This is a genomic window from Variovorax beijingensis, from assembly GCF_003951285.1.
Taxonomy (GTDB): domain Bacteria; phylum Pseudomonadota; class Gammaproteobacteria; order Burkholderiales; family Burkholderiaceae_C; genus Variovorax; species Variovorax beijingensis.
The window spans coordinates 54,030-110,523 of the sequence record NZ_RXFQ01000001.1 but is presented as its reverse complement, the minus strand read 5'-3'; the positions used below and the strand labels follow the sequence as shown (position 1 = coordinate 110,523).

Sequence of the window (56,494 nt, the reverse complement as noted above, 5' to 3'; positions counted from 1 at the left end):
GACCTCGAAGAAAACGAACAGGTTGAACAGGTCGCCCGTGAGGAAGGCGCCGTTCAGGCCCATGAGCTGCAGCTGCAGCAGCGGATGGAAATGCACGCCGGCGCGGTCCCAGCGCGAGGTGGAATAGATCGAGGCCGCAAACGCGACCACGCCCGTGAGCGCCACCATCATGGTCGACAGCCGGTCCGCCACCAGCACGATGCCGAAGGGCGCCTGCCAGTTGCCCGGCAGGTAGACGCCGACCGAGCCGGGGCCGTCGCCGGTCTCGGGTGCGTTCACCCAGCGCAGCAGCGCCAGCGCCGCCAGCAGGCCCACCAGCCCCGAGACCACGCTCAGCGCCGACTTGGTGCGGCGCCGGCTTTCGCCCAGCAGCAGCATCAGTGCGGCCGTGAGCAGCGGCACGAGGACCGGCACCGCGACAAGGTGCGGCATGCTGAACTCGAGCAGCCGGTCGAGCAGCTGGACCAGTTGCCCCGTCACTCCGCCGCCTCCTGCCGCTCTTCGCCGTCCACGTGGTCGGTGCCGGTGAGGCCGCGCGAGGCCAGCAGCACCACGAGGAACAGCGCCGTCATCGCAAAGCCGATCACGATCGCCGTCAGCACCAGGGCCTGCGGCATCGGGTCGGCGGTGTTGGCCAGCGTGGCGGTGATGCCCTTGACCAGCACCGGTTCGCTGTCGAGCTTGAGCCGCCCCATGCTGAAGATGAACAGGTTGACCGCGTAAGAGATCAGCGTGAGGCCCATGATCACCTGGAAGGTGCGCGGCCGCAGCAACAGGTACACCCCCGAGCCGGCGAGTACGCCGATGGCCAGTGCGAGCACGATCTCCATCAGTGCGCTCCTTCCGGAGTTGCGCTGGCGGCCGCGGCGGCTTCGGCTTCCTTCTCGCGCTGCTCGTCGGCCCAGCGGTGGCTGCGTATCGACTGGTGGGCCAGCGCGGTGAGGATCAGCATGGTGGCGCCCAGCACCAATGCGAACACCCCGATGTCGAAGAACAGGGCGCTCGGCACGTGCAGCTCGCCCAGCACGGGAAGGTGCAGGTGCGCGGTGTGGGTGGTCAGGAACGGATAGCCGAACGCCACCGCGCCGCTGCCCGTGGCCAGCGCGAGCAGCAGGCCGCCGGCAATCCAGCGGCGCGGATAGATGCGCAGGTGCTCTTCCACCCACTCGGTGCCCGAGACGATGAACTGCAGCACCAGTGCCACCGACATCACCAGCCCCGCGACGAAGCCGCCGCCGGGCGCGTTGTGCCCGCGCATGAAGAAATAGACCGACACCAGCACCGCGAGCGGCAGCAGCAATCGCACCAGCACGGCCGGCACCATCAGGTAGCCCACGGCCGTGTCCTTGGCCAGGCGCGGGTTCAGCAGGTCGCTGCTTCCATCGTCGGCCTGTGCGCGCTGCTGCACCGGCAGGGCCATCGATTCGCGGGCAGGCCGGAAGCGGCGCAGCAGTGCATAGACGGTGAGTGCCACCACGCCCAGCACGGTGATCTCGCCGAAGGTGTCGAAGCCGCGGAAGTCCACCAGCATCACGTTGACCACGTTGGTGCCGCCGCCCTCGGTGAGCGCGCGTTCGAGAAAGAAAGGCGAGATGCTTTGCGGAAACGGCCGCGTCATCATCAGCCACGCCAGCGCCGACATCCCGCCGCCGACGCCGGCCGCCACCAGCAGGTCGCGTCCGCGCCGGCCCCACGGGCGCAGCCTGGCACGTGCCGGCTGGACCGCGTCCTTGCTGCGCATCGGCAGCCAGCGCAGGCCCAGCAGGATCAGCACCGTGGTCACGGCCTCCACCACGAGCTGCGTCAGCGCAAGGTCGGGTGCCGAGAACCAGATGTAGGTCACGCAGCACACCAGCCCGGCGCCCGAGGCCAGCATCAGCGCGGCAAGGCGATGGAACTTGGCCTGCCATGCCGCCGCCAGCGCGCAGACGCCGCCGATCAGCCAGGTCATCGCGAACATCGGCGAAAAGGGCAGCAGCTCGCGGGCGCCGCGGGCGACGGGTGCCGTCCAGAGCGAAGCCGCGGCGCCCGCTGCCGCCACCGCGATCAGCAGCAGCAGTTGCGACTGCATGCGCCGCGTGCCCAGCAGGCGGCGGCTGCGCCGGCCGGCCTCGCTGAGCTGCGCGAGAAGATGCTCGAAGATCGCCTGGCCGTCGAAGCGGTGCAAGAGCGGCGTGTGCTCGAGCTTGCCCTCTGCGCGGCGGCGGCGCTGCGACAGGTAGAGCACCATGCCGCCGGCCAGCGCCACGAAGCTCATCGCCAGCGGCAGGTTGAAGCCGTGCCACACGGCCAGGCTGTATTCGGGCAGCACGCCGCCGACCACCGGCGTGGCGGCAGCCGCCAGCAGCGTGCCGATCGACCAGGCCGGCGCCACGCCCACCACCAGGCAGACCAGCACCAGCAGCTCGACCGGCACGCGCATCCAGTGCGGCGGCTCGTGCGGCTGCTTCGGCACGTCGGGGCCGCAGGGCGGACCGAAGAAGACGTCGAACACGAAGCGCGCCGAATAGGCCACGCTGAAGATGCCCGCAATGGTGGCAATGACCGGAAGGCTCAGGCTGATCCATGGCGTCGCCTGGATGAACACCGTCTCGGCGAAGAACATCTCCTTCGAGAGAAAGCCGTTGAGCAGCGGCACGCCGGCCATCGATGCGCTCGCGATGATCGCCAGCGTGCCGGTGATCGGCATCAGCCGCAGCAGGCCGCTGAGCTTGCGGATGTCGCGCGTGCCGCTCTCGTGGTCGATGATGCCGGCCGCCATGAAGAGCGATGCCTTGAAGGTCGCATGGTTCATGACGTGGAACACCGCCGCCACCGCCGCCAGCGGGCTGTTCAGGCCCAGCAGCAGCGTGATGAGCCCGAGGTGCGAGATGGTCGAATAGGCCAGCAATGCCTTCAGGTCGCGCTGGAACATTGCGACAAAGCCGCCGAGCAGCAGCGTGATCGCGCCCGCGCCGCCCACCAGCCAGAACCACTGTTCGGTGCCCGACAGCACCGGCCACAGCCGCGCCATCAGGAACACGCCGAGTTTCACCATGGTGGCCGAATGCAGATAGGCCGAAACCGGCGTGGGCGCCGCCATCGCGCGCGGCAGCCAGAAGTGGAACGGGAACTGCGCGCTCTTGGTGAAGGCGCCCAGCAGTATCAGCACCAGGGCCGCCGGATAGAGCGCATGCGCGCGGATCTCGTTGCCCGAGGCGAGCACCACGTCGAGCTCGTAGCTGCCCGCGATGCGGCCCAGCACCACCACGCCCGCCAGCAGGCAGAGCCCGCCGGCACCGGTGACGGTGAGCGCCATGCGCGCGCCGCGCCGCGCGTCGCGCCGGTGATGCCAGTAGCCGATCAGCAGGAAGGAGAACAGGCTGGTGAGCTCCCAGAACAGCACCAGCTGGATCAGGTTGCCCGAGAGCACCACGCCCGTCATCGCGCCCATGAACGCGAGAAAGAAAGAGAAGAAGCGCGGCACCGGGTCGGAGGCCGACATGTAGTAGCGCGCATAGAGCACCACCAGCGCGCCGATGCCGAGCACCAGCATGCAGAACAGCCACGCGAAGCCGTCCATGCGGAACACGAGGTTCAGCCCGAGCTCGGGCAGCCACGCGATCTCCTGGCGCAGCACGTTGCCGCGCGCGATCTGGGGAAAGAACCAAGCGGTCTGCAGCGCGCAGCCCAGTGCGACCAGGCCCGCCAGCGTCGACTCCCGATTGCGCGCGTTCGACGGCATCAACGCGGCCAGCACGCTGGCAACAAAGGGGAGTGCGACGAGAAAGACCAGGGGCATTGCGGTCGATTCTATCGACCGGCCCCCTCGAAAATTCCTGCGGAAACCCGCGAAGATCGACGGCTTTGCCGCCCGGCGATGGGGCGACCCGTCAGGCGGCCAGGGCCTGCACGCTGCGTATGCCCAGCCAGGTCAGGAACAGCGATCCTCCGAGGTGGGCCGTTGCCGTGAGCAGCGCCACGCCGAGCCGGCCTTCGAGGAGCATGGTCACGACCTCGGCCGAGAAGCTCGAGAAGGTCGTCAGGCCGCCGAGAAAGCCCGTGACCAGCGCGAGCCGCCAGGCCGGATCGAGGTCGGGCAGCAACTGGAACGAGGCAATGGCCACGCCGATGAGGTAGCCCCCGATCAGGTTGGCGGCCAGCGTGCCCCAGGGCATGAGCCCGCCAGCACCAAACCAGAGTGCCAGGCCCCAGCGCGCCAGCGCGCCCACGGAAGCGCCCATGCAGATGGCAATAATCGGAAGCAGCATGGGCCTATTGTCGGGGCACGCCCGGCGGTGCTGGTTATGGCGCCATCTGCCGCGGCAGCCAGGTGACCAGTTGCGGCACGAAGTAGATGATCAGCACGGCCGCCACCATCAGGAAGAACATCGGCAGCGTGACCCGGGCGATGTACAGCAGGTCCCGTCCCGTCATGCTCTGGAGCACGAACAGGTTGAAGCCGACCGGCGGCGTGATCTGTGCCATCTCGACCACCAGCACCACGAAGATGCCGAACCAGAGGGGATCGATGCCGGCGGCGATCACCGTCGGCATCACCACGCCCATGGTGAGCACCACGACCGAAATGCCGTCGAGGAAACAGCCCAGCACGATGAAGAAGGCCGCGAGCATGACCACCAGCTGGAACTGCGAAAGGCCCAGCGAGGCGATCCACTCCGCCAGGTGCCGCGGCAGGCCGATGTAGCCCATCGACAACGTCAGGAAGGCGGCACCGGCGAGGATCAGCGCCATCATGCAATAGAGCCGCGTGGCGCCGAGCAGGGCCTCCCTGAAGTTGGTCCAGCTCAGCGAGCCTTGCGCCGCGGAAATGATCAGCGCGCCGACCACGCCCACCGCGGCGGCTTCGGTGGCCGTGGCGAAACCCGTGTAGATGGAGCCGAGCACGGCGAGGATCAGCAGTGCCACCGGGATCAGCGACAGCGAGGCGCGCAGCTTCGCGCCGAAGGACATCCTGAGGTCGGCCGGCGGCACCTGATCCGGATGCCGCAGCGCCCAGAACATGATGTAGCCCGAGAACAGCAGGCCCAGCAGCAGTCCGGGCACCACGCCCGCGATGAACAGCTTGGAGATCGACACGTCGGCGCTGACGCCGTAGACGATCATGATGATCGAAGGCGGAATCAGCAGGCCCAGCGTGCCGGCGCCGGCCAGTGTGCCGATCACCATGTTGTCCGGGTAGCCGCGTCGCTTGAGTTCGGGCAGGCTCATCTTGCCGATGGTCGCGCAGGTCGCGGCGCTCGAACCCGAGACCGCGGCGAACACCGCGCAGCCGACCACGTTGGTGTGCAGCAGGCGGCCCGGCAGGCTCTGCATCCAGGGAGCGAGGCCCTTGAACATGTCCTGCGAAAGCCGCGTGCGGAACAGGATCTCGCCCATCCACAGGAACAGCGGCAGCGCGGTCAGCGTCCATCCCGAAGCGGAGCCCCAGATGGTGACGGCCATGGCATCGCCGGCGGGGCGCGAGGAGAACAGCTGCATGCCGATCCACGCCACGCCCGAGAGCGTGAGCCCGATCCACACGCCGCTGCCGAGGATCAGGAACAGCGTGGCGATCAGCAGCGCCGCCATTGCCACGTCATTCATGGCGCATCGCCTCCAGGTTCGTGCGCAGCGGGCGCCCCTTCCACTCGATGACGGCTTCGTCGATCGCGGCGATTGCGAAGATCACCGCGCCGATGGCCATGCCGAGCTGCGGAATCCACAGCGGCGTGGCGTCGTTGCCGGTGGAGATGTCGTTGTATTCGATCGACTGCATCACCAGGCGCACGCTGTAGTACGCGAACAGCAGCGCCAGCAGCGCCGCAACGCTCACGGCCCAGCGTTCGAGCCAGCGCCGCGCTGCCGGGCCGAGGCTCTGCATGACCAACGTCACGCGGATGTGTTCGGCGCGCTTGAGCGTGTGGGCCAGCGCGAGGAAGCCGCAGCCAGCCATCAGGTAGCCGGCGTAGGCGTCGATGCCGGGCACGTTGAGGTGAATCTGCCGCCCGACGATGGAGAGCAGCACCATCGCGAGCAGGCCGATCATGAAAAGCGCCGCCAGGGCGGCGGCGCTGTCGTAGAGGAAATCGAGTGTCTTGCGCATCAGTAGGCGGCGCTGCCTCACATCTTCTTGTACGCGTCGACCACGGCCTGCCCTTCGGAGCCGGACTTCTCAAGCCACTCCTTGAGCATGGTGTCGCCCACCTTCTTCATGTCGGCCTTGAGCTGGTCCGAAGGCACGTGGATGGCCATGCCGTTCTTCTTGAGCAGCTCGATGTATTCGAGCGTCTTCTTCTTCGACAGCTCCCAGCCGCGCTTCTCCGCCTCGGCGGCTGCCTTGAGCACCGCATCCTGCGTGGGCTTGTCGAGCGCGTCGAAGGCCTTCTTGTTCATGAGCACCGCGTTCTTGGGCAGCCAGGCCTGGGTGTCGTAGAAGTTCTTGATGTATTCGTAGGTCTTGGTGTCGTAGCCGGTGGAACCCGAGGACATGTAGGACTCGATCACGCCCGTGGCCATGGCCTGTGAGAGTTCGGTCTGCTGCACGGTGACCGGCTGCGCGCCGACGAGCTCGGCGACACGTGCGGTGGCGGGGCTGTAGGCACGCCACTTCACGCCCTTGAGGTCGGCCGCCGAAGAAATCGGCTTCTTCGCGTAGATGCCCTGCGGCGGCCACGGCACGGTGTACAGCAGCGCCAGGCCCTGCTCGGCCAGTTTCTTTTCAAGCGCCGGCTTCTGCGCCTGGTAGAGCTTCCATGCGGCGTCGTAGCTGTCGGCCAGGAACGGGATGCCGTCGGCGCCGAACATCTGCCATTCGTTCTGGTAGTTCACCAGCAGGATCTCGCCCAACTGGGCCTGTCCGCCTTGCACGGCGCGCTTGATCTCGGGTGCCTTGAACAGCGCGGCATTCGCGTGGACGGTGATCTTGAGCTTGCCGGCGGACGCCTTTTCCACGTCGCTCGCGAACTGCGTGATGTTTTCGGTGTGGTAGTTGCTGGCGGGGTAGGCCGTGGGCAGGTCCCACTTGGTTTGCGCGAAGGCCGCGGCGCCGAGGGTGAGGCCAGCGAGGGCAATGCCGAACTTGTGATTCATGAGCGCTCCGGAACGGATGAAAGTGAAAACGAACGCGAGCATACGTGCAAATTCCGGGCCACTTCTGAGGCATTTCCCTGCCACGCGGCGCTGCGCAGTGGCCTGCCTTGCTGCTGCGGCGCACGCAAAAAAGCCGCCCTTGCGGCGGCTTTCACCGGGTTGCGGGCATGCCGCGAGCGCGGCATCGGCCCGCTGGCCCCGAGCGTTTCGATCAGGGCTTGGCCGGCTTGGCAGCGGCTGCCACGGCGGGCTTGTCTGCCTTCGAGGCAACTGCTTCGCCTGCGTGGCCGCCGAAGGCCTTGCCGTTGACCGTGAGCCCTTCGGCCGGCAGCTTCTCGGCCTTCTTTTCCTTCACGCCCTTCACGCGCTGCATGAAGTCGGGCCAGTCCTTGAACTCGCCTTCCTTGCGCGCATCGAGGATGCGCTTGGACATCGCAGGGCCGACGCCCTTGATGCCATCGAGATCGGCCGCCGTGCCCTTATTGACATCGACCGCGGCGAACGAGGCAGCGGCAAGCAGCATGGCCATCACGGCCAGGATTTTCTTCAGCATGATTTTCAAACTCCCTGATTTGTTGAGATCACAGTTCGCCGGCAGAAGACGCCGGCTCGCGTTCAACGATTCAGGGAAAGGCGCGTTGACGGCCCGGCGCGCCGCAGGGGCCGCGTTCAGCATTGTTCCGAAACGTGTTCGGAATGTGGCTCAGAGCTCCTCGACGCGCCGCGGCGGATAGCTGTCCCAGGCCTGGCATCCGGGGCAGTGCCAGAAATGCTGGTGCGCCTCGAAGCCGCAGGCGGCGCAGCGGTAGCGCATCAGCGGCCGCGTGGCCTGGTCGAGCGCGCGCTGCACCTGCGGGTGGAACTGCTCGTGCTCGAAGCGCTCGCCCGCAAGCCAGCGCGAGGCGGCAACCAGCGAAGGCTGCTGGGCGAGGTGCGCGATGTAGCCGTCGCGCGGAGCGAGTGGCTGGCCGTTGGCCGCAGGAATCGCGCTGGTCGGCGAGCCGCCGAGCGCGATCAGCGCTTCGAGCACGTCGATCGAGGGCGACTCGTCATAGTGTCTTTGCAGCAGCGCGAGCGCTTCGCCCTCGCGATGGGCGGCGACCGCGGCCTGCTGCAGCGCAGCGGCATACAGCGGCAAGGCGAGCGGGGCGGTGTCGCTCAGCGCGGCGAGGGTGTCGAAGGCCTTGGCGCCGTCGCCATTGCGCAGTTGCAGCGTGGCGGAGTCGATGGCGGGGCGGGGCGCCTGCGGGGCCAGCGCCACCGCCTCGGAGAGCAGCCGGCCGGCCGCGGCCAGATCGCCGGCCGCCACCTGTTCGGAGGCCTGCTCGCAAAGGTGGTGGGCCCGGCGCGTGCTGTAGCTGGCCTGGTCGGATTCGTCGAGCTTCTGCGCCACGGCGGCGGCCTGGGCCCATTCGCGCGACCGCTCGTAGATGGCAAGGAGCGAAAGCCGCGCCTCGTTCTCGTAGCGCGTGCCCTCGAGTTTTTGCAGCGCGGCTTCGGCGCGATCGAGCAGTCCGGCGCGCAGGAAATCCTGCGCCAGCGCGTGCTGGGCGCGCTCGCGGTCGCTGCGGCTCAGGTCGCCGCGTCCCAGCAGATGCTCGTGCACGCGCACCGCGCGCTGGTACTCGCCGCGCCGACGAAACAGGTTGCCCAGCGCGAAGTGAAGCTCTTGCGTGTCGGGGTCGTTCTGCACGGCCTCGATGAAGGCATCGATGGCCTGGTCCTGCTGTTCGTTGAGAAGAAAGTTGAGGCCGCGGAAATACGCCTTGGGGGCTTGCCGGTTCTCGAGCTTGAGCTGCCGGATGTCGAAGCGTGAGGCGAGCCAGCCCAGGACAAAGGCAACGGGCAGGCTGATCAGCAGCCAGCTGGGATCAAAGTCCATGTTGGCGTACGGTGGGTAGGTCGGTGGCGGAGATGGACGACGGCGCCGCTGCCGGAGCAGGCGTGGATGGCGCGGGCGCCGCGGCTTCGTCGCCGCGCGTGGCCGGCACCTGCGCCGCCGCCGCACGGTGCTTCCACCATCCGGGCAGCATGCCGAGCGCACCCACCACGAGGCCGCCGGCGAAAGCCGCGAGCACGACGAGCACCAGGGGCGCGCGCCAATGCGTGCCGAAGAAGAAATAGACGGTCGCGTCGTGCTGGTTGTTCAGCGCGAAAGCAAAAAGCGTAAAAAAAATGGCTGCCTTGAGCAGCCACAGGAGGTATTTCATAGCCGTTCCCGTTGCCGGGAGCATTCTACGTTTGCATCCATGCGATCAGGCCTTGCGGCCCTTGGCGTCGAGCTCGGCGGTCTTGGCATCGACGGCCTCGCGCAAGGCCTTGCCCGGCTTGAAATGGGGCACCCGCTTTTCGGGGATCTGAACGCTCTCGCCCGAGCGCGGGTTGCGGCCGATGCGCGGCGGACGCCGGGTGACCGAGAAGCTGCCGAAGCCACGGATCTCGATGCGGTGCCCGCGCACCAGCGCATCGCTCATCGCATCGAGGATGGTCTTGACGGCGTATTCGGCATCGCGGTGCGTCAGCTGCGCGAAGCGCGCTGCGAGTTCTTCGACGAGGTCAGAGCGGGTCATAGGCCAAACAAAAACGTGGACGAAAAAAAAGACAGAGCGGCCCCAGGGCCTGCTCTGTCTTCGGAGGCAGCTTACTTGCTGTCGTTGTTGTCGAGCTTGGCGCGCAGCAGGGCGCCCAGGCTCGTCGTGCCCGCGTTTTCGCGTGCCGACTGTTGGCTCAGGTTGGCCATGGCGCCTTGTTCGTCGACCATGTCCTTCTGCTTGATCGACAGCTGGATGTTGCGGGTCTTGCGATCCACGTTCACGACGATGGCGGTGACTTCGTCGCCTTCCTTGAGCACGTTGCGGGCATCTTCGACGCGGTCGCGCGAGATTTCCGAAGCACGCAGGTAGCCGATGATGTCTTCGCCGAGGTCGATTTCAGCGCCGCGGGCGTCCACGGTCTTGACCTTGCCGGTCACGATCTGGCCCTTGTCGTTCACCGTGGTGAAGGTGGTGAACGGGTCGCTGTCGAGCTGCTTGATGCCCAGGCTGATGCGCTCGCGGTCGACGTCGACGGCCAGCACGATCGCTTCGACTTCCTGGCCCTTCTTGTAGTTGCGAACGGCGGTTTCGCCGGCTTCGTTCCACGAGAGGTCCGAGAGGTGCACCAGGCCGTCGATGCCGGCAGCCAGGCCCACGAACACGCCGAAGTCGGTGATCGACTTGATCGGGCCCTTGACGCGGTCGCCGCGCTTGGTGTTCTGCGCGAACTCTTGCCACGGGTTGGCCTTGCACTGCTTCATGCCCAGGCTGATGCGGCGCTTGTCTTCGTCGATTTCCAGGACCATGACTTCGACTTCGTCGCCCAGCGAGACGATCTTGTTCGGAGCGATGTTCTTGTTGGTCCAGTCCATTTCGGAGACGTGCACCAGGCCTTCGATGCCGGGTTCGAGTTCGACGAACGCACCGTAATCGGCAATATTCGTGACCTTGCCGAACAGGCGGGTCGATTGCGGGTAGCGGCGCGAAACGCCCATCCACGGATCGTCGCCCATTTGCTTGAGACCCAGCGAGACACGGTTCTTCTCGGTGTCGAACTTGAGGATCTTGGCGGTGATTTCCTGGCCGGCCTGAACGACTTCGCTCGGGTGGCGGACACGGCGCCATGCCATGTCGGTGATGTGCAGCAGGCCGTCGATGCCGCCGAGGTCCACGAACGCACCGTATTCGGTGATGTTCTTGACGACACCGCGCACGACTGCGCCTTCCTTCAGGGTTTCCATCAGCTTGGCGCGCTCTTCGCCCATGCTGGCTTCGACCACGGCACGGCGCGACAGCACGACGTTGTTGCGCTTGCGGTCGAGCTTGATGACCTTGAATTCGAGGGTCTTGTTCTCGTACGGGGTCAGGTCCTTGATCGGACGCGTGTCGATCAGCGAGCCCGGCAGGAAGGCGCGGATGCCGTTGACAAGCACCGTGAGGCCGCCCTTGACCTTGCCGCTGGTGGTGCCGGTGACGAAGTCGCCAGATTCCAGGGCCTTCTCCAGGGCGAGCCACGAAGCGAGGCGCTTGGCGGTGTCGCGCGAGAGGATGGTGTCGCCGTAGCCGTTTTCAACGCTGCCGATGGCAACGGAAACGAAATCGCCGGCCTGGACTTCGAGTTCGCCCTTGTCGTTCTTGAACTCCTCGATCGGCACATACGCTTCGGACTTGAGGCCGGCGTTGACCACCACGTGGTTGTGTTCGACGCGCACGACTTCGGCCGTGATGACCTCGCCGGTGCGCATTTCGGAACGCTTCAGGGACTCTTCGAATAGGTCGGCAAAAGATTCAGACATTTATGGTTCCTTCCGTCAGGCAGGGTTGGCAGGCGCTCATGCGAAATTGCGTGCGGCTGCTGTGGATCTGTAGACGGCGGTTTTGTGGGCTGGTGCCCGGTTGGTTGAACAACCAGCAGGCCGGTGCGCTGTCGCGCGAGAGGAGCCTGCTGGAGCGGTATGCGCTGCCCCGGAATCCGGTTGGCGCGAGCCTGTCGGGCGAACCTGAAAGGCTGTGGCTTCCAACCGCTCAAGCGGGCTTGAACGGCTGTCTTTCCTGCCACCAGTTCAACACCTGGTCGATCGACTGCTCGATGGACAGCTGGGAGTTGTCGAGGTGGCGGGCATCCTGCGCCGGCTTGAGGGGAGCGACGCTGCGGGACGAATCCCTGGCGTCGCGTGCTTCCAAGTCGGAGCGAAGACTGTCAAGTGTAGTTGAAATACCCTTTGAAATCAACTGCTTATGCCGGCGTTCGGCCCTCTGGGCGGCGCTGGCCGTCAGGAAGACCTTGAGCGCCGCATCGGGGAAGATCACGGTGCCCATGTCGCGGCCGTCGGCCACCAGGCCCGGGAGCTGCCGGAAGCGCTGCTGGAGCGCCAGGAGCGCCTCGCGCACCGCGGGAAGCGTGGAGACGCGGGAGGCATCCATGCCGGCGGCTTCGGTGCGGATTTCGTCGCTCACGTCCTCGCCGGCCAATAGCACCTTGCCCTCGGTGAAATGCAGGGGCAGGGCGGCCGCCAGGGCGGCGATCTGCGCTTCGTGCTGCGGCTCGGCGCTGAGTCCGGCGCGCCGCATGGCCAGGCCGGTCACGCGGTAGAGGGAACCTGAATCGAGGTAGTGGTAGCCCAGCAGGCGCGCTACTTCGGCCGCGAGCGTGCCCTTGCCCGAGGCGGTGGGGCCGTCGATGCAGATCACCGGCACCTCGGGCGCCTCGGCGACCGAGAACAGTGTTTCGAAGTAGTCCGGGAAGGTCTTGGCAACGCAGTGCGGCTCCAGGATGCGCACCGGCAAGCCCGCCGGATTGAACGCCGCGAGCGAGAAGCACATGGCCACGCGATGGTCGTCGTAGGTGCGGATGCTGGCCGCCTGCCAGCGCGAGCGTTCCAGCGGATGAACCCGGATGAAATCGGGGCCGGATTCGACCGTGGCGCCGAGCTTCCTGAGTTCGTTGGCCATGGCATCGATGCGGTCGGTTTCCTTGACCCGCCAGCTGGCGATGTTGCGCAAGGTGCTCGGGCCGTCAGCGTACAGCGCCATCACGGCCAGCGTCATCGCGGCATCGGGGATGTGGTTGGCGTCCAGGTCGATGGCCTTCAGAGGCCAGGCGCCGCGGCGCACGTCGAGCCAGTTGGGCCCGCTGTCGACCTGCGCGCCCATTTGCCGCGCTGCCTCGATGAAGCGGATGTCGCCCTGGATCGAATCGGCGCCCACGCCTTCGATCCGGATGCTGTCCTGGCCGGAGGCGCCCGTGGCAATGGCGCCAAGTGCTATGAAATAGCTGGCAGAGGAAGCATCGGCCTCGACGTGGATGTCGCCCGGCGAACTGTAGCGGCTGCCGGCGGGGATGGTGAAGCGCTCCCAGCCCTCGCGCCGCACGGCAATGCCGAAGCGCGCCAGCAGGTTGAGCGTGATCTCGATGTAGGGCTTGGAGATCAGCTCGCCGACCACTTCGATCACGATGTCGCGTCCCGCCGAAGGGCCGCCCCGAGGCGGGGCAGCCCCCTCGGGGGGCAGCGAGGACGCGTCAGTGCCGAGCGTGGGGGCCGCACTGCCCGCAGCGAGAGGCAGCGCGAGCAGCAGCGCGGTCAGGAACTGGCTCGAGACGTCGCCGCGCACCCGGATCGGTGCGTCCAGCACCAGCGCACCCTGATCGACCGGGCGGATGCGCAGCGGCGGGTAGCCGGGGTTGCCCAGGTAGTCGATGCGGCAGCCGAGCTGGGTCAGCGCGTCGACCAGGTCGCCGATCGGCCGCTCGTGCATGCGCGGCACGCCGCTGAGTTCGAAATCGCCGCCGAGCAGCGACAGCGCGGCGGTCAGCGGACGCATCGCGGTGCCGGCGTTGCCGAGGAAAAGCGGCAGCAGCGGCCCGTTGGACTTCAACTGGCCGCCGATGCCGGTGATGCGCAGCGTGTTGCCCGCCGCATCGATGCCGCAGCCGAGCGCGCGCAGCGCGTCGAGCATCACGCGGGTGTCGTCGGAGTCGAGCAGGTCGTGGACGGTGGTGGTTCCGCTCGCCAGCGCGGCCAGCAGCAGCACGCGGTTCGAAATGCTCTTGGAGCCCGGCAGCCGCACGGTGCCCGAAGCTCCGGCCAGCGCAGGAATATCGAGGAATGCCGTCGAGAACATGTCAGGAATCCTGGGACGCGTCGGTATTGGGTAGCCAGGCGGCGCGGACCTTGCTGGCGGCAGCGATCGAGTGCTCCAGCGCCTGGGCATCGCCAGCCGTGACCAGCGCCTCGAGTTCGAGCAGCGCCTTGCGGAATGCCTGCGATTGCAGCAGCACCTGCTCGCGGTTGGCGAGCAGCACGTCGCGCCACATGACAGGATCGCTGGCTGCAATGCGCGAAAAATCGCGAAACCCGGGGCCGGCGAGGCGCAGGAAATCGTCGCCCTGCGGCTGCGCGATGAGCGCGTTGACATAGGCAAAGGCCAGCAAATGCGGCAAATGGCTCACGGCCGCGAAAGCGCTGTCGTGCTCCTCGTGCGTCATGGTGACGACGTTGGCGCCGATGCCGCTCCAGATCTGCGAGGCGCGCTGCACGTTCGAGCGCAGCGTGGCCTTGACCGGCGTCAGCACGACCTTGCGGCCGGCGTAGAGCGAGGCCTCGGCATGCTCGATGCCCGACACCTCCTTGCCAGCGATCGGATGGGCCGGAACGAAGTGGGCGAACTGGTCCTGCAGGCCGTTGCGTGCGGCTTCGATCACGTCGCCCTTGGTCGAGCCCACGTCCATCACGAGCGTATCGCTCGAAATGCCATGGCGAATGGCCTTGAAGGTGGCTTCCGAGGCCGCCACCGGCACCGCCAGCAGTACGAGGTCGGAGCCCGAGACCGCCAGCAGCGCGGAAGGCGCCGCCACGTCGATCACGCCAAGCTGGCGCGCCCGCTCGGTGGTGGAAGGCGACTTGCTGTAGCCGACCACGCGTTTGACGAGCTTCGCGCGCTTGAGCGCAAGCGCAAAGGAGCCGCCCATGAGGCCGCAGCCGATCAATCCCAATTGCTCGAACATGGTGCTTGTCCGGCTCAGGCTTTGACGGGGTAGGCGCCCAGCACCTTGTAGAACGCGCAGAGCCCGCGCAGCTCGGCCAGCGCCGCAGCCACGTTGGGCTGCGAGGGATGGCCGTCCAGGTCGATGTAGAAGTAGTACTCCCACTGGCCGGTGCGCGCCGGGCGTGACTCGAACCGGGTCATGGACACGTTGTTGACCTTCAGCGGCACCAGCAGGTCGTGCACGGCGCCGGGACGGTTCGGCACGGAGACGATCAGGCTCGTGCAGTCGCGCCCCGAAGCTGGCGGCATGGCCAGCGTCTGCGGCAGGCAGATCACGGAGAAGCGGGTGCGGTTGTAGGAGTCGTCCTGGATCGCATGCGCCACGATGTGCAGGCCAAAGCGCGTGGCGGCGCGTTCGCCGGCCAGTGCGGCCCAAGCCGGGTTGGTGGCCGCGAGACGCGCGCCTTCGGCATTGCTCGAAACGGCACGCCGCTCGGCATGGGGCAGGTGCTTCGACAGCCAGGTCTGGCACTGCGCCAGCGCCTGCGGGTGGGCCAGCACGGCCTCAACGCCGTCCAGCGTATTGCTGCTGCGCAGCAGATGGTGGCGCACCAGCAGGCTGACTTCGCCCACCACATGGGTCGGCGAATGCAGGAACAGGTCGAGCGAACGCGTGACCACGCCTTCGGTCGAGTTTTCGACGCCCACCACGCCGTACTGGGCGCTGCCGGCCGCCGTGGCGTGGAACACCTCGTCGAAGCTGGCGCAATAGATCAGGTCGGCGGCGCCGCCGAAGTATTCGATGGCAGCCTGCTCGCAGAAGGTGCCCTCGGGACCGAGCACGGCGACGCGCTGCGGCGATTCGAGTGCCAGGCAGGCCGACATGATTTCGCGCCAGATGGCGGCCACATGCAGGTCCTTGAGCGGGCCCGCATTGCTCTTTTGCATCTTCTCGATGACCTGGGCCACGCGGTCGGGCCGGAAATACGGCGTGCCTTCGCGCTTCTTGACCTCGCCCACCAGCTCTGCCACGTGGGCCCGCTCATTGAGCAGGCCGAGCAGTTGCTGGTCGAGCGAGTCGATCTGCACGCGCAGATCGGCAAGGCTTTCGGAGTTGTCGGGAGAGGAGGGCGGTGTTGGAGCGGAGGCGGTCATCGGTGCGAGCAGCTGGGCATGCGCCTAGGCATGCGATCGCTCGAATTCTCGCATGTAGCTCACAAGTGCCCGTACGCCTTCCAGCGGCATGGCGTTGTAGATGCTCGCGCGCATGCCGCCGACCGACTTGTGGCCCTTGAGCTGAAGCAGGCCGGCCTCGCGCGCACCGGCCAGGAAGGCGTCGTTGCGGCTCTCGTCCGCCAGGAAGAACGGCACGTTCATGCGCGAACGGCAGCCCGGGTCGATCTTGTTGAGGTAGAACGAAGAGGCGTCGATGAAGTCGTACAGCAGCCTGGCCTTGGCGATGTTGCGCTGCTCCATGGCGGCCACGCCCGTAAGCGCGCCCTCGGTCTGCTGCAGCAGCCACTGGAACGTCAGCCCCGCCATGTAGATGCCCCAGGTCGGCGGGGTGTTGTACATGGACTTGTTGTCGGCCACGATCTTGTAGTTGAACGCGCTCGGGCAGATCTCGAGCGCGTGTCCGAGCAGGTCGTCGCGCACGATCACGAGGGTGAGTCCGGCCGGCCCGAGGTTCTTCTGGGCACCGCCAAAGGCAAGGCCGACGCGGCGCCAGTCGACGCTGCGCGAGGCCACGTGCGACGAAAAGTCGATGACCAGCGGCGCATCGCTGCCAAGGGCTGCGAGGTCGGGCAGCTGCTGGAATTCGATGCCGTTGATGGTCTCGTTGGTGCACAGGTGCACGTACGAGGCATCCTTGCTCAGTTGCCAGGTCGAGGGATCGGGCAGCCGCGTGTGATGGTCGCCGGCGTTGCTCGCGGCGATGTTCGCCGTGCAGTAGCGCTGCGCTTCCTTCTGCGACTTGATGCTCCAGCTGCCGGTGATGACGAAGTCGGCGGCGGTGCCGCGCGACAGGTTCATCGGCACGATGGCATTCTCGCCGAGGCCGCCGCCCTGCATGAAGAGGATGTGGAAGTGCTCGGGCACGGCCAGCAGCGTGCGGATGTCCGCTTCGGCCCCGGTGCAGATCGCACCGAATTCCTTGCCGCGGTGGCTCATCTCCATCACGCTCATCCCGCTGCCCTGCCAGTCGAGCATTTCGGAGGCCGCGCGTTGCAGCACTGATTCCGGCATGGCAGCCGGACCGGCGGAAAAGTTGTACGGGCGCGTGCCGGCCGGGTGGAGCTGCTGCTGGGTCACGTCACTTCTTGGCGGGAGCTTTGGCCGGTGCCTTGGCCGGAGCGGCGCCTTGCGAGCCGCCGGTCGGAGCGCCCAGGGCCTTGGCCACGTTCTCGTCCAGCGCGCGCATCTTCGGTTCGATGGTGGCGCGCGTGTCGCTCACGAGCTTTTCGGTCAGCGCAGTCTGCATCTTCGGATTGAGGTCCTGGTACTTCTTGCTGAGCGGCGAGTTGATCCAGGCCAGCAGCTGCTTGAGCTCGTCTTCGCTGAAGTTCTGCTCGAGCAGCGGGGTCAGGGCGCCGGGTGCCAGCTGCACCGCCTTGTCGCGCACGATCGGATAGGCCTCGTCGAAGTATTTCTTGAGTTCGGCGTCGGCCGCCTTGGCAGCCGATTCGCGCTTGGCTTCGGGCACTTGCGTCTGCAGGTACTGCGAGCCGGCCTGCGCAATCGGAGCGCTCGATTGCTCGACCAGGCCGCGGGCCAGCGATTCGATGCCGGGGCGCTGCACGTCGATGAACTGCTTGATGAGCGCAGCCTTGTCCTGCGCCATGGCGGCCATCGAGCTGCCGGCCAGGGCGACGGTCAGAAGTGCGAGCTTGAATTTTTTCACTGAGGGTTCTCCGTTGAAGATGAGGAAGTATCGTCTGCGCCAGGCTCACTCTCGCCGTTGGCGTCGTTTTCGACGATACGTTGTAGCCCGCTGAGTTTGGCGCCTTCGTCGAGCCCGATCAGCGTAACGCCCTGCGTTGCGCGACCCAGCTCACGAATCTCGGCTACCCGGGTGCGCACGAGCACGCCCTTGTCGGTGATGAGCATGATCTCATCGTCCGCATGCACGAGGGTGGCGGCAACGACCTTGCCGTTGCGCTCACTCTGTTGAATCGCAATCATGCCTTTGGTTCCGCGGCCATGACGCGTGTACTCGGTAATGCTTGTGCGCTTTCCGTAACCATTTTCCGTGGCGGTGAGAACGCTTTGCTGCTCGTCCTCGGCCACCAGCATCGCGATGACGCCTTGCCCCGGATCGAGCGACATGCCGCGCACGCCGCGTGCATTGCGGCCGAGCGGACGCACGTCCTCTTCGTCGAAGCGCACGGCCTTGCCGCCGTCGCTGAACAGCATCACGTCGTGCTTGCCGTCGGTCAGGGCGGCGCCGATGAGGTAGTCGCCCTCGTCGAGGTTCACGGCAATGATGCCGCCCTTGCGCGGGTTGTTGAATTCGTCGAGCGTGGTCTTCTTGACCGTGCCCATGGAGGTGGCCATGAACACGTACTGGTCGGCCGGGAAGTTGCGCTTCTCGCCGGTCAGGGCGAGCGCGACGTTGATTTTTTCGCCTTCCTGCAGCGGGAACATGTTGACGATGGGCCGCCCGCGCGAGCCGCGCGAGCCCGCCGGCACTTCCCACACCTTGAGCCAGTACAGCCGGCCACGGTTGGAGAAGCACAGGATGTAGTCGTGCGTGTTGGCAATGAAGAGCTGGTCGATCCAGTCGTCTTCCTTGGTGACGGTGGCCTGCTTGCCGCGTCCGCCCCGTTTTTGCGCGCGGTACTCGTTCAGCGGCTGGCTCTTGATGTAGCCGCTGTGCGAAAGCGTCACCACCATGTCGGTAGGCGTGATCAGGTCTTCGGTCGAGAGGTCGTAGGCGCTGTGCTCCACCAGGCTGCGGCGCGCGCCGAGCTTGGACTGGCCGAACTCATGCTTGATGGTGCCGAGTTCTTCGCCAATGATGACCGAGACCCGCTCGGGCTTGGCCAGGATGTCGAGCAGGTCATCGATCTCGGCCATGACCTCCTTGTACTCGGCAACGATCTTGTCCTGTTCGAGGCCGGTCAGGCGCTGCAGGCGCATCTGCAGGATTTCCTGGGCCTGCGTCTCCGACAGGCGGTACAGGCCGTCCGAGCCCATGCCGAACTCGCGCTCCAGGCCCTCGGGGCGGTAGTCGTCGGCATTGACCACGCCGCCGTCCGCGCGCGAACGCGTCAGCATCTCGCGCACCAGCTTGCTGTCCCAGCTGCGGGTCATCAGTTCGGCTTTGGCGACCGGCGGAGTGGGCGACTCGCGGATGATGCGGATGAACTCGTCGATGTTGGCCAGCGCCACCGCCAGGCCTTCGAGCACGTGGCCGCGTTCGCGCGCCTTGCGCAGCGTGAAGACGGTGCGGCGCGTGACCACTTCACGGCGGTGCTGCAGGAAGACCTCGATCAGGTCCTTCAGGTTGCACAGCTTGGGCTGGCCGTCGACCAGCGCCACCATGTTGATGCCGAAGGTGTCCTGCAGCTGGGTCTGCTTGTACAGGTTGTTGAGCACCACCTCGGGCACTTCGCCGCGCTTGAGCTCGATGACCAGGCGCATGCCCGACTTGTCGGACTCGTCCTGGATGTGGCTGATGCCTTCGATCTTCTTTTCGTGCACCAGCTCGGCCATGCGCTCCTGCAGCGTCTTCTTGTTGACCTGGTAGGGGAGCTCGTCGACGATGATCGCCTGGCGCTGGCCGCGGTCGATGTCCTCGAAATGGCACTTGGCGCGCATCACGACCTTGCCGCGGCCGGTGCGGTAGCCGTCCCTCACGCCATTGATGCCGTAGATGATGCCGGCCGTCGGGAAGTCGGGTGCCGGCACGATTTCCATCAGCTCGTCGATGGTGGCCTGCGGATTGCGCAGCATGTGCAGGCAGGCGTCCACCACCTCATTGAGATTGTGCGGCGGAATATTGGTGGCCATGCCGACTGCAATACCGCCTGAGCCATTCACCAGCAAATTCGGCAGTTTGCTCGGAAGGACCTTTGGTTCTTTTTCGGAGCCGTCGTAATTGTCCTGGAAATCGACAGTTTCCTTGTCGATATCGGCCAGCATTTCGTGCGCAATTTTGGCCAGCCGGATTTCCGTATACCGCATTGCGGCCGCGTTGTCTCCGTCGACCGACCCGAAGTTGCCCTGGCCGTCGACCAGCATATGGCGCATGGAAAAGTCCTGCGCCAGCCGCACGATGGTGTCATAGACGGATTGATCGCCGTGCGGGTGGTACTTGCCGATCACGTCGCCCACGATGCGGGCGGACTTCTTGTAGGCCCGGTTCCAGTCGTTGTTGAGCTCGTGCATGGCATACAGCACACGCCGGTGCACAGGCTTGAGGCCGTCGCGCGCATCGGGAAGCGCCCGGCCCACGATCACGCTCATGGCGTAATCGAGATAGCTGCTGCGCATTTCCTCTTCGAGACTGATGGGCAGGGTTTCTTTGGCGAAGGAGGTCATTGAGCAAGAGGCTGGCGGCAGGAAGGCGAAATTTTACGCTGTGAGGGGTGTCGCACCGCCGCAACACAAGGCCGCTATTCCGCCTCCGTCCTACGCTTCCGGGGCGTCCGGCGGCCTGTTTGCCAAAGACCCTATGGCACAATCGCCTCAACGTTTTGGGTGGTGGTCACTTAAAGCGTCCTTGATTCGCAGCGCGGCTGCGGCTTTTTCCCCAAGAGGAGAACCATGAAGAAACTGAATAAAGTGGCGATGATGTTTGCAGTCGCTGCGCTCGCCACTGCCGCCGGCGCGCAGACCCGTGTCACCGCTGCGAACGGCGGTCCTACGATCGACAACTGGCAAAACGGCACCGGCGAACTGGTTTGGAAGAACGGCACGAACGAACTGTGCTGGCGTGATGCCAACTGGACGCCGGCTACTGCTGCTGCCGGTTGCGACGGTGCTCTGGTTCCGCCAGCTCCTGCTGCCGCCACGCCCGCTCCCGCGGCTCCGGCGCGTCCTGCTCCGCCGGCCGTGGCTGCCTCGAAGGTCACCTTCGCTGCCGACGCATTCTTCGACTTCGACAAGTCGGTTCTCAAGCCCGAAGGTCGCGCCAAGCTGACCGACCTGGTCTCGAAGATCCGCGACGTCAACCTCGAAGTGATCATCGCTGTGGGCCACACCGACTCGATCGGTTCGGACGCCTACAACCAGCGTCTGTCGGTGCGCCGCGCCGAAGCCGTCAAGGCCTTCCTGGTCTCGAAGGGCATCGAACGCAACCGCGTCTACACCGAAGGCAAGGGCGAGAAGCAGCCTGTTGCGGACAACCGCACCAAGGAAGGCCGCGCCAAGAACCGTCGCGTGGAAATCGAAGTGGTCGGCACCCGCGCCACCCGCTGATTCGATTGAATCGTTAAAAGAAACCCCGCTTCGGCGGGGTTTTTTTATGCCTGCCGAATTCCTTCCGGCAGCATCAAGTGCCGGTCGATGTCCGACGGCGCATTCTCCGTTTCATAATCACGGCATGACAGATCACGTGAATGCCGATCCGGCGGAACTCGCCAAGTTTTCGGAACTGGCCCACCGCTGGTGGGATTTGGACAGCGAATTCCGCCCGCTCCATGAAATCAATCCATTGCGCCTGGAATGGATTGACGGTATTGCGCCGATTTCGCAGCGCCGGGTGCTCGATATCGGTTGCGGCGGCGGCATTCTGGCTGATTCGATGGCCCGAAAGGGCGCAGACGTGCTCGGTATCGATCTGGCGAGCAAGGCGCTCAAGGTGGCGCGCCTGCATGCGCTTGAAGCCGGAACCCAGGGCGTCAAGTACCGGGAGGTCAGCGCGGAGGCGCTGGCCGCGGAGCAGCCCGGCAGTTTCGACGTCGTCACCTGCATGGAAATGCTCGAGCATGTGCCCGAGCCCGCTTCGATCGTCCAGGCCTGTGCCACGCTCGTCAAACCGGGTGGCTGGGTGTTCTTTTCCACCATCAACCGCAACCTGAAGTCGTTCATGCTTGCGATCGTCGGCGCCGAATACGTTCTGGGTATGCTGCCCCGGGGCACGCACGAGTACGCGAAGCTGCTGCGCCCCAGCGAACTGGCGGCCCACTGCCGCGCGGCCGGCCTCGACCTGCGGCACACGCGCGGCATGGAGCACAACCCGCTGACGCGGCGTTACTGGCTCAGCGCCGACACCAGCGTCAACTACATGTTCGCCACGCAGAAGCCGGCCTTGACGGGTTCACAAGCGTGACGGGCGCAGCAATTCAGGCCGTGCTGTTCGATCTGGACGGCACGCTGATCGACAGCGCGCCCGATCTTGGCGCCGCGGCCGACAAGATGCGCACGGATCGCGGCCTTGAGTCGTACCCCCTGGAGCGCTATCGGTTCATGGCGGGAGCCGGTGCCCGGGGCATGCTCGGCGTGGCTTTCGGCATCACGCCCGAGGCACCGGAATTTCCTGCGTTGAGGGAAGAGTTTTTCGTTGCCTACGAAAACCGCATGCTGCTCAACACGCAGGTGTTCGACGGGGTGCAGCCGCTCATCGACGCCATCCGGGCGCGCGGGCTGGCTTGGGGCGTGGTCACCAACAAGTCGGCACGCTTCACCGATCCGCTGACGCGCGCCATTCCGCTTTTCGGCAGCGCCGGCGCCATCGTGAGCGGCGACACCACGCCGTACGCCAAGCCGCACCCCGAACCCCTGCATGAAGCGGCACGCCGGCTTGGAATCCCATCCAGTGCCTGCATCTACGTGGGAGACGACGAACGCGACATCATCGCGGGCCGGGCCGCTGGCATGCGGACCATTGCGGCTACCTATGGTTACATGGGCCCCCAGGCGGACGCCACGCTCTGGGAGGCCGATGCCGCAATTACTTCACCCCTGGAGCTCTTGCAATTCCTCAACCCGGCCTAAAATGGTGTGCTTGGGGCTGCACTGGTTTCGACGTGGGTTCGGAGTCGCAGCGGGGCATGTCGAGCTGAATGCGCTCGTAAAACAGATTCAAACAAACTAACTGCAAACGACGAACGTTTCGCACTCGCTGCTTAATTGCCAGTGAGCCTTGCAACAGTTGGCCGATGGGCTGGGCAAGGGGGTCTGGAGCAATCCTGACCTCCCGGCTGCAAGGATAATTACATGGGCTGGCTCCGATCCGGGTACCTTGGGTCGGGGCGAGAAAATAGGGTGCTGGCGTCCGGTTTAGCGTGTGACTGCGCGACTCCGGAAGCGAGACTCAAATCAGATCACTAAACATGTAGAACTGCGCGATGAAGGCTTGCGGACGGGGGTTCAAATCCCCCCAGCTCCACCATCCACCGCAAAAAAGCCAACCTTCGACGGGTTGGCTTTTTTTTGCCCGGCGCGAGGCTATAGTCGGCGGGAACCGACACACCATGGCCGCGGCTTCCCCTTGGCAAAGGGGCTGCTGCCGGCCTCGATTCCCAAAAGGACGCCGTGCCCGATTCACTGACTTCCACGCTCACGAGCTACTACGACGCGGTGCCCTACGAGTCGCACCCGTTCCCTCAAACCGCCGTCGAGCACCTGGAGGCCATTGCCTTTCTGTTCGGCCTCGAGGCACCGGCCCCGTCCACGGCGCGCGTGCTGGAACTCGGCTGCGCGGCAGGCGGCAACCTGATTCCGTTTGCGGCGCGCCACCCCGAAGCCAGCGCCCTGGGCCTCGATCTGTCGACGGTGCAGATCGAGCAGGGCCGCGAGGCCATCGCGCGCGCCGGACTGCCGAATGTCGAACTGCGGGCGTTCAATCTGGCAGAGATCGATGCATCGTTCGGCCAGTTCGACTACATCATCTGCCACGGCGTCTACAGCTGGGTGCCGGGGCCGGTGCAAGACGCGATCCTGCGCGTGTGCTCGGAGAACCTTGCGCCCGATGGCGTCGCCTATGTCAGCTACAACGTGTACCCCGGCTGGAAGGCGAGGGAGATCGTGCGCGACGCGATGATCCTGCGCGGCGGCCCGCGCGACACGCCGGAGGAAAAGCTGTCCTATGCGCGCGGCATGCTCGAATTCCTCGAGCAGTCGGCCCGCCCCGGCAGCGTGCTCGGCAAAACGCTCGAGGAAACGATGCCGATCGTGCGCGGTGCCAACGGCTCCTACCTGCTGCACGAGTTCCTCGAGCCCTGCAACGCACCGTGCTATTTCAAGGAGTTCGCGGCGCGCGCCGAGGCGAATGGCCTCAGCTACCTGGCAGAGGCGGAACCATCGACGATGTTCGTCCAGAACTACGGCGAGAAGGTTCGCGAGCCGCTGCTGCGCGAGTGCGGCGGCAGCCAGATCCTGATGGAGCAGTATCTCGACTTCCTGGTCAATCGCACGTTCCGCCAGACGCTGCTGGTGAAGCAGGGCCGGGCCGGGGACATCCGCTACCGGCTCGACCAGGCCCGCATCAGCGGCTTTGAGTTTGCCGGCCTGTTCGCCGCTGCAGACGGCAGCGCGCTCACGCTCGATGCGCGCGAGCAGCCGTGCAATGCGCTGCGCAACCTGACGGTGACGCTGCGGCTGCCGGTGCACAAGGCCCTGGCGCAGGTGCTCGATGCGCATTACCCGGCCAGCGTGTCGTTCGAGGGGCTGGTGGCCGCGGTACTCGCGCTGCTGGGCGAGCCGCGTTCGTCGGTCGAGCCGGCGGTGCTGTCGATGCTCGAGGAACTGGTGATCCTTGGTGCCGTGCGCGTGCGGCGCGCGCCGGTGCACGCCGCCGCGGAGGTCTCTGCCTTGCCGCGGGCACTGCCGTCGGTGCGCAGTGCGCCAGGCCTGGCGTTGTCGGCCGGAAGCTCGGCCAGTGCCTGCAATCAGTGGCACGAACCCGTGGGGCTTTCCGCGCTCGAGCGCTGCCTGCTGCCGCTGCTCGATGGCGCGCATTCGCACGGCATGTTGGCCGACCACCTGGCGCACGAAGTGGGCGCCGGCCGCCTGCGTTTCATTCAGAACGACAAGCCGCTGGCCGAAGCTTCGGCGCTGAAGGAGTTCGCACTCCAGCAGGTGGTGCTCGGCCTGGCCGCCTTGCGGCGCAAGGCGCTGCTCGTCGCGTGATCGTTACCGTTCCCATCGAACTCAAGAGAGGAAATCCACCCATGCAGAACCTCCACTGGACTCCGGCCCTGCGCACCGCCGTGGCGGCGGCGCTCCTGCTCGCGGGCGCAAGCGCCTCGAATGCCGCATCGCAGGCGCCGGTCGCGGCCGAGCACGGCATGGTCGTGAGCGCGCAGCACCTGGCCACCAAGGTCGGCGTCGACGTGCTCAAGCGCGGCGGCAACGCCGTCGATGCGGCGGTGGCCGTGGGCTACGCGCTGGCGGTGGTCTACCCGGCGGCAGGCAACCTGGGCGGCGGCGGCTTCATGACCGTGCAGCTGGCCGATGGCCGCAAGACTTTCCTCGACTTCCGCGAGAAGGCCCCGCTGGCCGCCACGGCCAACATGTACCTCGACAAGGACGGCAACGTCATCAAGGGCTTGAGCACCAACGGCCATCTTGCCGTCGGCGTGCCGGGCACGGTTTCGGGGATGGAATACGCGCGCGAGAAATACGGCACCATGAAACGGGCCGAGCTGATCGCTCCCTCGATCCGGCTGGCCGAAAAGGGCTTTGCGCTGGAGCAGGGCGATGTCGACATGCTGCGCACCTCCACCAGCGACTTCAAGAAGGACCCGGTTTCCGGCGCCATCTTCCTGAACAAGGGCGAGCCCTTCGCGGTCGGCCAGAAGCTGGTGCAGAAAGACCTCGCCAAGACGCTGCGCGCCGTGAGCGCCAAGGGTGTCGACGGGTTCTACAAGGGCTGGGTCGGGCAGGCGATCGTGGCATCGAGCCAGGCCGGCAAGGGCATCATCACGCAGGCCGACCTCGACCAGTACAAGACGCGCGAGCTTGCGCCGGTGGAGTGCGACTACCGCGGCTACCGCGTGGTGTCGGCGCCGCCGCCGAGTTCGGGCGGCGTGATCATCTGCGAGATGCTCAACATTCTCGAGGGCTATCCGCTCAAGGACCTGGGCTTTCGCTCGGCAGAAGCGGTGCACTACCAGATCGAGGCCATGCGCCATGCCTACGTGGACCGCAACAGCTACCTGGGCGACCCGGATTTCGTGAAGAACCCGCTCGAGCGCCTGCTCGACAAGGGCTACGCCGGGAAGATCCGCGCCGCCATCGATCCGAAGAAGGCCGGCGTCTCCAAGGACATCAAGCCCGGCGTCGCGCCGCACGAAGGCAGCAACACAACGCACTATTCGATCACCGACCAGCAGGGCAACGCGGTGTCGGTTACCTACACGCTCAACGACTGGTTCGGCGCCAAGGTCACGGCCGACAAGACCGGCGTGCTGCTGAACAACGAGATGGACGACTTCACCGCGAAGATCGGCGTGCCCAACATGTACGGCCTGGTACAGGGCGAGGCCAATGCCATCGCCCCGGGCAAGCGCCCGCTGAGCTCGATGAGCCCGACCATCGTCTCGAAGGACGGCAAGCCGGTGTTCGTGGTCGGCACGCCCGGCGGCAGCCGCATCATCACGGCGGTGCTGCATACCATCCTGAACGTGGTCGACTACGGCATGAACGTGCAGGAGGCCGTCGATGCGCCGCGCTTCCACCAGCAATGGCTGCCTGACGTGACCAACGTCGAGACCTTCGCCCTGAGCCCCGACACCCGCAAGATCCTGGCCGACATGGGCCACAACCTGGGCGTGCCGCAGCCGGCCAACCACATGGCGGCGATCATCGTCGGCGCGCCGTCGCTGGGCGGCAAGCCGGTGGGGGCCAACCGCTTCTACGGCGCCAACGACCCCCGCCGCAACACGGGCCTCGCGGCAGGCTACTGAACCTGCGGCACACTTGAAGGCGGCCGTGCCCCTGTCGGCACGGCCGCTTTTTTCATTTTTCATGCACCTGCAAGACATCCTCTATACCCAGGGCTTCGGCACGCGGCGCGTGTGCGCGGGGCTGATCCAGCAAGGCCATGTGAGCATTGCCGGCGCGGCCGTGACCGATCCGTTCGCCGACCTCGATCCCGAGGGCCTGCTGTTCACCGTGCAGGGCACCGAGTGGGCCTGCCACGAGAAGGCCTACCTGATGCTGCACAAGCCCGCGGGCACCGAGTGCTCGCAGAAGCCCTCGACCTACCCGAGCATCTACACGCTGCTGCCGTCGCCGCTGCGGCTGCGGCCCAACAAGGGTGCGGTACAGGGCGTGCAGGCCATCGGCCGGCTCGATCAGGACACCACCGGGCTGCTGCTGCTGACGGACGACGGCCAGTTCATCCACAAGATGGGCTCGCCCAAGCACCATGTGCCCAAGGTCTACGAGGTCACGGCCAAGCACCCGGTGGACGCGGCCCAGATCGACAAGCTGCTGGCCGGCGTGGTGCTCGACGACGATCCGAAGCCGGTGCGCGCGGCTGCCTGCGAATCCGACGGCCCGCTGCACCTGCGGCTGACGCTGACCGAGGGCAAGTACCACCAGGTCAAGCGCATGCTGGCGGCGGTCGGCAACCGGGTCGAGGGCCTGCACCGCTCCCGCATCGGCGACCTGGCGCTGCCGGGCGACCTGGCTGCCGGCCAATGGCGCTGGCTCACGGCCGAGCAGGTCGCGGCGCTGCGGGCGCCCGCCAAGCCTCCGAAAACGCCGAAATAAGGGCGGAAAGCGCGTCTTCCCGGTCAGCCAGTCTTCAGGTGCGGCCGTTAAGATTCCCAGCTCTCTCTCGGAACCTTCCCTTGCGATTTCCTGCCCGACCGAATGGCCGCTTTTCGGCCTTCCTGTTTTCATGCCTGGCGGTCTGGGTGGCACAAGCCGCCGCCGCCGCGCCGCCCGAGGCCCCGCCGATCTTCGTGCTCAATTCGCTGGACGCCAGCGTCAGCGTGATCAGTCCGGCCGACTGGACCGAAAAGCAGCGCATCGCCACCGGCAAGGAGCCGCACCACATCTACATGACGCCCGACGAAAAGTCGGTCATCGTGGCCAATTCGGCGGGCGATTCGCTCACCTTCCTGAACCCCAGGACGGCCGAAGTGCAGCGCGTGGTGTACGGCATCATCGATCCCTACCAGCTGCAGTTCTCGCGCGACATGAAGTGGTTCGTCACCGCGGCCAACCGCCTGAACCACGTCGACATCTACCGCTGGGACGGCAAGGACCTGAAGCTGGCCAAGCGCATTGCGTCGGGCAAGACGCCCAGCCACATCTGGATCGACAACACCAGCACCATCGCCTACGTGACCATGCAGGACAGCGACGAACTGATCGCCATCGACCTGCCCACGCAGACCATCCGCTGGCGCGTGGCCACCGGCGCCATGCCGGCCGACATCTTCGGCATCCACAACGACAAGACCCTGCTCGTGGGCCTGACCGGCAGCGACGGCGTGCAGGTGTTCGACGTGGCCGGCGCCGAGCCCAAGCTGGTCGGCAAGATTCCGACCGGCAAGGGCGCCCATGCCTTCCGCTCGGCCGGCGACGGCAAGAGCGTTTTCGTGAGCAACCGGGTGGCCAACACCATCAGCCGGATCGACCTGGCGACGCTGAAGGTCGGCGCCGTCTACCCGGTGCCCGGTGGGCCCGACTGCATGGACGTATCGGCCGACGGCAAGACGCTGTATGTCACCTCGCGCTGGGCCAAGAAGCTCAGCGTGGTGGACCTGGTGAACAACAAGCTCGTGCGCCAGGTCAACGTCGGCCGTTCGCCGCACGGCGTCTGGACGCTGGACCATGCCAAGCGCCTCTAGCCGCACCGGCCGGACCGCGGCCCTGGTGATCGCCCTCGCGGCGGTGCCGGCTGCCTGGGCGCAGCAGCAGGGCGCTTCCTGCGAGAAGCCGGTCTACCTGACCTTCGACACCGGCCACATGGGCGTGGCCCCGCTGGTGGCTGATGTGCTCAAGCGCCAGAACGTCCGCGTCACCTTCTTTGCCGCCGCCGAGCGCACCCAGACCGACGGCGACAGCCTCGACAGCCACTGGGCGCCATGGTGGAAGGCGAGGGCGGCCGAAGGCAACGAATTCGCCTCGCACACCTATGACCACGCGTACTGGCGCGGCGACCTCAAGGGCGTAGAGCCGAGCTTCCGCATCAAGCCGTCGGCGGGCGCACTGGCCGGACGCGAGTTCACCTGGAGCGCGGCCGAATACTGCGCCAACATCAGCAAGGCCTCCGAGCGGCTGGCCCTCATCACCGGCAAGAAGCCGCTGCCGCTGTACCGTGCGCCAGGCGGCAAGACCTCGCCCCGGCTGCTCGCGGCGGCCAAGGCCTGCGGTTTCGAGCACGTGGGATGGTCGCCGGCGGGCTTCCTGGGGGACGAGCTGCCGAGCGAGAAGTTCAGCAATGAAAAGCTGCTGGCGCAGGCGCTGGAAACCATCCGCCCTGGCGACATCCTGCTCGCGCACCTGGGCATCTGGTCGCGCAAGGACCCGTGGGCGCCGGCCAACCTCGAACCGCTGATCGCCGGCCTCAAGGCCAAGGGCTTCTGCTTCGAGACACTGCGCCAGCATCCGCAATACCGCGCCTGGATCGCGTCCCATCCCTGAGGCTGCCGCCGTGATCGATCGGTTGACGGACGCTTTTTCCGCGCTGCAGGGCTGGTTCTTCGAGGCGCTGGTCCAGCCGATGGTGTTTGCGGTGGGCCTGGGAGGCTGGACCGAAGATGCCTTCGACGCCACCGGCTGGCTGCTGGTCGGGCTGATCCAGGTTGTGGTGTTGCTCGCGGTCATCGGTCCGCTGCAGCGCTGGCGCGCCGTCGAGCCGGTGACCGACCGCCGCGCGATCCGCATCGACGTGCTCTACACGCTGATCCATCGGCTGGGCCTGTTCCGGCTGGCGATGTTCTTCACGCTCGAGCCGTTCTTCGATGAGGCCATTGGCTTCCTGCGTACCGCGGGCTGGGGCACGTTTCACCTCGACGAGGCCTGGCCCGGCGTCACCGACGTGCCGTGGGTGGCCTTTGCGACCTATCTCGTGGTGCTCGACTTCGTGGGCTACTGGATCCATCGCGGCCAGCACCAGTTCAGGTGGTGGTGGGGCTTGCATTCGCTGCACCATTCGCAGCGCCAGATGACGATGTGGAGCGACGACCGCAACCATCTGCTCGACGACATCGTCCATGACACGCTCATCGTCATCGTCGCGCAGCTGATCGGCGTGGCGCCGGGGCAGTTCATCGCGTTCGTGGCGTTCACGCAGCTCAGCGAAAGCCTGCAGCATGCCAACCTGAAGCTCGGTTTCGGCGCCGTCGGCGAGCGGCTGTGGATCAGTCCGCGTTTCCACAGGCTGCACCACAGCATCGGGCTGGGCCACGAATCGCGGGGTGCGCATACGCTGGGCGGGTGCAACTTCGGCGTCCTGCTGCCGTGGTGGGACATGCTCTTTCGGACCGCGAACTTCGAGGAGCGCTACGACCCCACCGGCATCCGCGACCAGGTCGAGCCCGGCACGGACGGCAGGGTGCGCGACTACGGGCGCGGCTTCTGGACCCAGCAGTGGCTCGGGCTGAAGCGGATGGTCGGCCGCGGCTGAGCGCCGGGGCCGAACCGGGCCGGTTATCCTCCCACCCAATGCGCCTGCTCCTCGATTCCTTCTGGCGCGCGGTCGCCTATTGCATGCTGCCGCGCGTGATCGTGCTGTCGCTGCTGCCGCTGGGCCTGATGGTGCTGCTGGCGGCAGGCTTCGGCTATTTCTACTGGGACGCGACCGTCGCGTGGACCCGCGAGGCGCTCGACGCCTGGCCCCTGCTGTCGAGCTTCTGGGGCTGGATCGGGCGGCTCTTCTCGGGCGACGTCACGGCCATGCTGGCGCCGCTGGTGGTGGTGTTTGCCGCCACACCGCTGATCGTGGTGGTTTCGCTGCTGATCGTGGCCGGCCTCATGGCTCCCCCGCTCACGGCTTTGGTGGCGCACCGCCGCTTTCCCGCGCTCGAACGCAAGAAGGGCGCGTCCTTCTTCGGCAGCGTGGCGCGATCGCTCGGCCTCACGCTGCTGGCGCTGCTCGCGCTCGTGGTGTCGATGCCGCTCTGGCTCATTCCGCCGCTCGTGCTCATCCTGCCGCCGCTGATCTGGGGCTGGCTGACCTACCGGGTGATGAGCTTCGACGCGCTGGCCGACCACGCAAGCCCGGAAGAGCGCGCCGCGCTGCTGCGCGCCCACCGGCTGCCGCTGCTGTGCATCGGCGTGCTGTGCGGCTACCTGGGCGCGGCGCCCAGCATCGTCTGGGCCTCCGGCCTGCTGTTTGCCGCCGCCTTCTTCGTGCTGGTGCCGCTCGCGATCTGGATCTACACGCTGGTGTTTGCGTTTTCGGCGCTCTGGTTCGGCCACTACTGCCTCGACGCGCTGGCACAGCTGCGCGCGCAGCGGGGGGGCGCCGCCGCTTCGTCCGATCCATCCGACGGCCCACCCGCCATCGAGGCCGACCAGGCCCTTCTTTCCCAATGGAAATCCCCATGACCCGCGCATTCGGTCTGATCGTCGTCGGCGACGAAATCCTTTCCGGCAAGCGTGCCGACAAGCACATGCCCAAGGTGATCGATCTGCTCGCCGCGCGCGGCCTGCAGCTCGGCTGGGCCGAATACGTCGGCGACGAGCCCACGCGCATCACCGCCGCGCTCGGCCGGGCCTTCAACTCGGGCGACATCGTCTTCTCGACCGGCGGCATCGGCGCCACGCCAGACGACCACACGCGGCAATGCGCCGCGCAGGCCCTGCGGGTGCCGCTGGAGCTGCATCCCGAAGCCGAACTGCTGATCCGCGAACGCATGCAGGACACCGCGCGCGAGCAGGGCATTGCCTACGAACCCGACCGGCCCGACAACATTCACCGCCTCAACATGGGCGTGTTCCCGAAGGGCGCCGCGATCATCCGCAATCCGTACAACAAGATTCCGGGCTTCAGCGTCGAGCACGTCCATTTCGTGCCGGGCTTTCCGGTCATGGCCTGGCCCATGATCGAATCGGTGCTAGACAGCCGCTATGCGCACATGTTCACCAGTGGGCAGTCGGCCGAGAAGTCGGTCATCGTCTTCGGCGCCATGGAGGCAGCGCTCACGCCGCTGATGCAGGCCATCGAAGCGGCGCACGCCGGCATCAAGGTGTTCAGCCTGCCGAGCGTCGACCATCCCGAATACGGCCGCCACATCGAACTTGGCGTGAAAGGCCACCCTGCCCGCCTGGATGCGGCCTACGCGCAACTCATAGAGGGCCTGCACGCCTATGATGCGAGGCTTGGCCCGGAATTGGTGCGGTAGTTTTTATTGCACCAGTTTGGTGATTATTTGCCTTTTTTTGGGGTTTGCGCCCGCCGTCGAAGCCTCTTCCCGAGCGGCGACAATGGCATAGAAACTGCATCCTCTGTCCCTGTATTCCTAACCACCATCCAACTCAGGAGAAATTGATGGCAAAGACCGTCGCCGATGTACTCAAGCTCGTCAAGGAAAACGAGGTCAAGTTCATCGACTTCCGCTTCACCGACACCCGCGGCAAAGAGCAGCACGTGACCGTGCCCGTCTCGGCTTTCGATGAAGACAAATTCACTTCGGGCCACGCTTTCGACGGCTCGTCCATCGCTGGCTGGAAGGGAATCGAGGCTTCGGACATGCAGCTCATGCCCGACCCGAACACCGCCAACATCGATCCCTTCTTCGAAGAAACGACGCTGATCCTGACCTGCGACGTGATCGACCCCGCCGACGGCAAGGCCTACGAGCGCGATCCGCGCTCGCTCGCCAAGCGCGCCGAGGCGTACATGAAGGCCTCGGGCCTGGGCGACACCGCCTACTTTGGTCCGGAACCCGAATTCTTCGTGTTCGACGGCGTGCGCTGGAAGAACGACATGTCGGGCTGCTTCGTGAAGATCGACTCCGAAGAAGCCTCGTGGAACACCGACAAGGAATACGAGCACGGCAACACCGGCCATCGTCCGGCAGTCAAGGGCGGCTACTTCCCGGTTCCCCCGGTCGACAGCTTCCAGGACATGCGCTCGGAAATGTGCCTGGTGCTCGAATCGCTCGGCATCCCGGTCGAAGTGCATCACCATGAAGTGGCCAACGCCGGCCAGATGGAACTGGGCACCAAGTTCAGCACGCTGGTGCAGCGCGCCGACTGGGTCCAGTTGCAGAAGTACGTGATCCACAACGTGGCCCACGCCTACGGCAAGACCGCCACCTTCATGCCCAAGCCCATCGTCGGCGACAACGGCTCCGGCATGCACGTGCACCAGTCGGTCTGGAAGGACGGCAAGAACCTGTTCGCCGGCGACGGTTATGCGGGCCTGTCGGACTTCGCGCTGCACTACATCGGCGGCATCATCAAGCACGCCCGTGCCCTGAACGCCATCACGAACCCCGGCACCAACAGCTACAAGCGCCTGGTCCCCGGCTTCGAAGCCCCGGTGAAGCTGGCCTACTCGGCCAAGAACCGCTCGGCCTCGATCCGCATCCCGTTCGTGGCCAACCCGAAGGGCCGCCGCGTCGAAGCGCGCTTCCCCGATCCGCTGATGAACCCGTACCTCGGTTTCGCGGCGCTCTTGATGGCTGGCCTCGACGGCGTGGAAAACAAGATCCATCCGGGCGAAGCCGCCAGCAAGGACCTGTACCACCTGCCGCCGGAAGAAGACGCGCTGATCCCGACCGTGTGCCACAGCCTCGACCAGGCCCTGGAATACCTCGACAAGGACCGTGCGTTCCTGACCAAGGGCGGCGTGTTCACCGATGCGTACATCGACGCCTACATCGAACTGAAGATGCAGGAAGTCACGCGCTTCCGCATGGCGACCCATCCGGTCGAGTTCGACATGTACTACTCGCTGTAATTGGCCCACCCCCGAAGCGGCTCGCTTCGTGTAGCCGCCTCCCCCTCGAGGGGGCAACACCGGCGGCCCGGCCGAGCCGGTTCCGCGGTGTTGCTGGAATGAATTCAAAAAGGACGGCTTGGCCGTCCTTTTTGCTTGGCGCGGAACATCTTGTCACCAGTGGCGTCGAATTGCAGGAAAATGCACCTTTGTTGCGCCATCATCGATTCACATGAAGACTGCTTCCCTCATTTTCCTGGCCGGTTCATTGTTGGTCGCCTTGCCCGCGCTCGCCCAGGAGCGCGTGTGGCGCTGCGGCAATGAATACACCAACAATTCGACCATCGCCCAGCAAAAGGGTTGCAAGGTCATGGAAGGCGGCAACGTCACCGTCGTGCAGGGCACCAAGCCGTCGGGCGGTGGTTCGGCCGGCGGCGGTTCCGCCCCGGCAGCCTCCCGTGCGCCCGCGGGCAGCCCGCGCGTCGAAGGCGTCGACCAGCGCGCGCGCGACGGTGAAGCCCGCTCGGTGCTCGAATCCGAGCTCAAGAAGGCCGAGGCGCGGCAGGCCGAGCTCAAGAAGGAATACAACAACGGCGAGCCCGAGAAGCAGGGCAGCGAAGGCCGCAACTATCAGAAGTATCTCGATCGCGTGGCAGAAATGAAGGCAGAGCTGGCCCGCAACGAGAGCGACATCGCGGGCATCCGCCGCGAACTCGGCCGCCTGCCGGCCAAGCAGTAGAGCCATGGCGTTCGGGAAGAAGGCGGCCGGCGCCACTCCGCGCTTTCAGTCCTTCGACCTGCTGTCCACGCTGATCGCGGTGGTCAGCACCAACGGTTCGGTGCTGTTTGCCAATGCGGCCCTCGAGGACGCGCTGGGCACGTCGCGCCGCACGCTCGAAGGCTCTCAGTTCGGCGCCTGCTTTCACGAGCCGCACGTGCTTCGCACGGCCATCGACGGTGCGCGCAGCAACGACTTCGCCACGCTGCGCTACGAGGCCTTCCTGCGCCGCGTCAATCATGAATTGATGCCGGTGCAGGTCACGCTGGCCCAGGGCGACAAGCCGGGCGAACTCATCATCGAGATGTCGCCGCTCGAGCAGCAGGTGCGCCAGGACCGCGAGGAGCGCCTGCTCGACCAGGCGCAGGCCAACAAGGAACTCATCCGCAATCTCGCGCACGAGATCAAGAACCCGCTCGGCGGCATCCGCGGTGCGGCGCAATTGCTGCAGATGGAGGTCGAGTCGCGCGACCTCATCGAATACACGCAGGTCATCATCCACGAGGCCGATCGGCTGCAGACGCTGGTCGACCGGCTGCTGGCGCCGCATCGGCGCCCGCACGTGGTGGGCGACGTGAACATCCACGAAGTCTGCGAGCGCGTGCGCTCGGTCATTCTTGCGGAGTTTCCGCGCGACCTGCATATCGAGCGCGACTTCGACGTGTCGATTCCCGAATTCCGCGGCGACCGCGAGCAGCTCATCCAGGCCACGCTCAACATCGTGCACAACGCGGCGCAGGCCCTGGCCGAGCGCCGCGCCGCGGGCGATGCGCAGATCACTTTCAAGACGCGCATCGCCCGGCAGGTGATATTCAACAAGCAGTGGTATCGATTGGCACTGGAATTGCATGTCATCGACAATGGACCGGGTGTGCCGGACACGATCAAGGACCGCATCTTCTATCCGCTCGTATCGGGCAGGGAAGGCGGGACCGGGCTTGGATTGACGCTTGCACAAACTTTTGTGCAACAGCATCACGGCGTGATCGAGTGCGACAGCGTCCCGGGCCGAACCGATTTCAAGATATTGATACCGCTGCCCTAGCAGCCACGGCAACAAGGAGATGCATGAAGCCGATCTGGATAGTTGATGACGACCAATCGATCCGCTTCGTGCTGGAGAAGGCCCTTTTGCGCGAAGACCTGCCCACGCGCAGCTTCACCAACACGCGCGAGGTGCTGGCCGCCCTCGAACTCGCCGACGACGACGAACAGCAGGGCCCTCAGGTCCTGGTGAGCGACATCCGCATGCCCGGCGGTTCCGGGCTCGATTTGCTCGACAAGATCAAGGCCAAGCACCCGGGCCTGCCCGTCATCATCATGACGGCGTTTTCCGACCTCGACAGCGCCGTCTCGGCGTTCCAGGGCGGTGCCTTCGAATACCTGCCCAAGCCCTTCGACCTGCCGCGCGCCGTCGAGCTCATCCGCCGCGCCGTCGACGAAAGCCAGCGCGAGGAAGTGGCCGAAGAGCGCATGGTCGCCGCGCCCGAAATGCTGGGCCAGGCGCCCGCCATGCAGGACGTGTTCCGCGCCATCGGCCGCCTCTCGCAAAGCAACGTCACGGTGCTCATCACCGGCGAATCGGGCTCGGGCAAGGAACTGGTGGCGCGCGCGCTGCACAAGCACTCGCCGCGCGCCAACGGCCCCTTCGTGGCCATCAACACCGCCGCCATCCCCAAGGACCTGCTGGAGAGCGAGCTCTTCGGCCATGAGCGCGGCGCCTTCACCGGCGCGCAGACCATGCGGCGCGGCCGCTTCGAGCAGGCCGAGGGCGGCACGCTCTTTCTCGACGAGATCGGCGACATGCCCTTCGACCTGCAGACGCGCCTGTTGCGCGTGCTGAGCGACGGGCACTTCTACCGAGTGGGCGGCCACAACTCGGTCAAGGCCAACGTGCGCGTGATCGCGGCCACGCACCAGGACCTCGAGCAGCGCGTGAAGCTCGGGGGCTTTCGCGAAGACCTGTTCCACCGCCTCAACGTGATTCGCCTGCGCCTGCCGGCGCTGCGCGAGCGCGGCGAAGACGTGCCGGCGCTCACGCGCCACTTCCTGCAGGTGAGCGCGCGCCAGCTCGGCGTCGAACCCAAGCGCATTTCCGACGCGGCCCTGGCCAAGCTTGCTTCGTTCAGCTTTCCGGGCAACGTGCGCCAGCTCGAGAACATCTGCCATTGGCTGACCGTGATGGCGCCGGCCCAGCTGATCGAGGCCAAGGACCTGCCGCCCGAAGTCATGGCCGCGTCCGCCGGTGCGCCCGCGCAGGCCGCGGAAACGACCGCCGCGGCGGCGTCCTTGCAAGCCGTGGTGCAGCCATCGCCCAGCCTCGAGCGCGAAGCGGCACCGGCGAGCGGCGGCGTTGCACCGGAAGCCACTGAAGGTCTGGTGGGCGCAAGCAGCTGGGAGAGCGGCCTGGAGATCGAAGCCCAGGCGCTGCTCGCGGCCGGGCGCACCGACGTCTGGGATGTGCTGTCGCGCCGCTTCGAGTCGAGGCTGATCCTCACGGCGCTGGCCAACACCCGCGGCCGCCGGATCGAAGCCGCTCAGAAGTTGGGCATCGGCCGTAACACCATCACCCGCAAGATCCAGGAACTCGGGATCGAGTAGGCTGCCTTAGTAGGGAGGGCGGCTGGGGCCCTTTCAGGAACACCGCGGAACCGGCTTTGCCGGGCCGCTGGCGTTGCCCCCGGTAGGGGGGTGGCGTAGCGACACGAAGTGCGCGAAGACTGGGGGCGAGCCTATTTACCGGCTGCGCTGCCCCAGCGTCAGCGAGTCGAGCTGGAAGTTGCCGCTCTTGTCCCAGAGCCAGGTGTCCACATACGTGTGGCCGCCCAGGCGACCCGGGCTGGGCAGCGGCGACGCCGCCTTGATGAGTTCGGCGATCTTTCCCGGCACCTCGGGCGCATGGCCAGGAACGCGGCTGAACGTGACGTTCCTGACATTGCCTTCGGCATCGAGGTCGGTCTCGACCACCACCACCGCATAGACCAGCGGGGGAATCTTTCCCTTGTAGATGCGCTGCGGATAGGCCTTGTAGATCTGGCGCGCCCCGGTCTTGCGATAGGCCCGCACGGCAGGCGTCTGCGCGGTGATCAGCCGCACGGTGGGCACATCGCCCCTGGTGCCGGGCACCTCGTCGGTGGCGGAGGTGGGCGACTTGCCGTCGCCGGCCTTGTCCGCCGGCTTGAATGCGGAACAGGCACCGAGCGCGAGCGCCGCCGCAATGATCGTGAGGGTGCGGATGGTCATGGTCATCAAACTCCCTGGTCGAGATCGAGCACCACCGGGGCGTGGTCGCTCGGCTTTTCCCACTTGCGCGGCACGCGGTCGATGATGCAGCCTTTGGCGCGCGGCACCAGCGGCTCGCTCACCAGGATGTGATCGATGCGCAGGCCTCGGTTCTTCTGGTAGCCCAGCATCCGGTAGTCCCACCATGAAAAGCTTTTCTCGGGCTGCTCGAAAAGGCGGAAGCTGTCGACCAGGCCCAGCTGGAGCAGCGCCTTGAAATGCTCGCGCTCCTCGGTCGTGTGATGGATGGTTTCCGCCAGGCCCACGGGGTCGAAGCTGTCGCGGTCTTCCGGCGCGATGTTGAAGTCGCCGAGAAGTACCAGGTTCGGATGGGCTGCCATTTCCGCATGCAGCCATTCGCGCAGGGCGCGCAGCCAGCCCATCTTGTATTCGAACTTGTCGGTGCCCGGCGCCTGGCCGTTGACGAAGTAGCCGTTCACGATGCGCAGCGGACCCGCCGGCGCCTCGACCGTGGCCGCAATCACGCGGGACTGGTCGTCGGTGAAGCCGCCGATGTTCCTTGCCACGTCGCGCATCGGCGCGAGGCTCAGGATGGCGACGCCGTTGTAGGTTTTTTGCCCGAACACGGCGGCCTCGTAGCCAGCCGACTTGAGCACGTCGAGCGGAAACTTATCGTCGCTCATCTTGAGCTCCTGCAGGCAGAGCACGTCGACCGGGTTGGCAATCAGCCAGTCGAGCACATGCTGCAGGCGGGCAGTCAGGGAATTGACATTCCAGGTGGCTATTTTCATGAATTATGGTAACTTGTTGATTTTAAAAGGCTTTTTTAGGTGTTCGGAGCGCCTGTTTGGGTGCGTACCCGTTTTATGCTTCGCTGCACTTGGCCGCCGGGAACGAAGTTAGCCAGCTTAGCAAAAGCCTTCGACTTTGCCTTGTGGCGCCCCAGAGAGCACCTGGGGTATGCCTATGTCTACGACGAGAACGGCACCCTGATCGCGGAGGTGGGCAGCGGCGGCGCGAACAGCGCCGGGCAGGCGCAGTACATCTATCTGCCGACGGTGAACGGGCCGGTGCCGGTTGCCGCGGTCACGCGAGGCGCAAGTTCCACGAGCTCTGGGCCAATCATGGCAGCCAGGTCGGCGAGCAGGCGCTGAAGTTCTTCGGCGAACTCTACGCCGTCGAACGCGAGGTCGCCGAGTTGCAGCCTGAGGAACGAAGGCGAACACGACAGGAGAGATCGCGCAAGGTGGTCGATGCCCTGCAACAGTGGCCCGCGGGACAACGGCAGAGGGTGCCCGACGGCTCGGCCACGGCCAGGGCGATCGACTACAGCCTGAAACGCTGGAACGCGCTCACGCGCTACATCGACGACGGCGATCTGCCGGCGGACAACAAACTGGGTGGAAAACAAGATCAGGCCGATCGCCATCGGAAGATCCAACTGGTTGTTCGCCGGTTCGCTACGAGCAGGCCAGCGCGCCGCGGCCATCATGAGCTTGATCCAGTCAGCGAAGCTCAACGGACACGAGCCGCACGCGTACCTCAGCGACGTCCTCGAGCGCCTGCCCACGCAGCCCGCCAGTCGCGTCGCCGAGCTGCTGCCGCATCGCTGGGTGCCGCCGGCAGCCTGATCTGCGACTACAGTCAAGACGGGATCACCGCGCGCTTACAAAGCAGCGGCGAATCGCGCACGCGAACTAGGAGACCAAGTGGCACGGGAGTGATGAGGCGAACGGCCACGGTGGGCTTGACGGCGGGCCGCCTTTTGCAGATGACTGGTCGAGTGAATGTGCTGGCGCTCAGGGACTCGGCGTTCGGGATTCGCCTGACCGCTTTGCTGTGAGGCCCATTCCCTCTGTGATATTGCACTGGAGGCAACTAATTTGTATGTGCAAATTACATGAGCCGAAGCGCTGTGATGAGCCGCTTCGGCGACAAAGTGCGACGCGCAATGTTCGAGTTGAAAAGGCTCAAGTGCTGTTCTTAAGCAGCAGGATGCACGCCCCAGGCCCCTGGGGGGAGGTCAGTCTCTTGGCCGTTGACGCGACCTTCGTCGCGTGCTCTCGCTGGTGATTGAGCCAGGATCGTCGTACATCGGATTTGGCGTGCTATAGCGCTCTTCTCATCCTGATTGCCGCGCCGCTTCGAAAAGCCAGAGGAGTTCAATGCGAAAGTGCTGTCATTTCTTGGTAAGCACGCACCCTTGCCGGCAACATAGCTATCAACGGCACCGGCAATGCGTTGGACAACGTGCTGACCGGCAACAGCGCCGCCAACACTTTGACAGGCAATGCCGGCCATGGCGTCCTCGGCGGGCTGACAGGTGCCGACACGATGAAGGGGGCACTGGCGATGACACCTACTACGTGGACAACGCCTCGGATGTGGTGACGGAGCTGGGCGGCGAGGGCAACGACACGGTCCTGTCGAGCCTGACGCACACCTTGGTGGTCAACGTTGAGAACCTGCGCCTCAATGCCGCGGGCGCCATCAACGCCACCGGCAACACGCTGGACAACATCCTGTACGCGGGCGCCGGCAACAACATCCTCAACGGCTTGAGCGGTCTGGACACCGCCTCCTACTTCTACGTGTCCGTCGGACGAAGCTGAACTGCACGTTCGAGGCTGTCGAGGAGGAGGGGAGAGCTGGCAGGAAGTACCTGACCCGGCGGGTGACCGCCCGAGCTGGATTGGGGTCCTGTGCCCCAATCGTCATCGTCCAATTCCTCGTCCGTCAGTTCGTCCTCGTCGTCGAGGTACTCGCGCGCTGGGGGACGCGGTGCATGCAACGCGGTCGCAAGCGTTTGCCATTCGACAAACGACAGCTTCAGTTCGCCAATCAGCTCGGTCAGCACGGTCGCCGTGGTCTCGGCATCCGCCGTCGAGTACTCGAGCTGAATCGCGCGGCCGGCCATCAGCGCTCGTGCTTGCAAGGCCCGGCCATCAGTTCCTGTATCGGCCGGCACTGCGGCCGAATCAAACGCGGCCCACGATCGAATTGCGCAACATACGCCGGTTCTTTCAACGTCATTCAAAACTCCTTCGTTGTCGACACGTCGTCTCGGGAAAGCGGTGCGCGCGCTTAAATGCCCGAGGACGACAAGCGTCGGAAGAAGAGATCTGCGTTGAACGAAGGGAGATGGAAAGCGGCCCTTTTCTACTCGCGCGCAAGTAAGGTTGGCACCTGGCCGCGCAGTCTAGCGTAGCCGTTGGCTGGCAAACAACAGCGCGCAGGGCAGGGTGCCGGCGGCCAGTCGTTATCGTGGTTTGCATAAATGCCCGTTTATCGGTTTTGGAGGCATTTGCGCGCATGCCCTCATCTTCGTAAAAAGCCGGGCTCTTGCAATGCGCGTGATGGTTCAGTTCAGTCCGAGCGCTCGCAGTTTCGCATCGGCAGCGGAGTAGGGCCGTTCGCACACGATCTTGTCGGAGTTCGGCGCGAACTCGAAGGTCGCCACCATGCGGATGCGGAATTTTCGACCGGTGGCGTCGAACACTTTGCCATTGGCATGCAGCGGTCCGAGGTGCGTTCCACTGAGCCAGAACTCAACAAGCACGGTGTCCTGGTCGGCGGCGATGGCGATGATCTCGTTGGCCAGGTCGGGAAACGGCGTGCGTGAGCTCCTGAAATAGCCGCGCACTTCTTCCTCGCCGTCGAACACCACGCCGCTTCCGTGCATCTCGTAGCGAGGATGCTGGAACGTGTCGATCACGCCGTCCCACTCCTGCGTGCATTCGAGCGCCATGTGATCGCGCACCGTCTTGATTCGTGCCGCTTGAAGCGTTGCTGTCTCCACGGAGTCTCCTGCTTGTTGTTGAATGGGGATGAACCGCGACCGTCATGGTGTGGGCGCGGCGGCGGTTGCGCCCATGCGACGGATCGGATTCGTGCCGTCCCAACCCTCGGCCGCGCGCCTGATCTCGCGGAAGTATTCGCCCTTGCCGCCGGCCATCTCGGAGATTTCGAACATGCCACTGGGCAGGTCGGGATGGACGAAGTAGGCGAAGCGACCGCGCATCCCCATGCGGCCGCTGTGGCCCTCGATGTAGCCCATCGAGAGCAGATGTTGCACGGCTTTGTCGAGGCCGTCGTCGGTCCAGTAGGCCAGGTGCTGGGCGCCTTCGCCACCGCGGCGCAGCGAATCGAGGTAGAGCGACGGCGCGTCGTCACGCTGCTGGATCAGTTCGATCTGCAGGTCGCCGGAATTGGCCAGTGCAATGGACAACCTGGGCAAGCGCGATGGCTTGCCGTAGTAGGTGAACTCGGTCGTGCCGACTTCTTCCTTGTAGAACCACGGACCCACGGCCAGCGTGCGTGACCAGTGGGCCATGGCTTTCTCGATGTCGTGGACGACATAGCCGATCTGGCGGGCGCTGCCGAACAGCATGCTCATTGAATGGACTCCTTGGTGATGCCGTCAGCGCATGTACGCGCCGCCGTTGACGTCGAGCGTGGCCCCCGTCATGAAAGACGACAGGTCGGACGCCAGATAAAGGCACGCGCCCGCAATGTCTTCGGGCTGGCCCACGCGGCCCAGCGGGAATGTCTTGCCCAGTGCGTGCTTGTTGTCGTCGGAGTTCGCCCCGCGCGAGAAGTCCGTCATGATCAAACCGGGCGTAACGGCGTTGGCGCGTACGCCCTGCGGTCCCAGCTCCTTGGCGATGGCTCGCATGAAGCCCAGCACGCCGGCCTTGGCGGCGCAGTAGTGGCTGCCGCCGAACACGCCGCCTCCTTGCTGCGCGGACATCGACGAGATGCAGATGATCGAGCCGCTGCGTTGCTCGACCATGGTGGGGATCACGCACTGCGCCATCTGCAGCGTGCCGCGCAAGGCAATGGACACGACCTGCTCGAAGTCCTCGGCGGTCACTTCGAGCACGCCGCGCTTCTGCGTGATGGCGGCGTTGTTCACCAGCACGTCGATGCGGCCCGCCCATTGCAGCGCGCGCGCCACGGCCGACGCGCAGGCGCCGGCATCGCGCACATCGCAGCCGATTCCGAGGTGTGCCGGGCCGATCGATCGGGCGGCCGCCTGTGCCTGGTCTTCGTCCAGGTCGAGCAGCGCCACACGGGCGCCGTGCCGGGCGAACAGCCGCGCGGTCGCCAGGCCGATGCCGCGCGGGCGCGACGCACCGGTGACCAGGGCCACGCGGCCCTGCAGCAGGGGGAGGAGGGCGGCGTCACTCATTGCTGATGTTCGCGGCCTTGGCGATCTGCTTCCAGCCCTCGATGTCCGCAGCGGTCATGGTGCGCAACTCGTCGCCGCCGACGAAGGCGGCCGTGATGCCCAGGTCCAGCAGGCGTGTCTTCACGTCGGGCATCTCGAGCACCTGCTTGAGCGCGGCGGAAAGCTTGCCGACGATGGGCTTGGGCGTGGCGGCGGGGGCGTACAGCGCCCAGCGCAACGCACCCATGCGCTTGCCCGCGAAATCGATGCCCTCGTCGTCGTAGCTCGACACGTCGGGCAAGCTGGGCGAGCGCGAGGTGCAGGCGGTGATCGCCTTCACCTTGCCGGACTTCACCATCGGCGAACCCGATGCCATGTCCACGTAAGCCAGCTTGACGTGGCCGCCCAGCATGTCGGTCTGGATCTGCACCACCGACCTGTAGGGGATGTGGCTCATCTGCGCCTGCGTGCGCAGGTTGAACAGCTCTCCGCAGAAATGGCCGGTCGAGGCGATACCCCAGCTGGCGTACTGCACGCTGCCCGGCGACTTTTTGGCCAGCGCGATGAGTTCCTTGGCGTTGTTCGCTGGGAAGTCGTTGGTTGCGATGAGAAGGATCGAGGCGGTGCCGACCTGGCCGATGGGGGCGAAGTCTTTGACCGAGTCGTACGAGAGCTTGGGATTGCTCGCGGGCAGCAGCACGTGCGTGGTCGCACCGCCGATGCCGATCGTGTAGCCGTCGGCCGGCGCCTTGGCGACGAAATCGGTGGCGATGGCACCGCTGGCACCCGGCTTGTTGTCCATCACGAAGACGCCCTTGATCAGCGGTGCCATCTTGTCGGCCAGCAACCGGCCGAGCGCGTCGCCACCGCTGCCCGCCGCCGAGATCAGGACGAAGCGAATCGGCCGCGTCGGATACTCCGAGGGCGTTTCGGCATGGGCGGCGAACGCGAGGCCCGCGAGCGCTGCAATCCACAGTCTGCGCATGGTGTTGTCTCCTTGTCGTTGATGGTTCGGATACGCGCCTACAGGGACAGCCCGCCGTCGACCAGCAGCTCCAGGCCCGTCACGTAGCTCGATTCGTCGGAGGCGAGGAACAGCGCCGCATTCGCCACGTCCCACGCCGTGCCCTGGCGGCCCATGGGGCAACGCGCGTTGCGCATCTCGCGGCCCGCCTGCGCCCCTTTCTCGTCCTTGAAGAGGGCGGCGGCATGCGGGGTGTCGATCAGGCCCGGCACGATCACGTTGCAGCGCACCTGGTGCTGCGCGTACTGGCGGGCCACAACGCGCGTCATGTGGTTCAGCGCCGCCTTGGAGGTGCTGTACGACAGGAACTGCATCGGGCTCCACTTGCGGCTCGCGATGGAGGAGATGTTGATGATGGAGCCACCGCCCTGGCGGATCATGTGCGGCACCACCTCGCGCGCCGTGAGCATGGGGCCCTTGAGATTGATGGCATGTACGCGGTCCCAGGATTCCTCTGTGACCTCGAGCAGATCGCCGAATTCTTCGATGCCGACGTTGTGGTGCAGCACGTCGATGCGGCCGAAGCGCGCGATGCAGTGGTCCACCATTTGCCCGATCTGTTCGCTGCTACGCACATCGGCCTCGAAGGCTTCGGCGATGCCGCCGATGTCATGAATGCGCTGCACCGACGCCGCAGCGGCTTGCAGCGACCGGTCGGCACAGATCACCGTCGCGCCTTCGCGGGCGAAGGTGACGGCGCAGGCAGCGCCGTTGCTGATGTCGCTGCCGATGGAGCCGGCGCCGACCACGAGGACCACCTTGTCCTTGAGGCGCTGCGTCATGGGGCCGTTCTCGTTTTCTTGCGGGCGACGACGGCATCGGTGGCCGTCTTGGCGACCGGACCGCAGGATTCGCGCAGCACCATCTGCGTGGTCAGCAGGATGCGTTCCTGCTCAAGCGGTGCCGTGCTGTCCAGCCGCCGCAGCAGCAATTCGGCCACGGCGGTGCCGACCGCTTCCAGGTCCCAGGTCAGCGAGGTGATTGCCGGGCTGAAAAGCTGCGACAGGTCGGTGTCACCGATGCTGACGACGCTGACGTCATCGGGCGCCAGGCGGCCCGAGTGACGCAGCGCCTGCAGCACGCCCGACAGGATGCGGGTGCCCAGGCAGAGGAAGGCCGTGGGCGCCGCGGGCGAGCCCAGCAGCGAGAGTGCCTCGCTGAAGGCGAAGTCCATCGCCGACTTCTCCGCGCGGATCAGCTTGGGGTCGGGCTGCAGGCCACGCTCCGCAAAGGCATCCCCGTAGCCCACGATGCGCTCGCGGCCCGGACGCAGCACGCTGCCGGGCGTCAGCAGCGCGATGCGCGTGTGGCCCAGGTTCAGCAAGTAGCGCGTGGCTTGAAGGGCGCCGTGATAGTGGTCGACGTGCACGCCCGCGTTGTCGCCCTGGAAGTCGCGGTCGAGCGCGATAACCGGGCCGTCCGCCGCCAACTGGTCGAGGTACGCCGGGGTCTCAGCCTGGCAGGGGCCGAGGATGAGCCCGTCGACACGGCGGCGCCGGAACAGGTCGACCAGCGTTTTCTCCCGCTGCTCGTCGTTGTGGGTGCTGGCCACCAACAGCGCATAGCCGGCCGTCAGCAGGCGCGATTCGACCGCCGTGATGATCCGCGCATACAGGGGATTGGCCAGGTCCGACACCAGCAGCCCGACCACGCCCGTGGAGCGGGTCCGCATGCTTTGCGCCACCGAGTCGGGGGTGTAGCCGAGGTCGCGTGCCGCCTTGGTGACCGCCGCAATGGCCTGCTCGCTGACGCGGCCCGTGCGGTTCAGCGCGCGCGACGCGGTGCCGATGGCCACACCGGCGGCCTTGGCCACTTCGCGGATGGTGACCTTGGCCTTCATGCCGGCACCTTCGCTTGCGCAAGCGGGGGAGAAAAGAGTGCGGCGCCTTGCTCCAGCGGCACGGCCGCGCTGTTCAGAAAAAAGGCGGCCATGTGATAGAAGCTCGGCGCGAAGATGAGTTCGATTACCTGTTCCTGCGGCCAGCCCGCGCAAAGCGACTGCCAGGTCTGATCGGACACGGTGGAATGGTGGTGCAACTCGTCCACCATCCGAACGATCAGGCGCTCCTTGTCGGCCCATCGCGCCGGCGACAGCGCTCGCCAGTCGACGCTGTCGGTGAGCTCGCGGACCTGCGCCGCATCAAGCCCGCATTTGTCCGCGTAGATGCTGACGTGCATGCCCCATTCGTACTCGGACCGCGTGAGCGCGCCGGTGCGGATGATCGCAATCTCGCGGTCGCGCTCGGGCAGCGCGCACTGGAACAGCACCACGTGAGCCATCGCCTGGAACGCGGGGCCGAGCTTGCTGTGATTGGCAAGCGCCAGCCGAAGGTTCAAGGGCGACAGGCCTTTGAACGCGCTGCTTTGTATGGCTGCGGCGACCTCAGGTTCGTAGGGCGGTGGTCGCAACGGCAGTCGTGTGGAAGGCGCGAGGGTGGTGGATGCTGAGCCGGTCATGGCCAAAGTTTGATGCGACTGTGGAAACGTTTCTACAGTGATAACCCTGAACCCCAGAGGGAACCATGCATCAAGAGTGAAGAAGGATTTGAGTATGGAGAAAACGGTTCCACACATGGGCAGTTGCAACGGAGGGCTGGCCGGCTAACCGCTGCAGCAGTTGTCCCGATGAAGGCACCTGCCCGACGCTTGGTTCGAAGATGGGCAGGCCGATGCAAGGCCTGTTTCGAATCTCCGTCACGGTTGAGCGTGATTCGACCACCGACATGTCAATGCCACTTCTCGATGGTTATGCCCTAGGCAGAGCAGCGCACCGGCTCCGTCGGATTCGACTGCCAATCCCACGCGTGCGCACGCATGGCCGTGGCCCTGCGGTATTTGGCCAATCGCTCGTGCGTCCTTCCTTTGTAAACGCCCACTTGTCGTCGGTTCGTGTGCTCGTGGGCCACGGGGGAGGCCGCGATCTGACCGTAGATGTCAGGGGCTGTTTTGCAGCGCAAGCGGACTGTCGTTGGTCAAAGCTGGACTTTCGAGTTCGGCCGGGTAGGCACCTGTGGTGAGTTCTGATTCCCGCCGGTAAATGCGCGCTCGTTGCTCGGATACCATCCTGTCGACGCACTTCCCCCTCACAGCACGACGACTCGATGACATGCGTACCGCCATTTATTACTCGCTGATGCTCCTGCTCGGATTTGCCTGGTACAAGTTCGGGCAAAACTTACTTCGGAAGGGGCGTTGGGATGAGAACGGCGAACGCACCGAAGGACTTGTAGGGCCGGTGGGATTGCTCGTGACTGCCGTCCTGACCTGCTACTTCTTGTTTGAGTTTTTGCGCGCGCTGGTTCGGGGTGAGGTGCCATGCGTCGGCAAGGCTTGCAGGATGCAGGTCTACACCCTGGCGGCAAATGCTGGCGACTACTGGGCCAACATGTTTTTCCTCGCCTGGATGGTGCTTGGCTTGAGCTATGCGGTGTACGTGACGCTCAAGATTTGGTTCCGAACGTAGAGCTGCTGGAGGGGTGGCAAACTGCGACGCGTGCCCGAATCTTCTCTCGTGACATCCACCGAACTCAAGGGCTTCATCCTCACGCGCCACTGGCGTGACGCGCCCGCCGGCACGGAGATCGAGTACTGGCTGGCGACCGATGCGGGGCCGAGGAAAGTGGTCCTGACTTCCCGGAGCAGCGTCGCGTTCGTTGCCGCCCGGCACCGGGCGGCGGTCGAAGCCCACCTTGCGGCCATGCCGGGCGTGCAGCTGCGTGAGCTCGAACTCAAGACCTTCCACCAGGAAGCTGTCCTCGGTGTCTACGCGACGCACTTCCGCCAGCTCGGTCGGTTGGCACGCGACCTCCAGGCACAGGACATTCCCCTGCTCGAGGCCGACGTGCGCCCGCACGACCGCTACCTGATGGAACGCTTCATCACCGCCGGCGTGCGGGTGGAAGGTGGGCGGACAGAGCGCGCCACCATCGTCGACTGCAAGCTCAAGCCGGCGCCCGAATACCGGCCCGTGCTGAAGGTCGTGTCACTGGACATCGAGACGAGCCAGGACGAAGCGCTCTATTCCATTGCGCTGGACGGCACGCCGGAGCGTGTCGTCTTCATGCTGGGCGAGCCGCCATCGGACGTGCCCGCTGAACCGAGTGAGCCCGCGGCTTTCTCGCTCGTCTATTGCCCGTCCCGCAAGGCCATGCTCGAGAAGCTCAACGATTGGTTCGAGCGGAACGACCCCGACGTGGTCATCGGCTGGAATGTCATCCAGTTCGACCTGCGCGTACTGCAGAAGACAGCCAACGACTGCGGCGTGCAGCTGCTCCTGGGGCGGGAGCGCCGCCCCATCGAATGGCGAACCCATCCGGGCAAGCAGGGCTACCTGTTCGCGCCTGTGCCGGGCCGGGTCGTCATCGACGGCATCGACGCACTCAAGGCCGCGGTGTGGAGCTTCCCGTCCTTCAGCCTCGAGACCGTCTCGCAGGCGCTGCTCGGTGAAGGCAAGGCCATCGGCGACGAATACGACAAGATGGCCGAGATCGAGCGGCGCTACCAGCAAGACAAGCCTGCGCTCGCGCTCTACAACATCCGGGACTGCGAGCTGGTCCTGCGCATCTTCGACAAGGCGAAGCTGCTGCAGTTCGTGATGGAGCGGGCCCAGACCACGGGCCTGCAGGCCGACCACTTCGGCGGCTCCATTGCCGCGTTCAGCCACCACTACATGCCGCGGATGCACCGCCTCGGCTATGTGGCGCCGAATGTGGGCGAGATCCCGAGCAAGGCCTATCCCGGCGGGTACGTGATGGACTCGAAACCGGGGTTCTACGACTCCGTCGTGGTGCTGGACTACAAGAGCCTCTACCCTTCGATCATCCGGACCTTCCTGGTCGATCCGGTGGGCCTCGTCGAGGGCTCGAACGCCAGCGAAGAGCCGGCCACGCTCGTCAAGGGACCACAGGGGACCGTCTTTTCGCGCGGCAAGCACTGCCTGCCAGAGATCGTGACCACCCTCTGGCGCGCCCGGGACGAGGCCAAGCGGGCGAAGAACGAGCCGCTGTCGCAAGCGCTGAAGCTGCTCATGAACTCCTTCGCCGGCGTGCTGGGTGCGGCCGAGTGCCGGTTCTTCAATCCCGAGCTGGTGTCCGCCGTCACCCTTCGCGGGCACGAGATGATGAAGCTCACGCGCGAGTTCGTCGAGAAGCGGGGCTACGAGGCCATCTATGGCGATACCGACTCCATCTTCATCTGGCTCAAGCGCACCCACACCAACGAGGAGGCGCACGCCGTCGCGGCCAGCCTGGCGGCCGACATCAACGGCTGGTGGACCCGCACGCTGCGCGAGGAGCAGGGCCTGGAGAGCTTTCTCGAAATCGAGGTCGACACCCACTACAGGAAGTTCTTCATGCCCACCATCCGTGGCTCGGAGGTCGGCAGCAAGAAACGCTACGCCGGCCTCAGTGCCGATGCCGCGGGCAAGGAGGAGATGGTGTACCGCGGCCTGGAGATGGCGCGCAGCGACTGGACCCCGCTCGCGCGGCAGTTCCAGGAGGGCCTGCTTTCACGCATCTTCCAGGGCGCGCCGTACAAGGAGTTCGTGACCGACTATGCGAGGTCGACGCTGGCGGGTGCCAAGGACGACCTGCTCATCTACCGAAAGCGCCTGCGCCATCGGCTCGACGCCTACCTGGTCAACGTGCCGCCGCAGGTCCGGGCCGCTCGGATCGCCGATGAGCACAACGGCCGCATCGGTCGGCCCAAGCAGTATCAGAAAGGCGGCTGGATCCAATACGTCATGACGCGGAACGGGCCGGAGCCGCTGGAAACCCGCCATTCGCGCATCGACTACGAACACTACCTCACCAGGCAGCTCCAGCCTATTGCCGATGCCATCCTTCAACCCATTGGAGAGAGCTTCATGGCCTTGACGACTTCACAGCGCGGGCTCTTCTAGACCGGCTCAGACCTTCCGAGCGCCTGGCCTTCTTGCGACTGGCCAAGCTGCGCACCCGACGGCGACATGGGCCGCGTGTTTCGCTCCCCTTGCCGCATCGCCTGGAGCCGACGCCGACGCCGACTCAGGCGGCCGATGCGGTCTTGCGCCGCTGCAGCCAGGTCACCCACCACGCCCCCGCCGTGCACAGGACCAGGTAGACGACGGCGACCAGGATGTAGACCTCGACCACGCGCCCGTCGCGCTGGCCCACCTTGCTTGCCGCGCCGAGAAAATCGTTCAGGCTGATCACGTAGACGAGCGAGGTGTCCTTGAGCAGCGCGATGGTCTGGTTGATCAGCGACGGCGTCATGTTGCGAAACGCCTGCGGCAGGATCACGTGCCGCAGCGCCTGCCATGGCGTCATGCCGAGCGACTGCGCCGCCTGCATCTGACCTGCGCGCACGCTGGCGATGCCGGCGCGGATGATCTCGCAGTAGTAGGCCGACTCCGCGAGCACGAAGGCCACCAGTGCCGCATAGATGGGGCCGACCGAGAGGTTGGGGTCTCCGGTCACGGACCGCAGCACCACGGGCATGAGGAAGTAGATCCACAGGATCGTGAGGATCAGCGGAATCGAGCGGAACAGGTTCACGTAGCCGGCCACGAGGGCCGCGACCGGACGCGGCGCGAAGATCCGCGTGATGGCCAGCAGCGTTCCGAGCCCGATGCCCGCCGCCATCGCGGCCGCGACAAGGAAGGCCGTCATCTGCAGGCCCTGCATCAGGTAGGGCCAGGCGCGCTGCAGGGCCGCCCAGTCGAAGTCGTAGCCCATCAGGCGGCTCCCAGCAGGCCCGGAACGCGCGCCCGGTGCTCGATGCGGCGCATCAGCACGATCACGCCATAGGTGATCGCCATGTAGACGAGCGTCGCGGCAATGAAGGCCTCGAACGGATGGGCGCTGAACTCACTGAGCTGGCGCGTCTGGCCCGTCAGTTCCATGAGCCCGATGGTGAGCGCCACGGCCGAGTTCTTGAACACGTTCAGGAAATCCGAGGTCAGTGGCGGAATGACGATGCGCAGCGCCTGCGGCAGGATCACGTGCCGGTAGGCTGCCGCGGTTCCGAGGCCGAGTGCCATGGCCGCCTGCTTCTGGCTGCGCGGTACCGACTCGATGCCCGCGCGCACCTGCTCGGCCGCCTTGGCTGCCGTGTAGAGCGTGAGCGCCACCAGCGCGGTGAGGAACTGGTTCGCCGTCGGGTTCATCTGCTTGAGCGCATCGCCCCAGTCGACCGGCAGCAGTTCCGGCACCACGAAGTACCAGAGGAACAGCTGGACCAGCAGCGGCGTGTTGCGGAAGCAGTGGATGTACACCGTCGACAGGTAGCGCGCGGTCCGGCCGGGCAGCGTTCTTGCGACGCCGGCGGCGAGGCCGATCCCCAGCGCCAGCGTCCAGGCCAGCAGCGACAGCAGCACGGTCCACAGCAAGCCGCGCAGCAGCATCAGGCCGTACAGGCCCTCGCCCGTGACCGAGGGCTTGAGAAAGATCAGCCAATCCCAGGAGTAGTGCATCGTGCGGGGTGTTCAGGGGAAAGTGTCTTGGCGCAGTCGTGCAGCGGGCGAGGGCGCCCGCTCACAGGGGCTGGTCGCTCGGGTGGCGCACGAGTTCCTGCATGTCGGAAGACATCGGAAAGCCGATCGTGACGCTGCCCTTCACGGCGATCGGCTTGAGGAAGTACTTCTCGTACAGCGCCGAGAACTCGCCCGAGCGCATCATCCCGGTGATCACGCCGTCGACGACCTTCTTGAAGGCCGTGTCGCCCTTGCGCAGCATGCAGCCGTAGGCTTCTTTCTGCTGGGGCACGCCGACCACTTCCCAGTCGGCGGGTTTGCGGGCGCGCGCGATGTTGCTGTAGAGAATGATGTCGTCCTGTGTGGCCGCCACGGCCCGGCCGGTCTCGACGGTCAGGAAGTTCTCGTTGATGTCCTTGGCCAGGATGATGTTGATGCCCCACTTGTTCTTCTCGTTGAGCTGCCGCAGCATGCGCTCGGCCGTGGTGCCCGCGCTCACGACCACGTTCTTGCCCACGAGATCGGACCAGTGCTTGATGCCCGAGTTCTTGCGCACCAGCAGGCGTGCGCCAACCACGAAGAAGGTGGTCGAGAACGACACCTGGTTCTGCCGCTCGGCGTTGTTGGTGGTGGAGCTGCACTCCAGGTCGACCGTCTGGTTGGCCACCAGCGGGATGCGCGTCTGCGGCGTGACTTCCAGCGTCCTGACCTCGAGCCTGGCGAGCTTGAGATCCTTCTTCACCTGCTCGACCACGCGCTGCGAGATCTCCCACGCGAAGCCTGCCTGCTTGTTGTTGTCGTCCAGGTAGTTGAACGGAATCGAGGCGCCGCGCGTGGCCACCGTGAGGGTGCCGGTGTCCTTGATCTTCTTGAGCGTGCCGTCCAGCGGCTGCGCGCTGGCGGCGGCTGCGCACAGCGCAAGGCCGGCGGCAAGGAAGGGGCGGATCATGGGCTGGATGAGAGGCATCGGGGGGCTCCGGAGATCAAAGGGTGGAACTCTTCTGGAAGGCGCCCAGTGCGCCCAGCAGTTCGTCGAGCAGCGCTTGCGGGTCCTGCAGGCCGATGGACAGGCGAATGACGGGACCATGCACGTCGCAAAATCTGCGCCGGACCAGCTCTTCCGCCGGATAGAAGGCGGCGATGCTGCGTACGCCGCCCCAGCTCGCGCCGATGGAGAAGTGCTCGAGCTCGCGGAACATCGCCCGGTAGGCGTCGTAGGGCGCTTCCACGAGCTGCAGCGACATCACGCATCCCGCCTGCCTGAAGTCGCGCGCCCACAGGCCATGGTCCGGTGCGCCGGGCAATGCGGGAAAGAGCATCCGGCGCACCAGGGGATGCGCCGCGAGGCTTGCGGCGATCAATTGCGCGCTCGCGGCCTGGCGTTCCATGCGCACCTGCATCGTGTCGAGGCCGCGGGCCACCAGGAAGCAGTCCTCGGGGCTCACGGCGAGCCCCATCAGCGACTGCAGGCCGCGCACCGACCGGTACAGCTTCTCGTCGTTGGTGGCGATGCTGCCCATCAGCACGTCCGAGTGGCCGCCCATGTATTTGGTGCAGGCATGGATGCACAGGTCCACGCCGTGCGCCAGCGCTGCGAAGCCCAGCGGGCTCGCCCAGGTGTTGTCGATCGCGGTCAGCACACCGCGGGCGCGGGCTGCGGCGGTGATGGCCGGCACGTCTTCGACTTCCATCGTCACGGTGCCGGGCGACTCCAGCCAGATCAGGCGCGTGCAGGGGCGGATGAGCCGCTCGATGTCGGCGCCGATGCGCGGCGGGTAGAACTCCACCTCGACGCCGAGCGCCTGCAGCCGTTCGACCGCGAAGGCCTTGGCGAGGCCGTACGCAGCATCGGTCATCAGAAGATGGTCGCCCTTCTTGAGCAGCGCCAGCAGCGCACCGCAGATGGCCGCCTGCCCCGAAGGGAAGACCACGCAGTGCGCGGCGCCGTCCAGTTCGGCGATGCGCGTTTCGAGGGCGCGCTGCGTGGGGGTGCCGGTGGTGCCGTAGCTGAAGCCGTCCGGCAGGCGGGTGCGGCGATTGACGAAGTCGTCGAGCGAATTGAAGACGACCGTGGAGGCGCGCCACACGGGTGGTGCCAGGCTGGCGAATGCGCCTGCGGCGGAGGTGTCGAGAGTGGGAATCGGAGCGTTCACGATGGGCTTGGGCCTTTGCGTGGGCCGCGTCAGTGCGCCGGCGCGGATTCGATGAGTCGCAGGGCCTGCTTCATCTGGTCGACGGCCATGTTCTCGAGGTCGGTGTAGACCTTCATCTCCGCGGACAGCCGGGCGAAGCTTTCCCTGGCCGCGGCGAGCTTGGCCGGGTCGTTCGTCTTCGGATGGGCCAGCGCGGCCTCGAGGCGCTTGTATTCGCTGGTGAGCAGGGCCGGCTGTTCGCCGAGCGCGCGCAGGCCCGCGTTGGTCATCGAGCGGATGCGCAGCAGCATCTTCACGTCCGACTGCTCCATCTCGGCCTGCGCGCGCTCGAACGCGAGCTTTGCGGCGAGGGCCTGCTCGCTGTCGGGCTTGCGGGTTGCCGCGATGGTGTTGAACTTGCCGATGTCAGCCGAAAAATCGTGTGCCGACGCGGGCAGGGCCAGGACCAGCGCGGTCACCGCGAGGAGGGTTGGAAGTTTCATGTCGCTTCTCCAGGAGGGGGTGGCTGAAGTGAGCAACTCTAGGACGAAGGAGATAATCCGGATCACGCCTCAAATTCTTCGTCCATAAGCAGTCGTTATATGTTGCTCCGAGAGATCGAGGTCTTCCGCTCCGTGATGTCCGTTGGTTCGGCGAGCAAGGCGGCGGCGCTCCTGGGCGTGACGCAGCCCGCCATCAGCCAGTCGCTGCGCAGGCTCGAGGAAGCGGCCGGATTCGCACTGTTCCGCCGGCTGCGCGGCCGCCTGCATCCGACGCCCGAAGCGCAGGCCCTGCTGACCGAGGTCGAGCGCGTCTTCGTGGGCCTGAGCAGCATCGAGCACCGCATGCGCAGCCTCAAGCGCTTCGGCGTCAACACGCTGCGCATGGCGGTCTATCCGGCCTTCGGCCTGACCTTCGTGCCCCGCGTGCTGTCGCGGCTGGTGTCCGAGCGCCGCGATTCCGAAGACCGTCCCCAGATCTCGCTGCAGGTGCTCAGTTCGCGCGAGGTGCACGAGGCCGTGCTGGGGCGCCAGGTCGACTTCGGATTGATGGCCGACGAGATGCCCACCACCGGACTGGAGCATTCCGAATTCGCACGCTTTCCCGGCGTGGTGGTGATGCATGCGAAGCACCGGCTGACCAAGGCCAGGACGATCCAGCCGCATCAGCTCGCGGAAGAGCCGTTCCTCGCGCTCAATCCGGAGGACGCATCGCGGCGGCGGCTCGAGCGAGCACTGGCGGAGCGCAACGTGGGACTGAGCGTGCTGGTCGAAACCCCCTACGCGGCGAGCGTGTGCGAGATGGCACTGAGCGGCATGGGCATCGGTGTGGTGAACCCGGTCACCGCGCTCGAGTACGCGCAGCGCGGCCTGGTCATCCGCCCGCTGTCGCTGGAGGTTTCCTTTGCGGGCGTGCTGGTGCTGCCGCCGGGACAGCCGCTGTCCGGCCTCGCCTTGCGCGTGCTCCAGCTCATGCGCATCCAACTGGCCGAAGACCAGAAGGCGCTCGCAAATCTGCTCAAGCCCCGCGCCAGGGAATGATCGGCAGCCTGGCAGCTTGCGCGTTCATGAAACATCCCGAAACGGCGGCAGGCGACAGCATGTAGAACATGTCCTGCATCAGCCATGGCACCCGGCTGGCATGGCGGCTTTCCTGGCCAGTGAAACTTCCGTCTCCAACCCACCTGGAGATCCCGCGATGCCGGACGACATGGAGATCCGCGTCCCACAGGACGATGAGCGAATCGACATCACCGACCTGAAAGAGGTCGACTACTGGACGAAGTGTTTCGGCGTCAGCGAGGCCCGCCTGCGCATGGCGGTCGCGTCAGCGGGGACCATGAAGGACGATCTGCGGATCTACCTTGGCCTTCCCTGAAGGCAAGGGCTGAACGGGCGGCCGGCGGCACCGGAGGCTGACCGCATTGTTCGAGGGCGTGCTGCTGCCCGGGAAGGGCAGCCGCCCGAAGTCCGCGCGGGCCATCCGCAGCCTGGCCATGAAGCAACCCTGCGTGCAGGACGTCGTCGGCGTTGGCTGACGACCGCTGCCGCCATTGCCTGAGCGCGCCCGTGCCGCAGGCACTCCACTGTCGAGGTTCATTCAGGAGGTTGCCCGCCATGAACAAGCCATCGCCGAAGCGCCGCGAGCGCTCCCCCGACGAACCGGAGATCACCCAGGAGGAATCCGTGCCCACCGATGGCAAGGACACCGAAGGCGAGGAGCTGATGAAGAAGGTCGACAACAAGAAGCTCGAGGACCCGGGCGATGCCGAACGCAAGACGCCCGACAAGTCCTGAGCCGTTCCCGCCGACACCGCCGCCGGCACCCGCGCGCGGCGGCCGCGGCGCAGTGGCGTTGTCTTGTCTCGAAGAAGGGTGATGCCCTACAACCCTGGGGCCGCGCCTCTTGATAAAAATCCTTGCGCCAGCAGATCGCAAGCAGAACAGGGCAGAAAGGACTGTCTGTCCAACGATGGAGGAAGAAATGAAGCTCGACGGTACGGACTTGCCGTCCGCCCAGGACGGCCTGATGAAAGTCGGTGTTCCCGGCCTCGACGATGTTCTTGGCGGCGGGCTCACGTCCAACCGCCTCTACCTGGTCGAAGGCACGCCTGGCGCCGGCAAGACCACCATCGCGCTTCAATTCCTGATTGAAGGCGCGAAGCGCGGCGAGTCGGTGCTGTATGTCACGCTGTCGGAAACAGCACAGGAGCTCAGCGGCGTGGCCCATTCCCACGGCTGGGACCTGAGCGGCATCGAAGTGCGCGAGATGCTTCCGTCGGAGGCCGCGCTCGAGCCCGACGAGCAGTACACGATGTTCCATCCGTCCGAGGTCGAGCTCGGCGAGACGACCCTCCGGATCCTCTCGGACGTCGATGTGCTCAAGCCTTCGCGCGTGGTGTTCGACTCGCTGTCCGAGCTGTCCCTGCTGGCCGGCAGCTCGCTGCGCTACCGGCGGCAGATCCTCGCGCTCAAGCAGTTCTTCGCCGGCCGCCAGTGCACGGTGCTGCTGCTGGACGACATGACCGCCATGAAGCACGACCTGCAGGTGCAGAGCATTGCCCATGCGGTGATCCGGCTCGAGCAGATCAGCTCCGACTACGGCGCCGCGCGGCGCCGTCTGGTCGTCAGCAAATACCGGGGCCGGCAGTTCCGCGGCGGCTACCACGACTACCGCATCGAGCGCGGCGGCCTGCGCGTCTTTCCGCGGCTGGTCGCTTCCGAGCATCCCTCGGCGCCGGCGGTGGCGCCGGCGCGCATTCCCAGCGGCCTGGACGCGCTCGACGCGCTGCTGGGCGGCGGCCTCGAGC

The 56,494-nt window shown here is 65.9% G+C and carries 55 protein-coding genes, 1 other RNA gene and 1 pseudogene (2 of these 57 only partly in view); 24 read left to right on the top strand and 33 right to left on the bottom strand.

Annotated elements, in window-relative coordinates:
* The 18 genes from EJO66_RS00570 to gyrA form a co-directional block, all read right to left on the bottom strand.
* Positions 1-432, bottom strand: the 5' portion of a protein-coding gene (locus EJO66_RS00570) for a monovalent cation/H+ antiporter subunit D (protein WP_206168825.1). The gene continues 1,227 nt to the left of window position 1, outside the view; the window shows 432 of its 1,659 coding nt (coding positions 1-432); its start codon is at positions 430-432; the stop codon falls past the left edge of the window.
* Between the two features lie 44 nt (positions 433-476).
* On the bottom strand, positions 477-830 hold the full coding sequence (locus tag EJO66_RS00565) for a Na+/H+ antiporter subunit C (RefSeq protein ID WP_124956882.1): 354 nt from the start codon (positions 828-830) through the stop codon (positions 477-479).
* Positions 830-3,781 (bottom strand): monovalent cation/H+ antiporter subunit A, encoded by a 2,952-nt coding sequence (locus tag EJO66_RS00560; protein ID WP_125964459.1) that lies wholly within the window; start codon positions 3,779-3,781, stop codon positions 830-832. The genes EJO66_RS00565 and EJO66_RS00560 overlap by 1 nt, the downstream gene beginning before the upstream one ends.
* A 91-nt stretch (positions 3,782-3,872) precedes the next feature.
* Complete coding sequence (crcB, locus tag EJO66_RS00555; RefSeq protein WP_124956878.1) at positions 3,873-4,250, bottom strand: fluoride efflux transporter CrcB; 378 nt, start codon at positions 4,248-4,250, stop codon at positions 3,873-3,875.
* A gap of 34 nt (positions 4,251-4,284) precedes the next feature.
* A complete protein-coding gene (locus EJO66_RS00550) occupies positions 4,285-5,586 on the bottom strand; it encodes a TRAP transporter large permease (protein WP_125964458.1) in 1,302 nt (433 codons plus the stop codon).
* Positions 5,579-6,085 carry a TRAP transporter small permease gene (locus EJO66_RS00545; protein ID WP_125964457.1) on the bottom strand — a complete coding sequence of 169 codons (507 nt, stop codon included), beginning with the start codon at positions 6,083-6,085 and terminating at the stop codon, positions 5,579-5,581. The genes EJO66_RS00550 and EJO66_RS00545 overlap by 8 nt, the downstream gene beginning before the upstream one ends.
* 17 nt (positions 6,086-6,102) lie before the next feature.
* Positions 6,103-7,071 (bottom strand): TRAP transporter substrate-binding protein, encoded by a 969-nt coding sequence (locus EJO66_RS00540; RefSeq protein WP_125964456.1) that lies wholly within the window; start codon positions 7,069-7,071, stop codon positions 6,103-6,105.
* Positions 7,072-7,282: 211 nt separating this feature from the next.
* The gene (locus EJO66_RS00535; RefSeq protein WP_125964455.1) at positions 7,283-7,624 is read right to left on the bottom strand and encodes a ComEA family DNA-binding protein; all 342 of its coding nucleotides are present in this window, start codon (positions 7,622-7,624) and stop codon (positions 7,283-7,285) included.
* A gap of 150 nt (positions 7,625-7,774) precedes the next feature.
* The gene (gene lapB, locus EJO66_RS00530; RefSeq protein ID WP_124956871.1) at positions 7,775-8,953 is read right to left on the bottom strand and encodes a lipopolysaccharide assembly protein LapB; all 1,179 of its coding nucleotides are present in this window, start codon (positions 8,951-8,953) and stop codon (positions 7,775-7,777) included.
* Positions 8,943-9,281 (bottom strand): LapA family protein, encoded by a 339-nt coding sequence (locus EJO66_RS00525; RefSeq protein WP_124956869.1) that lies wholly within the window; start codon positions 9,279-9,281, stop codon positions 8,943-8,945. The genes lapB and EJO66_RS00525 overlap by 11 nt, the downstream gene beginning before the upstream one ends.
* Positions 9,282-9,326: 45 nt before the next feature.
* Entirely contained in the window at positions 9,327-9,641 is a 315-nt protein-coding gene (locus tag EJO66_RS00520; protein WP_012746756.1) for an integration host factor subunit beta, read from the bottom strand.
* Between the two features lie 71 nt (positions 9,642-9,712).
* Complete coding sequence (gene rpsA / locus EJO66_RS00515) at positions 9,713-11,401, bottom strand: 30S ribosomal protein S1 (RefSeq protein WP_012746757.1); 1,689 nt, start codon at positions 11,399-11,401, stop codon at positions 9,713-9,715.
* A 229-nt stretch (positions 11,402-11,630) separates the two neighbouring features.
* Entirely contained in the window at positions 11,631-13,727 is a 2,097-nt protein-coding gene (locus tag EJO66_RS00510) for a bifunctional 3-phosphoshikimate 1-carboxyvinyltransferase/cytidylate kinase (protein ID WP_125964454.1), read from the bottom strand.
* Position 13,728: 1 nt separating this feature from the next.
* Positions 13,729-14,610, bottom strand: a complete 882-nt coding sequence (locus EJO66_RS00505; RefSeq protein WP_125964453.1) for a prephenate dehydrogenase — start codon at positions 14,608-14,610, stop codon at positions 13,729-13,731.
* A 14-nt stretch (positions 14,611-14,624) separates the two neighbouring features.
* Complete coding sequence (pheA, locus tag EJO66_RS00500) at positions 14,625-15,746, bottom strand: prephenate dehydratase (RefSeq protein ID WP_124956863.1); 1,122 nt, start codon at positions 15,744-15,746, stop codon at positions 14,625-14,627.
* A 24-nt stretch (positions 15,747-15,770) separates the two neighbouring features.
* On the bottom strand, positions 15,771-16,904 hold the full coding sequence (gene serC, locus EJO66_RS00495; RefSeq protein ID WP_125964452.1) for a 3-phosphoserine/phosphohydroxythreonine transaminase: 1,134 nt from the start codon (positions 16,902-16,904) through the stop codon (positions 15,771-15,773).
* A gap of 1 nt (position 16,905) precedes the next feature.
* Positions 16,906-17,493 carry a DUF2059 domain-containing protein gene (locus tag EJO66_RS00490; RefSeq protein ID WP_124956859.1) on the bottom strand — a complete coding sequence of 196 codons (588 nt, stop codon included), beginning with the start codon at positions 17,491-17,493 and terminating at the stop codon, positions 16,906-16,908.
* A complete protein-coding gene (gene gyrA, locus EJO66_RS00485) occupies positions 17,490-20,135 on the bottom strand; it encodes a DNA gyrase subunit A (protein ID WP_124956857.1) in 2,646 nt (881 codons plus the stop codon). The genes EJO66_RS00490 and gyrA overlap by 4 nt, the downstream gene beginning before the upstream one ends.
* A 225-nt stretch (positions 20,136-20,360) precedes the next feature.
* Between gyrA and ompA the strand changes: the two genes are divergently transcribed.
* From ompA to ntrC, 16 genes are all read left to right on the top strand, one after another.
* A complete protein-coding gene (gene ompA / locus EJO66_RS00480; RefSeq protein ID WP_124956855.1) occupies positions 20,361-21,014 on the top strand; it encodes an outer membrane protein OmpA in 654 nt (217 codons plus the stop codon).
* Between the two features lie 124 nt (positions 21,015-21,138).
* Positions 21,139-21,867 (top strand): bifunctional 2-polyprenyl-6-hydroxyphenol methylase/3-demethylubiquinol 3-O-methyltransferase UbiG, encoded by a 729-nt coding sequence (gene ubiG / locus EJO66_RS00475; protein ID WP_125964451.1) that lies wholly within the window; start codon positions 21,139-21,141, stop codon positions 21,865-21,867.
* Complete coding sequence (locus tag EJO66_RS00470) at positions 21,864-22,532, top strand: HAD family hydrolase (RefSeq protein ID WP_125964450.1); 669 nt, start codon at positions 21,864-21,866, stop codon at positions 22,530-22,532. The genes ubiG and EJO66_RS00470 overlap by 4 nt, the downstream gene beginning before the upstream one ends.
* A gap of 12 nt (positions 22,533-22,544) precedes the next feature.
* Positions 22,545-22,929, top strand: a transfer-messenger RNA (tmRNA) gene (gene ssrA / locus EJO66_RS00465).
* Positions 22,930-23,072: 143 nt separating this feature from the next.
* Entirely contained in the window at positions 23,073-24,668 is a 1,596-nt protein-coding gene (locus EJO66_RS00460) for a class I SAM-dependent methyltransferase (protein ID WP_125964449.1), read from the top strand.
* A 41-nt stretch (positions 24,669-24,709) separates the two neighbouring features.
* A complete protein-coding gene (gene ggt, locus EJO66_RS00455) occupies positions 24,710-26,446 on the top strand; it encodes a gamma-glutamyltransferase (RefSeq protein ID WP_125964448.1) in 1,737 nt (578 codons plus the stop codon).
* A gap of 61 nt (positions 26,447-26,507) precedes the next feature.
* Entirely contained in the window at positions 26,508-27,257 is a 750-nt protein-coding gene (locus tag EJO66_RS00450) for a pseudouridine synthase (RefSeq protein WP_125964447.1), read from the top strand.
* Between the two features lie 80 nt (positions 27,258-27,337).
* Positions 27,338-28,345: a YncE family protein gene (locus EJO66_RS00445; RefSeq protein ID WP_124956843.1), complete on the top strand. Its 1,008-nt coding sequence runs from the start codon at positions 27,338-27,340 to the stop codon at positions 28,343-28,345.
* Positions 28,329-29,141 carry a polysaccharide deacetylase family protein gene (locus tag EJO66_RS00440; protein ID WP_124956841.1) on the top strand — a complete coding sequence of 271 codons (813 nt, stop codon included), beginning with the start codon at positions 28,329-28,331 and terminating at the stop codon, positions 29,139-29,141. Before EJO66_RS00445 ends, EJO66_RS00440 begins: the two co-directional genes overlap by 17 nt.
* A gap of 10 nt (positions 29,142-29,151) precedes the next feature.
* Positions 29,152-30,126, top strand: coding sequence for a sterol desaturase family protein (locus EJO66_RS00435; RefSeq protein ID WP_125964446.1), 975 nt, complete (start codon positions 29,152-29,154; stop codon positions 30,124-30,126).
* Positions 30,127-30,164: 38 nt separating this feature from the next.
* Positions 30,165-31,049: an EI24 domain-containing protein gene (locus tag EJO66_RS00430; protein WP_125964445.1), complete on the top strand. Its 885-nt coding sequence runs from the start codon at positions 30,165-30,167 to the stop codon at positions 31,047-31,049.
* The gene (locus tag EJO66_RS00425; RefSeq protein WP_206168821.1) at positions 31,046-31,846 is read left to right on the top strand and encodes a competence/damage-inducible protein A; all 801 of its coding nucleotides are present in this window, start codon (positions 31,046-31,048) and stop codon (positions 31,844-31,846) included. Before EJO66_RS00430 ends, EJO66_RS00425 begins: the two co-directional genes overlap by 4 nt.
* A 146-nt stretch (positions 31,847-31,992) precedes the next feature.
* Complete coding sequence (glnA, locus tag EJO66_RS00420; RefSeq protein WP_012746775.1) at positions 31,993-33,408, top strand: type I glutamate--ammonia ligase; 1,416 nt, start codon at positions 31,993-31,995, stop codon at positions 33,406-33,408.
* A 211-nt stretch (positions 33,409-33,619) separates the two neighbouring features.
* A complete protein-coding gene (locus EJO66_RS00415; protein ID WP_124956833.1) occupies positions 33,620-34,126 on the top strand; it encodes a hypothetical protein in 507 nt (168 codons plus the stop codon).
* A 4-nt stretch (positions 34,127-34,130) separates the two neighbouring features.
* A complete protein-coding gene (gene glnL / locus EJO66_RS00410) occupies positions 34,131-35,210 on the top strand; it encodes a nitrogen regulation protein NR(II) (RefSeq protein WP_124956831.1) in 1,080 nt (359 codons plus the stop codon).
* Between the two features lie 23 nt (positions 35,211-35,233).
* The gene (ntrC, locus tag EJO66_RS00405) at positions 35,234-36,766 is read left to right on the top strand and encodes a nitrogen regulation protein NR(I) (RefSeq protein WP_124956829.1); all 1,533 of its coding nucleotides are present in this window, start codon (positions 35,234-35,236) and stop codon (positions 36,764-36,766) included.
* Positions 36,767-36,901: 135 nt separating this feature from the next.
* On the opposite strand, the gene EJO66_RS00400 is transcribed toward ntrC, so the two are convergent.
* Together EJO66_RS00400 and xth are read right to left on the bottom strand one after the other, a co-directional pair.
* Complete coding sequence (locus EJO66_RS00400; RefSeq protein ID WP_223262170.1) at positions 36,902-37,408, bottom strand: hypothetical protein; 507 nt, start codon at positions 37,406-37,408, stop codon at positions 36,902-36,904.
* 5 nt (positions 37,409-37,413) lie between these two features.
* Positions 37,414-38,199: an exodeoxyribonuclease III gene (xth, locus tag EJO66_RS00395; RefSeq protein ID WP_124956825.1), complete on the bottom strand. Its 786-nt coding sequence runs from the start codon at positions 38,197-38,199 to the stop codon at positions 37,414-37,416.
* 284 nt (positions 38,200-38,483) lie between these two features.
* Between xth and tnpC the strand changes: the two are divergent.
* Positions 38,484-39,039 (top strand): annotated as a pseudogene (gene tnpC / locus EJO66_RS00390) (IS66 family transposase); the annotation flags it as partial.
* A gap of 735 nt (positions 39,040-39,774) precedes the next feature.
* Complete coding sequence (locus tag EJO66_RS00385; RefSeq protein WP_124956823.1) at positions 39,775-40,020, top strand: hypothetical protein; 246 nt, start codon at positions 39,775-39,777, stop codon at positions 40,018-40,020.
* On the opposite strand, the gene EJO66_RS00380 is transcribed toward EJO66_RS00385, so the two are convergent.
* The 8 genes from EJO66_RS00380 to EJO66_RS00345 form a co-directional block, all read right to left on the bottom strand.
* On the bottom strand, positions 39,996-40,445 hold the full coding sequence (locus tag EJO66_RS00380; RefSeq protein ID WP_124956821.1) for a hypothetical protein: 450 nt from the start codon (positions 40,443-40,445) through the stop codon (positions 39,996-39,998). The genes EJO66_RS00385 and EJO66_RS00380 overlap by 25 nt on opposite strands.
* 324 nt (positions 40,446-40,769) lie before the next feature.
* A complete protein-coding gene (locus EJO66_RS00375; protein ID WP_124957486.1) occupies positions 40,770-41,156 on the bottom strand; it encodes an ester cyclase in 387 nt (128 codons plus the stop codon).
* 93 nt (positions 41,157-41,249) lie between these two features.
* Positions 41,250-41,804, bottom strand: coding sequence for a VOC family protein (locus tag EJO66_RS00370; protein ID WP_124956819.1), 555 nt, complete (start codon positions 41,802-41,804; stop codon positions 41,250-41,252).
* A 24-nt stretch (positions 41,805-41,828) separates the two neighbouring features.
* Positions 41,829-42,599, bottom strand: a complete 771-nt coding sequence (locus EJO66_RS00365; protein ID WP_124956817.1) for an SDR family NAD(P)-dependent oxidoreductase — start codon at positions 42,597-42,599, stop codon at positions 41,829-41,831.
* Positions 42,592-43,563: a Bug family tripartite tricarboxylate transporter substrate binding protein gene (locus EJO66_RS00360; protein WP_125964443.1), complete on the bottom strand. Its 972-nt coding sequence runs from the start codon at positions 43,561-43,563 to the stop codon at positions 42,592-42,594. Before EJO66_RS00360 ends, EJO66_RS00365 begins: the two co-directional genes overlap by 8 nt.
* Positions 43,564-43,601: 38 nt before the next feature.
* On the bottom strand, positions 43,602-44,384 hold the full coding sequence (locus EJO66_RS00355) for an SDR family NAD(P)-dependent oxidoreductase (protein ID WP_124956813.1): 783 nt from the start codon (positions 44,382-44,384) through the stop codon (positions 43,602-43,604).
* Complete coding sequence (locus EJO66_RS00350) at positions 44,381-45,442, bottom strand: LacI family DNA-binding transcriptional regulator (protein ID WP_125964442.1); 1,062 nt, start codon at positions 45,440-45,442, stop codon at positions 44,381-44,383. Before EJO66_RS00350 ends, EJO66_RS00355 begins: the two co-directional genes overlap by 4 nt.
* The gene (locus EJO66_RS00345) at positions 45,439-46,059 is read right to left on the bottom strand and encodes a carboxymuconolactone decarboxylase family protein (RefSeq protein ID WP_164547756.1); all 621 of its coding nucleotides are present in this window, start codon (positions 46,057-46,059) and stop codon (positions 45,439-45,441) included. Before EJO66_RS00345 ends, EJO66_RS00350 begins: the two co-directional genes overlap by 4 nt.
* Positions 46,060-46,708: 649 nt before the next feature.
* Here EJO66_RS00345 and EJO66_RS00340 point away from each other — a divergent pair.
* Both EJO66_RS00340 and EJO66_RS00335 read left to right on the top strand, forming a co-directional pair.
* A complete protein-coding gene (locus EJO66_RS00340) occupies positions 46,709-47,065 on the top strand; it encodes a hypothetical protein (protein WP_125964440.1) in 357 nt (118 codons plus the stop codon).
* Between the two features lie 48 nt (positions 47,066-47,113).
* A complete protein-coding gene (locus EJO66_RS00335) occupies positions 47,114-49,501 on the top strand; it encodes a DNA polymerase II (RefSeq protein ID WP_125964439.1) in 2,388 nt (795 codons plus the stop codon).
* A 124-nt stretch (positions 49,502-49,625) separates the two neighbouring features.
* Here the strand turns inward: EJO66_RS00335 and EJO66_RS00330 are convergent, their stop codons facing one another.
* From EJO66_RS00330 to EJO66_RS00310, 5 genes are all read right to left on the bottom strand, one after another.
* Positions 49,626-50,315 (bottom strand): amino acid ABC transporter permease, encoded by a 690-nt coding sequence (locus EJO66_RS00330; RefSeq protein ID WP_124961528.1) that lies wholly within the window; start codon positions 50,313-50,315, stop codon positions 49,626-49,628.
* Positions 50,315-51,052 carry an amino acid ABC transporter permease gene (locus EJO66_RS00325; RefSeq protein WP_124961527.1) on the bottom strand — a complete coding sequence of 246 codons (738 nt, stop codon included), beginning with the start codon at positions 51,050-51,052 and terminating at the stop codon, positions 50,315-50,317. Before EJO66_RS00325 ends, EJO66_RS00330 begins: the two co-directional genes overlap by 1 nt.
* A gap of 61 nt (positions 51,053-51,113) precedes the next feature.
* Positions 51,114-52,019 (bottom strand): transporter substrate-binding domain-containing protein, encoded by a 906-nt coding sequence (locus tag EJO66_RS00320; protein WP_240648496.1) that lies wholly within the window; start codon positions 52,017-52,019, stop codon positions 51,114-51,116.
* Between the two features lie 16 nt (positions 52,020-52,035).
* Positions 52,036-53,205, bottom strand: a complete 1,170-nt coding sequence (locus tag EJO66_RS00315) for a trans-sulfuration enzyme family protein (protein ID WP_125964438.1) — start codon at positions 53,203-53,205, stop codon at positions 52,036-52,038.
* 29 nt (positions 53,206-53,234) lie between these two features.
* Entirely contained in the window at positions 53,235-53,687 is a 453-nt protein-coding gene (locus tag EJO66_RS00310) for a hypothetical protein (RefSeq protein WP_124961525.1), read from the bottom strand.
* Between the two features lie 99 nt (positions 53,688-53,786).
* On the opposite strand from EJO66_RS00310, the gene EJO66_RS00305 reads away from it, so the two are divergent.
* The 4 genes from EJO66_RS00305 to EJO66_RS00290 all read left to right on the top strand — a co-directional run.
* Positions 53,787-54,725 (top strand): LysR substrate-binding domain-containing protein, encoded by a 939-nt coding sequence (locus EJO66_RS00305; RefSeq protein ID WP_124961524.1) that lies wholly within the window; start codon positions 53,787-53,789, stop codon positions 54,723-54,725.
* A gap of 157 nt (positions 54,726-54,882) precedes the next feature.
* Entirely contained in the window at positions 54,883-55,062 is a 180-nt protein-coding gene (locus tag EJO66_RS00300; RefSeq protein ID WP_012746796.1) for a DUF3606 domain-containing protein, read from the top strand.
* Between the two features lie 239 nt (positions 55,063-55,301).
* On the top strand, positions 55,302-55,481 hold the full coding sequence (locus EJO66_RS00295) for a hypothetical protein (RefSeq protein WP_124961523.1): 180 nt from the start codon (positions 55,302-55,304) through the stop codon (positions 55,479-55,481).
* 187 nt (positions 55,482-55,668) lie between these two features.
* Positions 55,669-56,494: the 5' portion of an ATPase domain-containing protein gene (locus tag EJO66_RS00290; protein WP_124961522.1), read on the top strand. Its footprint extends 680 nt past the window's final position; the window shows 826 of its 1,506 coding nt (coding positions 1-826); the start codon lies at positions 55,669-55,671; its stop codon lies off the right edge, out of view.

Bases quoted from the DNA above. Each gene is read 5' to 3' on its own strand.
- EJO66_RS00560 (WP_125964459.1), bottom strand. From the start codon at position 3,781: ATGCCCCTGGTCTTTCTCGTCGCACTCCCCTTTGTTGCCAGCGTGCTG.
- ubiG (WP_125964451.1), top strand. From the start codon at position 21,139: ATGACAGATCACGTGAATGCCGATCCGGCGGAACTCGCCAAGTTTTCG.
- EJO66_RS00565 (WP_124956882.1), bottom strand. From the start codon at position 830: ATGGAGATCGTGCTCGCACTGGCCATCGGCGTACTCGCCGGCTCGGGG.
- EJO66_RS00345 (WP_164547756.1), bottom strand. From the start codon at position 46,059: ATGACCGGCTCAGCATCCACCACCCTCGCGCCTTCCACACGACTGCCG.
- ntrC (WP_124956829.1), top strand. From the start codon at position 35,234: ATGAAGCCGATCTGGATAGTTGATGACGACCAATCGATCCGCTTCGTG.
- lapB (WP_124956871.1), bottom strand. From the start codon at position 8,953: ATGGACTTTGATCCCAGCTGGCTGCTGATCAGCCTGCCCGTTGCCTTT.
- EJO66_RS00375 (WP_124957486.1), bottom strand. From the start codon at position 41,156: ATGGCGCTCGAATGCACGCAGGAGTGGGACGGCGTGATCGACACGTTC.
- rpsA (WP_012746757.1), bottom strand. From the start codon at position 11,401: ATGTCTGAATCTTTTGCCGACCTATTCGAAGAGTCCCTGAAGCGTTCC.
- EJO66_RS00400 (WP_223262170.1), bottom strand. From the start codon at position 37,408: ATGACCATCCGCACCCTCACGATCATTGCGGCGGCGCTCGCGCTCGGT.
- EJO66_RS00425 (WP_206168821.1), top strand. From the start codon at position 31,046: ATGACCCGCGCATTCGGTCTGATCGTCGTCGGCGACGAAATCCTTTCC.
- EJO66_RS00355 (WP_124956813.1), bottom strand. From the start codon at position 44,384: ATGACGCAGCGCCTCAAGGACAAGGTGGTCCTCGTGGTCGGCGCCGGC.
- EJO66_RS00300 (WP_012746796.1), top strand. From the start codon at position 54,883: ATGCCGGACGACATGGAGATCCGCGTCCCACAGGACGATGAGCGAATC.
- EJO66_RS00295 (WP_124961523.1), top strand. From the start codon at position 55,302: ATGAACAAGCCATCGCCGAAGCGCCGCGAGCGCTCCCCCGACGAACCG.
- EJO66_RS00540 (WP_125964456.1), bottom strand. From the start codon at position 7,071: ATGAATCACAAGTTCGGCATTGCCCTCGCTGGCCTCACCCTCGGCGCC.
- ompA (WP_124956855.1), top strand. From the start codon at position 20,361: ATGAAGAAACTGAATAAAGTGGCGATGATGTTTGCAGTCGCTGCGCTC.
- EJO66_RS00310 (WP_124961525.1), bottom strand. From the start codon at position 53,687: ATGAAACTTCCAACCCTCCTCGCGGTGACCGCGCTGGTCCTGGCCCTG.
- crcB (WP_124956878.1), bottom strand. From the start codon at position 4,250: ATGCTGCTTCCGATTATTGCCATCTGCATGGGCGCTTCCGTGGGCGCG.
- EJO66_RS00340 (WP_125964440.1), top strand. From the start codon at position 46,709: ATGCGTACCGCCATTTATTACTCGCTGATGCTCCTGCTCGGATTTGCC.
- glnA (WP_012746775.1), top strand. From the start codon at position 31,993: ATGGCAAAGACCGTCGCCGATGTACTCAAGCTCGTCAAGGAAAACGAG.
- EJO66_RS00320 (WP_240648496.1), bottom strand. From the start codon at position 52,019: ATGCCTCTCATCCAGCCCATGATCCGCCCCTTCCTTGCCGCCGGCCTT.
- EJO66_RS00450 (WP_125964447.1), top strand. From the start codon at position 26,508: ATGCACCTGCAAGACATCCTCTATACCCAGGGCTTCGGCACGCGGCGC.
- gyrA (WP_124956857.1), bottom strand. From the start codon at position 20,135: ATGACCTCCTTCGCCAAAGAAACCCTGCCCATCAGTCTCGAAGAGGAA.
- EJO66_RS00365 (WP_124956817.1), bottom strand. From the start codon at position 42,599: ATGAGTGACGCCGCCCTCCTCCCCCTGCTGCAGGGCCGCGTGGCCCTG.
- EJO66_RS00430 (WP_125964445.1), top strand. From the start codon at position 30,165: ATGCGCCTGCTCCTCGATTCCTTCTGGCGCGCGGTCGCCTATTGCATG.
- EJO66_RS00520 (WP_012746756.1), bottom strand. From the start codon at position 9,641: ATGACCCGCTCTGACCTCGTCGAAGAACTCGCAGCGCGCTTCGCGCAG.
- EJO66_RS00535 (WP_125964455.1), bottom strand. From the start codon at position 7,624: ATGCTGAAGAAAATCCTGGCCGTGATGGCCATGCTGCTTGCCGCTGCC.
- EJO66_RS00415 (WP_124956833.1), top strand. From the start codon at position 33,620: ATGAAGACTGCTTCCCTCATTTTCCTGGCCGGTTCATTGTTGGTCGCC.
- EJO66_RS00350 (WP_125964442.1), bottom strand. From the start codon at position 45,442: ATGAAGGCCAAGGTCACCATCCGCGAAGTGGCCAAGGCCGCCGGTGTG.
- xth (WP_124956825.1), bottom strand. From the start codon at position 38,199: ATGAAAATAGCCACCTGGAATGTCAATTCCCTGACTGCCCGCCTGCAG.
- EJO66_RS00325 (WP_124961527.1), bottom strand. From the start codon at position 51,052: ATGCACTACTCCTGGGATTGGCTGATCTTTCTCAAGCCCTCGGTCACG.
- glnL (WP_124956831.1), top strand. From the start codon at position 34,131: ATGGCGTTCGGGAAGAAGGCGGCCGGCGCCACTCCGCGCTTTCAGTCC.
- EJO66_RS00305 (WP_124961524.1), top strand. From the start codon at position 53,787: ATGTTGCTCCGAGAGATCGAGGTCTTCCGCTCCGTGATGTCCGTTGGT.
- pheA (WP_124956863.1), bottom strand. From the start codon at position 15,746: ATGACCGCCTCCGCTCCAACACCGCCCTCCTCTCCCGACAACTCCGAA.
- EJO66_RS00510 (WP_125964454.1), bottom strand. From the start codon at position 13,727: ATGTTCTCGACGGCATTCCTCGATATTCCTGCGCTGGCCGGAGCTTCG.
- EJO66_RS00505 (WP_125964453.1), bottom strand. From the start codon at position 14,610: ATGTTCGAGCAATTGGGATTGATCGGCTGCGGCCTCATGGGCGGCTCC.
- ggt (WP_125964448.1), top strand. From the start codon at position 24,710: ATGCAGAACCTCCACTGGACTCCGGCCCTGCGCACCGCCGTGGCGGCG.
- EJO66_RS00550 (WP_125964458.1), bottom strand. From the start codon at position 5,586: ATGAATGACGTGGCAATGGCGGCGCTGCTGATCGCCACGCTGTTCCTG.
- EJO66_RS00330 (WP_124961528.1), bottom strand. From the start codon at position 50,315: ATGGGCTACGACTTCGACTGGGCGGCCCTGCAGCGCGCCTGGCCCTAC.
- EJO66_RS00370 (WP_124956819.1), bottom strand. From the start codon at position 41,804: ATGAGCATGCTGTTCGGCAGCGCCCGCCAGATCGGCTATGTCGTCCAC.
- EJO66_RS00360 (WP_125964443.1), bottom strand. From the start codon at position 43,563: ATGCGCAGACTGTGGATTGCAGCGCTCGCGGGCCTCGCGTTCGCCGCC.
- EJO66_RS00440 (WP_124956841.1), top strand. From the start codon at position 28,329: ATGCCAAGCGCCTCTAGCCGCACCGGCCGGACCGCGGCCCTGGTGATC.
- EJO66_RS00545 (WP_125964457.1), bottom strand. From the start codon at position 6,085: ATGCGCAAGACACTCGATTTCCTCTACGACAGCGCCGCCGCCCTGGCG.
- EJO66_RS00525 (WP_124956869.1), bottom strand. From the start codon at position 9,281: ATGAAATACCTCCTGTGGCTGCTCAAGGCAGCCATTTTTTTTACGCTT.